Origin of the sequence: Nocardia altamirensis NBRC 108246 (genome assembly GCF_001612685.1) — a bacterium.
In the GTDB taxonomy this organism is placed as follows: Bacteria; Actinomycetota; Actinomycetes; order Mycobacteriales; family Mycobacteriaceae; genus Nocardia; species Nocardia altamirensis.
On record NZ_BDAY01000005.1, the window covers coordinates 1 to 56,397 of the forward strand.

The 56,397-nt window shown below is 66.1% G+C and carries 57 protein-coding genes, 4 tRNA genes and 1 riboswitch (1 of these 62 only partly in view); of the genes, 37 read left to right on the forward strand and 24 right to left on the reverse strand.

Annotated elements, in window-relative coordinates:
• From NA11_RS02005 to NA11_RS44580, 8 genes are all read right to left on the reverse strand, one after another.
• Positions 1 to 502 (reverse strand): (2Fe-2S) ferredoxin domain-containing protein (locus NA11_RS02005; protein ID WP_069159982.1); only part of this gene is annotated, 502 nt, incomplete at its 3' end.
• Entirely contained in the window at positions 499 to 1,287 is a 789-nt protein-coding gene (locus NA11_RS02010; RefSeq protein WP_069159983.1) for an ABC transporter ATP-binding protein, read from the reverse strand. The genes NA11_RS02010 and NA11_RS02005, both read right to left, overlap by 4 nt.
• Positions 1,284 to 2,273 carry a FecCD family ABC transporter permease gene (locus tag NA11_RS02015; protein WP_245745672.1) on the reverse strand — a complete coding sequence of 330 codons (990 nt, stop codon included), beginning with the start codon at positions 2,271 to 2,273 and terminating at the stop codon, positions 1,284 to 1,286. Before NA11_RS02015 ends, NA11_RS02010 begins: the two co-directional genes overlap by 4 nt.
• Positions 2,274 to 2,347: 74 nt before the next feature.
• Positions 2,348 to 3,346: a FecCD family ABC transporter permease gene (locus NA11_RS02020; protein ID WP_218023222.1), complete on the reverse strand. Its 999-nt coding sequence runs from the start codon at positions 3,344 to 3,346 to the stop codon at positions 2,348 to 2,350.
• A complete protein-coding gene (locus NA11_RS02025; protein ID WP_069160172.1) occupies positions 3,343 to 4,380 on the reverse strand; it encodes an ABC transporter substrate-binding protein in 1,038 nt (345 codons plus the stop codon). The genes NA11_RS02020 and NA11_RS02025 overlap by 4 nt, the downstream gene beginning before the upstream one ends.
• A gap of 30 nt (positions 4,381 to 4,410) precedes the next feature.
• Positions 4,411 to 4,605: riboswitch (cobalamin riboswitch) on the reverse strand.
• A gap of 53 nt (positions 4,606 to 4,658) precedes the next feature.
• Positions 4,659 to 5,708 carry a ParB/RepB/Spo0J family partition protein gene (locus tag NA11_RS02030; RefSeq protein WP_167837535.1) on the reverse strand — a complete coding sequence of 350 codons (1,050 nt, stop codon included), beginning with the start codon at positions 5,706 to 5,708 and terminating at the stop codon, positions 4,659 to 4,661.
• Between the two features lie 505 nt (positions 5,709 to 6,213).
• Positions 6,214 to 7,005, reverse strand: a complete 792-nt coding sequence (locus NA11_RS02035; RefSeq protein ID WP_069159985.1) for an SDR family NAD(P)-dependent oxidoreductase — start codon at positions 7,003 to 7,005, stop codon at positions 6,214 to 6,216.
• Between the two features lie 106 nt (positions 7,006 to 7,111).
• On the reverse strand, positions 7,112 to 7,336 hold the full coding sequence (locus NA11_RS44580; protein ID WP_141717346.1) for a hypothetical protein: 225 nt from the start codon (positions 7,334 to 7,336) through the stop codon (positions 7,112 to 7,114).
• Positions 7,337 to 7,757: 421 nt separating this feature from the next.
• Between NA11_RS44580 and NA11_RS45435 the strand changes: the two genes are divergently transcribed.
• The 8 genes from NA11_RS45435 to NA11_RS02075 all read left to right on the forward strand — a co-directional run bounded on the left by NA11_RS45435 (position 7,758) and on the right by NA11_RS02075 (position 16,927).
• Entirely contained in the window at positions 7,758 to 7,904 is a 147-nt protein-coding gene (locus tag NA11_RS45435) for a hypothetical protein (protein WP_167837536.1), read from the forward strand.
• Between the two features lie 91 nt (positions 7,905 to 7,995).
• Positions 7,996 to 9,003, forward strand: coding sequence for an ABC transporter substrate-binding protein (locus NA11_RS02045; RefSeq protein ID WP_069159987.1), 1,008 nt, complete (start codon positions 7,996 to 7,998; stop codon positions 9,001 to 9,003).
• A 2-nt stretch (positions 9,004 to 9,005) separates the two neighbouring features.
• Complete coding sequence (locus tag NA11_RS02050; protein WP_069159988.1) at positions 9,006 to 10,196, forward strand: ATP-grasp domain-containing protein; 1,191 nt, start codon at positions 9,006 to 9,008, stop codon at positions 10,194 to 10,196.
• 56 nt (positions 10,197 to 10,252) lie between these two features.
• The gene (locus NA11_RS02055) at positions 10,253 to 11,986 is read left to right on the forward strand and encodes an IucA/IucC family protein (RefSeq protein WP_218023223.1); all 1,734 of its coding nucleotides are present in this window, start codon (positions 10,253 to 10,255) and stop codon (positions 11,984 to 11,986) included.
• Positions 11,983 to 13,179, forward strand: a complete 1,197-nt coding sequence (locus NA11_RS02060; RefSeq protein ID WP_069159990.1) for an MFS transporter — start codon at positions 11,983 to 11,985, stop codon at positions 13,177 to 13,179. The genes NA11_RS02055 and NA11_RS02060 overlap by 4 nt, the downstream gene beginning before the upstream one ends.
• A gap of 12 nt (positions 13,180 to 13,191) precedes the next feature.
• Positions 13,192 to 14,943 carry an IucA/IucC family protein gene (locus NA11_RS02065; protein WP_141717347.1) on the forward strand — a complete coding sequence of 584 codons (1,752 nt, stop codon included), beginning with the start codon at positions 13,192 to 13,194 and terminating at the stop codon, positions 14,941 to 14,943.
• Positions 14,940 to 16,163 (forward strand): type III PLP-dependent enzyme, encoded by a 1,224-nt coding sequence (locus tag NA11_RS02070; RefSeq protein ID WP_069159991.1) that lies wholly within the window; start codon positions 14,940 to 14,942, stop codon positions 16,161 to 16,163. Before NA11_RS02065 ends, NA11_RS02070 begins: the two co-directional genes overlap by 4 nt.
• Positions 16,163 to 16,927, forward strand: a complete 765-nt coding sequence (locus NA11_RS02075; RefSeq protein ID WP_069159992.1) for an HpcH/HpaI aldolase family protein — start codon at positions 16,163 to 16,165, stop codon at positions 16,925 to 16,927. Before NA11_RS02070 ends, NA11_RS02075 begins: the two co-directional genes overlap by 1 nt.
• Before the next feature lie 161 nt (positions 16,928 to 17,088).
• Here the strand turns inward: NA11_RS02075 and NA11_RS02080 are convergent, their stop codons facing one another.
• A complete protein-coding gene (locus NA11_RS02080) occupies positions 17,089 to 17,316 on the reverse strand; it encodes a hypothetical protein (RefSeq protein WP_069159993.1) in 228 nt (75 codons plus the stop codon).
• Between the two features lie 269 nt (positions 17,317 to 17,585).
• Between NA11_RS02080 and NA11_RS02085 the strand changes: the two genes are divergently transcribed.
• The 4 genes from NA11_RS02085 to NA11_RS02100 all read left to right on the forward strand — a co-directional run bounded on the left by NA11_RS02085 (position 17,586) and on the right by NA11_RS02100 (position 19,816).
• Positions 17,586 to 18,176 carry a hypothetical protein gene (locus NA11_RS02085; protein ID WP_245745673.1) on the forward strand — a complete coding sequence of 197 codons (591 nt, stop codon included), beginning with the start codon at positions 17,586 to 17,588 and terminating at the stop codon, positions 18,174 to 18,176.
• Positions 18,177 to 18,214: 38 nt separating this feature from the next.
• Positions 18,215 to 18,430 carry a hypothetical protein gene (locus NA11_RS02090; RefSeq protein WP_141717348.1) on the forward strand — a complete coding sequence of 72 codons (216 nt, stop codon included), beginning with the start codon at positions 18,215 to 18,217 and terminating at the stop codon, positions 18,428 to 18,430.
• A gap of 126 nt (positions 18,431 to 18,556) precedes the next feature.
• Positions 18,557 to 19,165 carry a hypothetical protein gene (locus NA11_RS02095; RefSeq protein ID WP_069159995.1) on the forward strand — a complete coding sequence of 203 codons (609 nt, stop codon included), beginning with the start codon at positions 18,557 to 18,559 and terminating at the stop codon, positions 19,163 to 19,165.
• A 282-nt stretch (positions 19,166 to 19,447) separates the two neighbouring features.
• Positions 19,448 to 19,816 carry a peptidase inhibitor family I36 protein gene (locus NA11_RS02100; RefSeq protein WP_069159996.1) on the forward strand — a complete coding sequence of 123 codons (369 nt, stop codon included), beginning with the start codon at positions 19,448 to 19,450 and terminating at the stop codon, positions 19,814 to 19,816.
• Positions 19,817 to 19,980: 164 nt separating this feature from the next.
• Here NA11_RS02100 and NA11_RS02105 read toward each other — a convergent pair whose 3' ends face one another.
• From NA11_RS02105 to NA11_RS02115, 3 genes are all read right to left on the reverse strand, one after another.
• Positions 19,981 to 20,202: a hypothetical protein gene (locus NA11_RS02105; protein ID WP_069160175.1), complete on the reverse strand. Its 222-nt coding sequence runs from the start codon at positions 20,200 to 20,202 to the stop codon at positions 19,981 to 19,983.
• Positions 20,203 to 20,437: 235 nt separating this feature from the next.
• Complete coding sequence (locus tag NA11_RS02110; protein WP_245745674.1) at positions 20,438 to 22,048, reverse strand: peptide ABC transporter substrate-binding protein; 1,611 nt, start codon at positions 22,046 to 22,048, stop codon at positions 20,438 to 20,440.
• A gap of 386 nt (positions 22,049 to 22,434) precedes the next feature.
• A tRNA-Val gene (locus NA11_RS02115) sits at positions 22,435 to 22,506 on the reverse strand.
• Positions 22,507 to 22,849: 343 nt separating this feature from the next.
• On the opposite strand from NA11_RS02115, the gene NA11_RS02120 reads away from it, so the two are divergent.
• From NA11_RS02120 to NA11_RS02140, 5 genes are all read left to right on the forward strand, one after another.
• Positions 22,850 to 22,922, forward strand: a tRNA-Gly gene (locus NA11_RS02120).
• Positions 22,923 to 22,968: 46 nt separating this feature from the next.
• Positions 22,969 to 23,039, forward strand: a tRNA-Cys gene (locus NA11_RS02125).
• Position 23,040: 1 nt separating this feature from the next.
• A tRNA-Val gene (locus NA11_RS02130) sits at positions 23,041 to 23,115 on the forward strand.
• 545 nt (positions 23,116 to 23,660) lie between these two features.
• Complete coding sequence (locus NA11_RS02135; protein ID WP_069159998.1) at positions 23,661 to 24,308, forward strand: DUF6461 domain-containing protein; 648 nt, start codon at positions 23,661 to 23,663, stop codon at positions 24,306 to 24,308.
• A 98-nt stretch (positions 24,309 to 24,406) separates the two neighbouring features.
• Positions 24,407 to 24,985, forward strand: coding sequence for a hypothetical protein (locus tag NA11_RS02140; RefSeq protein ID WP_069159999.1), 579 nt, complete (start codon positions 24,407 to 24,409; stop codon positions 24,983 to 24,985).
• 171 nt (positions 24,986 to 25,156) lie between these two features.
• On the opposite strand, the gene NA11_RS02145 is transcribed toward NA11_RS02140, so the two are convergent.
• Positions 25,157 to 25,681, reverse strand: coding sequence for a hypothetical protein (locus NA11_RS02145; RefSeq protein ID WP_069160000.1), 525 nt, complete (start codon positions 25,679 to 25,681; stop codon positions 25,157 to 25,159).
• A 134-nt stretch (positions 25,682 to 25,815) separates the two neighbouring features.
• Positions 25,816 to 25,959, reverse strand: coding sequence for an SMI1/KNR4 family protein (locus NA11_RS44585; RefSeq protein ID WP_141717349.1), 144 nt, complete (start codon positions 25,957 to 25,959; stop codon positions 25,816 to 25,818).
• A 365-nt stretch (positions 25,960 to 26,324) separates the two neighbouring features.
• Here NA11_RS44585 and NA11_RS02150 point away from each other — a divergent pair, with 365 nt between their 5' ends.
• From NA11_RS02150 to NA11_RS02160, 3 genes are all read left to right on the forward strand, one after another.
• Positions 26,325 to 26,642 carry a DUF222 domain-containing protein gene (locus tag NA11_RS02150; RefSeq protein ID WP_245745675.1) on the forward strand — a complete coding sequence of 106 codons (318 nt, stop codon included), beginning with the start codon at positions 26,325 to 26,327 and terminating at the stop codon, positions 26,640 to 26,642.
• 151 nt (positions 26,643 to 26,793) lie between these two features.
• Entirely contained in the window at positions 26,794 to 27,147 is a 354-nt protein-coding gene (locus tag NA11_RS02155; protein ID WP_069160001.1) for a VOC family protein, read from the forward strand.
• A 31-nt stretch (positions 27,148 to 27,178) separates the two neighbouring features.
• Positions 27,179 to 27,913: a maleylpyruvate isomerase family mycothiol-dependent enzyme gene (locus tag NA11_RS02160; RefSeq protein WP_069160002.1), complete on the forward strand. Its 735-nt coding sequence runs from the start codon at positions 27,179 to 27,181 to the stop codon at positions 27,911 to 27,913.
• A gap of 504 nt (positions 27,914 to 28,417) precedes the next feature.
• Here NA11_RS02160 and NA11_RS02170 read toward each other — a convergent pair.
• Positions 28,418 to 28,774, reverse strand: a complete 357-nt coding sequence (locus tag NA11_RS02170; RefSeq protein ID WP_069160004.1) for a hypothetical protein — start codon at positions 28,772 to 28,774, stop codon at positions 28,418 to 28,420.
• A 149-nt stretch (positions 28,775 to 28,923) separates the two neighbouring features.
• Entirely contained in the window at positions 28,924 to 30,096 is a 1,173-nt protein-coding gene (locus NA11_RS02175) for an alpha/beta hydrolase (RefSeq protein ID WP_245745677.1), read from the reverse strand.
• 101 nt (positions 30,097 to 30,197) lie between these two features.
• Between NA11_RS02175 and NA11_RS02180 the strand changes: the two genes are divergently transcribed.
• On the forward strand, positions 30,198 to 30,659 hold the full coding sequence (locus NA11_RS02180) for an AAA family ATPase (protein ID WP_167837537.1): 462 nt from the start codon (positions 30,198 to 30,200) through the stop codon (positions 30,657 to 30,659).
• A 9-nt stretch (positions 30,660 to 30,668) separates the two neighbouring features.
• On the opposite strand, the gene NA11_RS02185 is transcribed toward NA11_RS02180, so the two are convergent.
• A complete protein-coding gene (locus NA11_RS02185) occupies positions 30,669 to 31,643 on the reverse strand; it encodes a zinc-binding dehydrogenase (protein ID WP_245745693.1) in 975 nt (324 codons plus the stop codon).
• Between the two features lie 272 nt (positions 31,644 to 31,915).
• On the opposite strand from NA11_RS02185, the gene NA11_RS02190 reads away from it, so the two are divergent.
• Both NA11_RS02190 and NA11_RS02195 read left to right on the forward strand, forming a co-directional pair.
• Complete coding sequence (locus tag NA11_RS02190) at positions 31,916 to 32,980, forward strand: cobalamin-independent methionine synthase II family protein (RefSeq protein WP_069160007.1); 1,065 nt, start codon at positions 31,916 to 31,918, stop codon at positions 32,978 to 32,980.
• Between the two features lie 90 nt (positions 32,981 to 33,070).
• A complete protein-coding gene (locus tag NA11_RS02195) occupies positions 33,071 to 34,300 on the forward strand; it encodes a sigma factor-like helix-turn-helix DNA-binding protein (RefSeq protein ID WP_069160008.1) in 1,230 nt (409 codons plus the stop codon).
• Here NA11_RS02195 and NA11_RS02200 read toward each other — a convergent pair.
• Positions 34,266 to 35,213 (reverse strand): hypothetical protein, encoded by a 948-nt coding sequence (locus NA11_RS02200; RefSeq protein WP_245745678.1) that lies wholly within the window; start codon positions 35,211 to 35,213, stop codon positions 34,266 to 34,268. The two genes, NA11_RS02195 and NA11_RS02200, sit on opposite strands and share 35 nt — an antisense overlap.
• 606 nt (positions 35,214 to 35,819) lie before the next feature.
• On the opposite strand from NA11_RS02200, the gene NA11_RS02205 reads away from it, so the two are divergent.
• On the forward strand, positions 35,820 to 36,932 hold the full coding sequence (locus NA11_RS02205; protein WP_069160010.1) for a hypothetical protein: 1,113 nt from the start codon (positions 35,820 to 35,822) through the stop codon (positions 36,930 to 36,932).
• 96 nt (positions 36,933 to 37,028) lie between these two features.
• On the opposite strand, the gene NA11_RS02210 is transcribed toward NA11_RS02205, so the two are convergent.
• Entirely contained in the window at positions 37,029 to 37,934 is a 906-nt protein-coding gene (locus tag NA11_RS02210; protein ID WP_069160177.1) for a LysR family transcriptional regulator, read from the reverse strand.
• A gap of 139 nt (positions 37,935 to 38,073) precedes the next feature.
• On the opposite strand from NA11_RS02210, the gene NA11_RS02215 reads away from it, so the two are divergent.
• Entirely contained in the window at positions 38,074 to 39,102 is a 1,029-nt protein-coding gene (locus NA11_RS02215) for a YncE family protein (RefSeq protein WP_069160011.1), read from the forward strand.
• Here the strand turns inward: NA11_RS02215 and NA11_RS02220 are convergent.
• Both NA11_RS02220 and NA11_RS02225 read right to left on the reverse strand, forming a co-directional pair.
• On the reverse strand, positions 39,099 to 40,658 hold the full coding sequence (locus NA11_RS02220; RefSeq protein ID WP_084653962.1) for a flavin-containing monooxygenase: 1,560 nt from the start codon (positions 40,656 to 40,658) through the stop codon (positions 39,099 to 39,101). The genes NA11_RS02215 and NA11_RS02220 overlap by 4 nt on opposite strands.
• Positions 40,659 to 40,716: 58 nt before the next feature.
• Positions 40,717 to 41,949: a cytochrome P450 family protein gene (locus tag NA11_RS02225; RefSeq protein WP_141717351.1), complete on the reverse strand. Its 1,233-nt coding sequence runs from the start codon at positions 41,947 to 41,949 to the stop codon at positions 40,717 to 40,719.
• 178 nt (positions 41,950 to 42,127) lie between these two features.
• On the opposite strand from NA11_RS02225, the gene NA11_RS02230 reads away from it, so the two are divergent.
• Positions 42,128 to 43,339, forward strand: coding sequence for an MFS transporter (locus NA11_RS02230; protein WP_069160180.1), 1,212 nt, complete (start codon positions 42,128 to 42,130; stop codon positions 43,337 to 43,339).
• Positions 43,339 to 43,878, forward strand: coding sequence for a GNAT family N-acetyltransferase (locus NA11_RS02235; RefSeq protein ID WP_439957035.1), 540 nt, complete (start codon positions 43,339 to 43,341; stop codon positions 43,876 to 43,878). The genes NA11_RS02230 and NA11_RS02235 overlap by 1 nt, the downstream gene beginning before the upstream one ends.
• A 108-nt stretch (positions 43,879 to 43,986) precedes the next feature.
• Here NA11_RS02235 and NA11_RS02240 read toward each other — a convergent pair whose 3' ends face one another.
• Positions 43,987 to 44,739, reverse strand: coding sequence for an alpha/beta fold hydrolase (locus NA11_RS02240; RefSeq protein ID WP_069160182.1), 753 nt, complete (start codon positions 44,737 to 44,739; stop codon positions 43,987 to 43,989).
• Positions 44,740 to 44,844: 105 nt separating this feature from the next.
• On the opposite strand from NA11_RS02240, the gene NA11_RS02245 reads away from it, so the two are divergent.
• The 4 genes from NA11_RS02245 (at position 44,845) to NA11_RS02260 (ending at position 48,262) form a co-directional block, all read left to right on the forward strand.
• The gene (locus NA11_RS02245) at positions 44,845 to 45,732 is read left to right on the forward strand and encodes an ABC transporter ATP-binding protein (RefSeq protein WP_069160012.1); all 888 of its coding nucleotides are present in this window, start codon (positions 44,845 to 44,847) and stop codon (positions 45,730 to 45,732) included.
• A gap of 27 nt (positions 45,733 to 45,759) precedes the next feature.
• The gene (locus tag NA11_RS02250; RefSeq protein ID WP_069160013.1) at positions 45,760 to 46,527 is read left to right on the forward strand and encodes a DUF2705 family protein; all 768 of its coding nucleotides are present in this window, start codon (positions 45,760 to 45,762) and stop codon (positions 46,525 to 46,527) included.
• A gap of 152 nt (positions 46,528 to 46,679) precedes the next feature.
• Complete coding sequence (locus NA11_RS02255; protein ID WP_069160014.1) at positions 46,680 to 47,162, forward strand: GbsR/MarR family transcriptional regulator; 483 nt, start codon at positions 46,680 to 46,682, stop codon at positions 47,160 to 47,162.
• A gap of 164 nt (positions 47,163 to 47,326) precedes the next feature.
• Positions 47,327 to 48,262, forward strand: a complete 936-nt coding sequence (locus NA11_RS02260) for a catalase family protein (RefSeq protein ID WP_069160015.1) — start codon at positions 47,327 to 47,329, stop codon at positions 48,260 to 48,262.
• 337 nt (positions 48,263 to 48,599) lie between these two features.
• Here the strand turns inward: NA11_RS02260 and NA11_RS02265 are convergent, their stop codons facing one another.
• Together NA11_RS02265 and zapE are read right to left on the reverse strand one after the other, a co-directional pair.
• A complete protein-coding gene (locus NA11_RS02265) occupies positions 48,600 to 49,388 on the reverse strand; it encodes a tyrosine-protein phosphatase (RefSeq protein ID WP_069160016.1) in 789 nt (262 codons plus the stop codon).
• Positions 49,389 to 49,453: 65 nt separating this feature from the next.
• A complete protein-coding gene (gene zapE, locus NA11_RS02270; RefSeq protein WP_069160017.1) occupies positions 49,454 to 50,470 on the reverse strand; it encodes a cell division protein ZapE in 1,017 nt (338 codons plus the stop codon).
• A gap of 35 nt (positions 50,471 to 50,505) precedes the next feature.
• Here zapE and NA11_RS02275 point away from each other — a divergent pair, with 35 nt between their 5' ends.
• The 6 genes from NA11_RS02275 to NA11_RS02300 form a co-directional block, all read left to right on the forward strand.
• Complete coding sequence (locus NA11_RS02275; RefSeq protein WP_069160018.1) at positions 50,506 to 51,267, forward strand: pyrimidine reductase family protein; 762 nt, start codon at positions 50,506 to 50,508, stop codon at positions 51,265 to 51,267.
• A gap of 55 nt (positions 51,268 to 51,322) precedes the next feature.
• Positions 51,323 to 52,879, forward strand: a complete 1,557-nt coding sequence (locus NA11_RS02280) for an alpha/beta hydrolase (protein ID WP_069160019.1) — start codon at positions 51,323 to 51,325, stop codon at positions 52,877 to 52,879.
• Between the two features lie 179 nt (positions 52,880 to 53,058).
• Positions 53,059 to 54,372: a glycosyltransferase family 87 protein gene (locus NA11_RS02285; protein ID WP_174567644.1), complete on the forward strand. Its 1,314-nt coding sequence runs from the start codon at positions 53,059 to 53,061 to the stop codon at positions 54,370 to 54,372.
• Positions 54,369 to 54,812 carry a peptide-methionine (R)-S-oxide reductase MsrB gene (msrB, locus tag NA11_RS02290; RefSeq protein WP_069160021.1) on the forward strand — a complete coding sequence of 148 codons (444 nt, stop codon included), beginning with the start codon at positions 54,369 to 54,371 and terminating at the stop codon, positions 54,810 to 54,812. Before NA11_RS02285 ends, msrB begins: the two co-directional genes overlap by 4 nt.
• 81 nt (positions 54,813 to 54,893) lie before the next feature.
• Positions 54,894 to 55,709 carry an ABC transporter ATP-binding protein gene (locus tag NA11_RS02295; RefSeq protein ID WP_218023224.1) on the forward strand — a complete coding sequence of 272 codons (816 nt, stop codon included), beginning with the start codon at positions 54,894 to 54,896 and terminating at the stop codon, positions 55,707 to 55,709.
• Positions 55,706 to 56,397, forward strand: partial view of an ABC transporter ATP-binding protein gene (locus NA11_RS02300; RefSeq protein WP_069160184.1) — the 5' portion only. It continues 115 nt past the right edge of the window; the window shows 692 of its 807 coding nt (coding positions 1–692); it begins with the start codon at positions 55,706 to 55,708; its stop codon lies beyond the right edge, outside the window. The genes NA11_RS02295 and NA11_RS02300 overlap by 4 nt, the downstream gene beginning before the upstream one ends.

The window sequence follows — 56,397 nt, forward strand, 5'->3', positions numbered from 1 at the left end:
CTAGGGCGTCCGGGTGGTCGCGGCGTAGGGCGCGGTGGAGTTCGCCTGCGCCGTATACGGTGCAGCGCGGGCCTCGACAGACCAGGATGTGGGACGTGTGCTCGGGGATTTCGGACCAGGCTGGGCTGCGGAACGCACGGGGGCTTGCGGCGATGGCAGTGCCGTCTTCACGCATCATGGAACGCACGAGGTCGGCGAATGCCGGTGTGGTGTCGACGCTTTCGGTGATCCGAACGTCGAGCTCGCGGGCGCGGGTCTCTTTCCAGTTCGCTACGGCCCTGGCGATCCAGGTCTCCAGGTAGCGGTCGCGAGGCACGGCCAGGGGAATCAGGGTGACCGGAATCTCTTGGCGGGCAGCGTCGTCGAGGGCCGTGTGGATGGTCGGCTCCCCCTGATCGAGCAACGCATAGGTGATCCTGCAGGCATCGGCCAGACTCGCGACAGCGGCGAGGTCGACGCCCGACGGCGTCGGTCGCGCGACGAGGACATACCGGCGCGTCATGTCGTACCCACCGTGCGCCGGGCGGGGACCACCAGCGGTGTGCCGGTGATCGGATCTTCGATCACCGCACAGTCCAGGTCGAAGACCTCCGACACCAGATCGGCGCGCACGATCTGCGCGGGCGGGCCCTGTTGGACCACCCGGCCGTCCTTCATCGCCACGAGGTGATCGGCGTACCTGGCGGCCAGATTCAGGTCGTGCAGCACCGCGATAATGGTGCGCGGCAACAGCTTCCGTAGGACGTCGAGGACATCCAGTTGGTGGGCGAGGTCGAGGAAGGTGGTCGGCTCGTCGAGCAACATCACCTCCGGGTCCTGCGCTATCGCCAGCGCGATCCACACTCGTTGCCGCTGCCCGCCGGACAGCTGGTCCATCGTCCGGTCGATGAGGTCGAGAGTGTCGGTGGCCGCCAACGCGTTACGGACCGCGGTCGTGTCCTCCTCGGACCACTGCCGGAACCATCGTTGATGCGGATGGCGGCCGCGGCCGACGAGCTCGCCGACGGTGATCCCGTCCGGGGCAACGGGCTGCTGCGGCAGCATCCCGAGTCGCCGAGCAAGTACCCGCGCGGGCTGGTGTGCGATATCGGCACCGTCGAGCAGTACCGCGCCAGCGGCGGGCGGCATCAACCGTGCGAGACCCCGTAGCAGCGTGGACTTTCCGCAGCCGTTGCGGCCGACGATGACAGTGATCTGCCCTGCGGGGAATTCCACGGAGGCGTCGGTGACGATCACGGTGTCGCCGTAGGCGAGATCGAGTTCGGTGGTGGTGAGGTGTGCGGTCATCCGGCGACTCCGATTCGGGTTGCGCGGGCCAGGAGATAGACGAGGACGGGCGCGCCGAGGATCGCGGTCACGACGCCGACCGGCAGCTCCGCCGGGAACAGCCGTCTGGCCGCCAGATCGGCGGCCACCACCAGCAACGCCCCCGCGGCGGCCGCCGGTGCGAGTCCGGTGCAGCGTTCGGCGAGCAGCCGTCGCACAATCTGCGGTGCCACCAGGGCGACAAAGGCGATCGGCCCCGCCGCGGCGGTGGCAAGCGTCGCCGCAACGGCGGCCAGCACGATCAACGTGCCGCGGTCCGGACCACGACGTCCGGCAAGCGAATTCGCGAGCTCGTCACCCAGCTCGAGCAGTGGCAGCGATCGGCCGAGCATGATCAGCGGCGGTATGACCACCCCGAGCGCGGCGGCAGCGAACCACACGTGCATCCAGTCGCGGTTGGCGAGACTGCCGGTGAGCCACATCGCCGCCGTATGCGCCTGATAGATGTTGGCGTGGGTCAGGATGTAGGCGATCGCCGAGGACAGCATGGCGGTGACGCCGATCCCGACGAGGACCAGCCGGTATCCGTCGAGGCCGTCCATCGTCGCCACCGCGACGATCAGCGCCATCGCCACGAACGCGCCCGCCAGCGCGCCGCCGACCAGCGCGAGGCCGCTGCCGCCGAGCAGCACGCTCACCACGAGCGCACCCAACGACGCACCCGCATTGATGCCGATGATCTCCGGACTGACCAGTGGATTCGTCGCGATCCGCTGCAGCACCGCGCCGGACACCGCGAAGGCGGCACCGGTACACAGTCCGGTGAGCACGCGCGGTAGTCGATCGGCGACGACGACGTCGTATTCGATGAGCGTGCCACCACCACCGAGCACCCGCAGGACATCGCCGACGGTGAGCGGATAGTGGCCGATCGTGAGCGACCAGGCCGCCAGCGACAACGCCGCCGCCGTGCACACCACGGTGACGAGCACCGATCGACGATGCACCCGAAAGACGAGATGCTGTCCGGGAGATCTCACAAGTATTGTGCCGCTGGGTAATACGCTGCGTTCGAGGAGCGTCACAGTGCCGCCACCTTCCGATTGCGCACGAGATAGAGGAAGAACGGCGATCCGGCGAACGCGGTGATGATGCCGACCTGGATTTCCTGTGGCTGGGCGACGACCCGTCCGAGAATGTCGGCGAGCAGCAACAGGATCGGTCCGAGCACGGCACACCAGACCAGCACCCACCGATAGTCCTGTCCGGCGAAGGCACGGGCGATATGCGGAATGACCAGTCCGACAAAGGCGATCGGCCCGGCGATGGCCACCGCCGACCCCGCGAGCAGCACGACGGTCAACGCGCCTGCCGCGCGCACCACGATGAGCCGCGTGCCGAGCGTGCGCGCCATGTCGTCGCCCATGGCGATGGCGTTCAGCGGCCGCGACACCGCCAGCGCCAGCACCGCGCCGACGGCGATGAAAGGTACGATCGCCCCGACGGATTCGAGGCTGGCGCGGGTCAACGATCCGACCACCCAGAATCGGAAATTGTCGAGGGTGCTCCGGTCGAGCAGGGTGATCGCCGTGGTGATCGATCCGCACAGCGCGGTGCACGCCGCGCCGGCCAGCACCAGCTTCACCGGTGTCGCACCGCCGAATCCCAGTGAGCCGAGGGTGTATACGAAGGCGGCGGCGACCGCGGCACCGACGAAGGCGAACCAGACGAAGACCGCAGGCGCGGTCAAACCCAGTGCGCCCATGGCGATCACGATGGCCAGCGAGGCGCCCGCGTTGATGCCGAGCAGGCCTGGCCCGGCCAGCGGGTTACGGGTCAGTCCCTGCATGACGGCTCCGGCCAGCGCGAGCGCGACGCCGGCGAGCAGGCCGGCGACGGTCCTCGGCAGCCGGATGTATCGCACGATCCGGTCGGCGTCACTACCGCCGAAATCGGTGAACGCGGTGACCGCCTGATCGAGCGTGAGCGGGTGCGTGCCGACCAAGACGGATGCGACGCAGACAGCGGCGAGCACGGCACCGGCGACGACCAGGCCGGTGCCGCGCGCAGTGCGCGTCACCGCCGGAACAGATCGGGATGGATCAGTTCGGCGACGAGCTCGGTCGCGTGGGCGATGCGGACACCGGCGGCCCGATCGGCGAACAGGAACGGATGCACCGCGCCCTTGCGGACGGCAGTCAGATTGGCGAAGGCCGGGTTGCCGACGATCTTGTCGGCCTGTGGCTGAGCATCGGCGCGCGTATAGGTTGCCTTGCAACACATGCTGGTCAGAATGATGTCGGGGTCGCGGGCGATCAGCTGTTCGGCGCCGATCTGAACGTTACGGCGTTCGGTGAGATCGGCGAAGGCATTCACCCCGCCCGCGGCGTCGATGATCCGAGTGACGAAGTCGATGCCGCCCGCGACGGTGTAGGAACCGTCGTCCTTCGGCGTGACGACCGCGACGCGCGGCTTCGGCGCGCTACCCACTTTCGCGCGCACCGCGTCGATCCGCGCACCGAGTTGCGTGACCACCGATTCGGCACGCTCGGACACACCCCACAGCGCGCCGAGATCGCGCAGATCCGCATACACGTTCTCGAATCGCACGGTCGCCGGGTCGATCGCCTCGTCAGCGAGCCCGTCCGCGCTCGGGCACAGCGGGCTCACGATCCACGTCCGCACGCCGAGGTCGTGCAGGCTCGCGCGGGTGCCGACGCTGGACGACGACGACTTGGCGAACACACCGTTGAAGCCGGACAGCACGAAGTCGGGGTTCTTCGAGAGCAGTTCGTCGCGACTCGGCAACTTCTCGACATAGGTCGTTTTCGCCTGCGCGGCCTGATATTCGGGCAGCACCGCGGAATCCAGGAACGCCGTCGTCACCAGCCGATCGGTGACGCCGAGCGCGTGCGCGATCTCGATCGACGGTTGGTAGGCCGCATAGATCCGCTGGGGAGGTCCACCGACGCCGACGTCGATCCCGCAGTTCGCGCGGGTGACAGCGGTGGCGTCGTTGGTCGCCGGTCCTGGTTGCGCACCGCAACCAGCCAGCACGATCGCACAGGCGACCAGCGCACCACTACGTAGGCGCGCGAAAACAGATGGGGTCAAGGTGACCGCCTTCCAGGTCCTCGTGGAAACGGGTACTGCGTAGCCGTGGCCGGTCTCCTGGCTGACGGGCTGTCGCGCGACGGATCTACCTTCCCAGAGCACAAGTGCCCCAGTGGCTCCGGAGGAATCGCTTCCTCCGGACCGATCCGTCGCTCCCGATCACAGTGGCGAGGGCCGCACCGGTACCACACCGGTTTCCCGAACACCACGGCTGCGCGGACTGTACCAAGCCCCCTCCGAAATCGGACAATGCGAACCTGACTTGCCCTCGGACCGCGCTAGAGCTGGTTGAGCCGTTCGGCGAACTTGAGCCAGTCGTTGGCGATCGTGCCCGCCAGTTGGGCAACGGTTTTCGTGCAGTGATCGGGGACGCCGACGGCGAGCGCGTCCCATTCCTGCTCGGTCGGGTGCGCCGCCAATCGGCGAAGCAGCGCGCGGCCCGGTTCGGTGAAGCGCAGTGACGGATCGGTCCGCAGACCCTGGATCAGCACCGTCGGGTCTTTCAGTTCATTCGTGGTCTGGGGACCGCACGGCTTCTTCTTCGTCGCCTTCGCGACGTCAGTATGTCGGCGCGGTACCGGCTCCTCGCCCCGCCTGATCCGTTGGCGCACATCATGTGCCGTGCCGACGGAGACACCGGCGGCCTTGGCCAGCTCACGGATCGGCGCCTCGGGCATGTCCGCGATCAGCTCGCCCACCCGCCGCCGACCATCGTCGGCGCTCAACGAGCGCGCCCTGCCGTCGCGCCCCATCCTGATGTTCGACTGGCCATCTTGGTCAGTTGAACTCAGCCGTATCCGGCCGACGGTGCCGTGGCCAAGACCGACAGTCGCCGCGATAGCACGATCAGACCATTCGGGAAATTGAGCGAGTATTCGCGTTGCCGCGGCTCGGCGATCGGACAATGACAAAGGCAGGCCGTGACTATTGTTCATTCGCACAGACAATACGAATGCTTCATGGTCCGTTCCGTCGAAAAGTTGCGCCCGAATCGTCGTTGCGCCACGCAACACAGCCGCTTTCACCCGGTGGATGCCGTCGATGACGCGCATCGTCTTCTTGTGTATCAGGATCGGCGGCAGCACCGCATCGACCTCGGCCAGCGCCCGGATATGTTCGACGTTCTCGCCGAGAATGCGTGGCGAGCCTGCGAGAGCAAGGGTCTCCAAACGGATTTCGACGACACCACTGACGTTCGCGCATTCGTAGCGCCCCGGCAGTACCACCTGGAATCGGCCATCGGAGGAGTCGCCGCCGAACGGTTCGACCGCCGCGGACCGTATCGCCGCAGGCAAACCCACCTCCCGAAGCACAGGTGTGGATGTCAACCCTTCCATCATGGTTCCCTCTCTACAACACTCTCAACACTGAGCAGCCGCCGCGTAGGCGGCCCAACACATTTCACAGACGAAGCGCAACACCGAGCACGGCCGTCTGGCGGGCGGCCGAGCACGCAAGATATTCGCAATACTTTCTGGCGGAATCAAACTGGCGACGACAGCGATGTCCGAGAATTCACTTCGTGTTCGCTCCGGTACCACAATCGCTGTCGGTGAACCCGACGCAGACAGGTCGGTCTTCGACGAATATCCCTTTACCCCAAGGGAATTGACGTACCAAGTGCCGCGAGAGCGGCATCGCCGACGCGGAGCGCCGCGCGGCCGACATAGGTACGGCTTAGCTAACCCCTTCTGATCGCGTCACGGACAGCACGCACTCTGCCCGACCTTCGCCGGGGACTGTACCGGAGAAAACTTCCAGCTCGAACGACGGCTGCCGCGCCCGGCAACCGCTCCCGCACTACGTCTTCGACCCGCCGGGTCGCACCTCGAGTCAGCGCTTGTCGCGCTGACCTTCGGCGAGCTGTTCGCTGGTCTTGTCGGCACCGACGCGGCGTTGCACGGCGGCGACCAGACCGGGCGCGACACCGGCGAACATGGCGGTCAGGCGCAGCGGTAGCGGCGCAACGTCCACCTCGGCCCGGTTCTTGTCGATGGCGCGAATGGCCGCCTTCGCCACGTCTTCCGGCGCGCGGGTGCCGACACCGAGCGGCAGGGACGCGCCGGAATCGGCGAACATGCCCGCGTCCCTGATATAGCCGGGGAACACCGTCGAGACGCCAACGTTGTGCGGTCGCAAGTCCTCTCGCAGCGCGAGCGCGAAACCGCGCATCCCGAACTTGGTTGCGTTGTAGAGCGACGCCTGCCTGGACGCGGTCTTCCCGGACAGTGACGAGATGAAGACCAGGTGCCCACGCCGCCGAGCCACCATCTGTTCGGCGGCCAGCTTCGCCATGATGATCGGCGCACGAAGGTTGACATCGAGCGCGCGATCGACCTCGCCGACGGAATAGTCCGGCAACAGCCCCATGGCGGGCAGCGCGGCATTGGCCACGACCACATCGATCTCGCCCGCCGCGGCAAGCAGTTTCTCGATCCCGTCCCGGTCGGCCAGATCGGCGGGGATAGCACGGCCGCCGAGCCGCTCGGCCAGCGGCGCGAGCACGTCGGCCCGACGCCCGGTCAGCACCACCTCGCCGCCGCGCGCGGCGAACGCCTCCGCCAACGACCGGCCGATCCCGCCGGTGGCCCCCGTCACCAACACCCGCGCGCCCCGCAGTTCCATCGCAAATCTCCCGATCCTCGACGAGCCCACCCCAACCCACCTTACGGACGCGAGGAATTGCCCACCGAACACTGGCCACGCGGGCGCATCAGCACCTCGTCGAAGATTACCGCGCTATTGCGCAGAACTCCTTGGTGTCGTGCCGTTCTTGGCGGCCGGTGCGCGGCACATGCGGCAGATAGCGGGTCGGCGGGTGCGGTGCGGCCGGCCGTTCGACGCACTGAGCGAAGACGTGATCGACACCGGCGAGGCAGTGGGGGCAACGCCGATCGGGGTGACCGGCGGGGACAGTCGCGATTCGCTGAATCGGTTCGGTGCTGAAGTTCGCCACGATGTCTATCTCTCCGTGAGTGCCTAGATGATCCTGCCTCCATCTGACTGGTCGCTTGCTCTGCTGCCGCCGTTACCGGGGGAATCGGCTACTACGCAGGAGTTAACGCCAGCTTCAATTCACCTCAGCATTGCTGATCAATAACTGATCGGGTGATGATCACGCTTCGTCGCCTCGGCGGAGCGGTGGCCAGTTATCCAAAACCGACCAGTAGGTCCATGGAGTGCGCGGGCAGTGATGACGTGACATGAACCTGGTACCGGTCGAGAGATACCTGTCACACTCCTTCGACGTTTCGAGGCCAAAGTCACAGGTGGAGGCCATTTTGCGTGGATCTAAGCCTCACTTTTGAGACATTCCGGACGCATTCTTCCATTTGACAGATTTAGGCGTGGCTAACTTAAGCTCTAGCGTTGTGACCTTGCCAGACACGACCCGAGCTACCCCGGTGTTGCCGCGAAACTCGGTGCTGGTCAGCGGGTTTGCCGTACTGCTGCTGCGCATTCTGCAACGCCCGGCGTTCGGCGCACGCTCGGTGCCTGTGCCGATCACCCCGGAGACGGTCTGACCGCGCCGCGGCCGCACCCAAGGCCCACTCCACAACGTCGCCCCACCCGACAGGCGACGTCGTTTCACCCAACCAGAAATGAGGACGAAACATGTCCACACGACGATTCCGCATGCCAGGCCTCGGTCGCATCGGCGTCGCACTGGTCGCCGCGGCGGTCAGCCTGCCGATCCTCGTGGCCTGCGGCAACAGTTCCAGCACAACCGATTCCGCACCGTCGGCGGCCGACGCGGCGAGCTTCCCGCGCACGCTCGACACCGTGATGGGGCAGGTGACGATCCCGCATGCGCCCAAGCGCGTTGTCGTACTCGACACCGCCGAACTCGATTCGGTGACCCTGCTCGGCATCAAGCCGGTCGGTGCGGTGCTCCCGCACACCAAGTCGCGCGGCGGCTTCCCCGACTACCTCGCCGACAAGGTCGGTCCGGCAACCGATGTCGGCCCGCTGCTCGAGCCGAACCTGGAGCGCATCGCCTCACTCAAGCCCGATCTGATCCTGTCGTCGAAGGTCAGGCACGAGAAGATCTACAGCAAGCTCAGCGGCATCGCACCCACCGTCTTCACCGAAACCACCGGCGGCCCATGGAAAGCCAACCTGGCCGTGCACGCCAAGGCGCTCGGGCTCGATCAGCAGGCCGCCGACGCGCTGAAGAACTACGAGAACCGCGCGCACGACCTCGGCGCCGCGATAAAGGCGAAAAACGGCACGCTGCCAACGGTTTCGGTGGTCCGCTTCATGGCGGGACCGACGCGGCTCTACCTGAACACCTCCTTCAGCGGCGTCGTGCTCGACGACATCGGCCTGCCGCGGCCCGCCTCCCAGGTCGCCACTGACCCGAAGAAGACCATGAAGGACGTCAGCCCGGAGCAGGTCGACCAGGCCGACGCGAACCTGATCTTCATTGCCACCGTCGACGACCCGGGCAAGACGGAAAAGGGCGCGGTCACCACCAGCCCGATCTGGCGTGATCTGGCCGCGGTGAAGGACGGCAAGGCCATCGACGTGTCGGACGAGATCTGGATGTCCGGCATCGGTGTGCAGGCCGCCGACAAGATGCTCGCCGACGTGGCGAAGGCGACCGGCGTGGAGCAGAAGTAGCAATGCGGCTCTACCTGCTTGCCCTCAATCCCACCGACTCGGTCTCCGACGGGTACCTGCCCGCGGCCGCCGCGCTCGGTCTCGACGTCACGATCCTGACCGATCAGCCCGCGGCGCATCGGCTGCGGCACCCCGATATTCCGGCCGTGCGCTGCGACGTGCGCAATGTCGAGGCGGTCATTGCCACCATCGCCGGATTGCCTGACCCGGACGCGATTTTCAGCAACAGCGATCATCTGCAGACCACGGCCGCGCTGGCCGCCGCCTACTTCGAGCTGCCGGGCAAGGACTGGCGAGTGACGTTGCGGGCGAAGAACAAAGCGCAGATGCGCCGCCATCTCGCCGCCGCCGGACTGGACACCGTGTGGAGCACCGAGCTGACGCCGCACCAGGATCCGGCCGAGCTCGCCGCACTCGACGTGCCGTTTCCGTGCGTGGTCAAACCGCGCGAGGGCGTGGCGAGCGAGAACGTGGTGATGGTCGAGCGGCCGGACGATCTGATCCTGTGCTGCAAGCAGATTCGGGAGCGGGTGCCCGACGTCACCCTGGTCGTCGAGGAATACCTCATCGGCGACTTGCACACGCTGGAAACACTGGGTGACGGCATCCAGCGCACCGTGCTCGGCGGCTTCCGCACCACCCTGTCGGCGCCGCCGCACTTCATCGAGCTGCGCCACACCTTCACCCCGGCGCATCCCGAATCGGTGACGACGCAGGTACTCACCCAACTCGATGCGCTCGGCGTCGGATTCGGCGCCTGCCACACCGAATTCGTGGTGCACGATGACCGGGCCAGGCTCATCGAGGTCAACTACCGCAGCATCGGCGATCAATGCGATCTGATGTTGCAGCAGTTGCTCGGCATCGCGTTGTTCGAGCGCATCCTGCGCACCTACCTCGGTGAGCAGCTGCCGGATGATCTCGGCCTGCGGACCGACGGCGCCGGGCGCATCGACCACATCTGCGCATCCGGTTCCGGCACATTGACTTCCCGGCCCGAGGCCGTCGACACCGTCGTGGACGGTGTCGGCCTCACCTACCGTCCACTGCGCACACTCGGTGTGCAGCAAGCGCTCTCGCACACCAACCGGGACTACGTCGGCGTGCTGCGGGCGATCGGCACCGACACCGCGGCGGTCGATCGAGTGGCGGAGCAGTTCCTCGCGGCCCAGCGCTGGGAGATCACGCTGTGAGCGGGCTTGCGAGCGAACCGGCAAGAGGCAGCGCTAGCGCCGCCGTGTCGTCCGAGGTGGACGAGCACGAACAGTATTTGGTGTTCCGGGTGCTCGCGGCCATGCTGCGCGAGGATGTGCTCGGGCTGCGCACCCGCAGCTCCGAGGTGGTCCGGGCCGACGGCCGGTGGTTGCGGCTCGCGGCAAGCACCGAGCACGATGTCGACGCACTGCTGCTCCCGGTGACATCGGATGGGTTCCTCTGCGCGGACACAGCCAGGCTTCCGTTGCTCGTGCGCGAGTCCGATGGATCCGAATTACGCAGTGTGGCTGAGATTGTCGGCGCGCTCGCGACATTCGCGGATCCGGCTGATCGCGACGGGTTCCTCGGATTCGCCGCGGAGTGCGCACAGACGCTGGCGACCATCCGGTTGCATGCCGCCACCCGGCAACAGATCTCGGAAACGCTCACCACGTTCTACGGCGACCGGCTCGACGGCTGGACCGGCCCGGCCACGTTGGCGTTCGACACACTGGCCGCCCGCCACGACCATCCCGTGTACCCGACCGCCCGGGCCCGGTCCGGGCTCAGCGAAGCGCAATTGCGTGCCTACACACCGGAATTCCATCCTCGGTTCGCACTGCGCTGGCTGGCGGTCCCCCAGGCTGCCGTCACCGTCGCGGGTGGCGTCGACTTCCCGCCGTACTGGCCGACACCGGACCGGCTCGGTGCCCCGCACCTGGCCGAAAGCCACCTCCTGCTGCCGATCCACCCGTTGACCGTCGGCGCCGCGCTCGATGCGGCGCTGCACGAGCTGGATCTGCACGCCGATTCCGTGCTATTGGACCAGCCGTACCTCGAGGTGATTCCGACACTGTCGACCCGGACGGTCGCGCTCGCCGCCGACCCGGCCGAACATCTCAAGCTGCCTTTGGCCACCGCAACACTCGGACAGCGCAACGTGCGCACGATCAAGACACGGACCCTGGTCGACGGCGCACTCTGCCAGCGGCTGCTCGAAACCGTCATCGCCAGGGAACCGCGCTTCCGCCATACGATTCTGCTGGCTGACGAGAGCACGTACGCCCATGCCGGACACGAGTTGCTCGCGGTGCTGCGGCGCCGCTATCCCGCCGAGCTGGACGGCGGCGTTGTCGTGCCGATGGCGGCGCTGCTCAGCCTGGCCGGTGATGATCGCCGGGTTGTCGACCATCTCGCCGACCGGTTCTACGACGGCGACCCGATCGCACTGTTCGATGCCTGGCTCACTCTGCTCTTCGATTGGCAGACAACCCTTTTCGGATACGGTATCGCGCTGGAATCGCATCAGCAGAACATCTCGCTGGTGCTGGACACCGACGGCGGAGCGACCCGCATGCGGATGGTGTTCAAGGACAACGACACCGCACGCGTGCACACCGAACGGGTGCATGCCCGGCTCGGCGGCGAACCACCGAGGTTCACCGATCCGCGCATCAATGTCGACGACGATCGCGCGCTCACCGATCTGTTCAGCACGATCACCATGCACCTGTGTGCGGGCTCCTACGCGTTCGAGCTGGCCAGGCTCGGCCACGCGCCGCTGCCGAAACTGCTCCTGCTCGTTCGCGATCGGCTCGAGCAGGCGATCGGCCGGGTCGGCAACGCCGAACGGCTACGCGCGGAGGTGCTGGATGCGCCGACCCTGCCGGTGAAGGCGATGGTCAGCGCGGGAACGCTGTTCAGCAAGGAACGGTCCGGTGCGACCGACATCAACAAGCACTACACCGCGGGACCCAACTATCTGCGCACCCTCGGCGGTGCACAATGACCGTCACCGCGTCGAAATCCGCTGACCCGCAGGAGGGTACGAATCGGCGGGTGTACACGGTGGCGGGCTGCTACTTCGTTGCCTCGTTCGCCGCGCTCGGCCTGCCGCCGTACTTCACGGCGATGCTGCCGGAGCTGGGTGATCCGACCGCGCGGTGGGCAGGGCTGCTGTATGTCGTGCCGACCGTCTTCGGTGGACTCGGTGCGCCGTTGTGGGGCAAACTCGCCGATCGATTCGGGCGCAAGAAGTTGCTGCTGCGTGCCCAATTGGGGCTCGCGGTGGCCTTCGTACTGGCAGGTCTTGCCGATTCGATTCCGGTGTTCACCGCGGCGCTGGTGCTGCAGGGCGTGCTCGGCGGCACGTTCGCGGCATCGAACGGCTATCTCGGTGCGGCACTGCGCGGCCCGGCATTGACGCGGGCGCTCACGCTGCTCCAGCTCAGTGCCCGTGCCGCTTTGGTTTTCGCGCCGATCGTGGTCGGCCTGCTCTCGGAGTGGCTTTCGCCGCATCGTCAGTACATCGTGCTCGCCTTGCTGCCGTTGTCGGCGGCGCTGCTCCTGCTCTGGCTGCCAGAGCCGGAGGCGAGCGAGGACAGCGTCAAGAAGAACGGAACCGACGGCGCCGCACCGGATCCACGGCCGTTGCGTGCGTTGTTCGCACTCGAGTTCACCGTCGTGTTCGCCACCGTCGTCTCGTTTCCCTATCTCGTCGCACTGGTCGGGGCCAGGCTGCCCGATCTGCCCGCGGCGGCGGCAGGCCTGTTGTTCGCACTACCGCATCTGGTCTATCTCCTTTCGGCGATGTCCTTGCAGCGTCGACTGCGGACCGGACCCTTACCGCCGGTCATCTTCGGATTCGCCTGTCTCGCAGTGGGACTGGCTGCCCACTGGGTGACCGACTCCCTGTTCGGATTCGTGATCGCCCGCCTCGTCCTCGGCATCGGCCTCACCCTGTGCCTGCTCGGCCGGAACATGCTGGCCTCCGACTGTGCCACCGGCAGAGCGCCGGGCGGCATGTTCGGTTCGCTCGAATTCTTCGCCAAGGCCGGTGCGGTCGCCGCCGGCGTCGCGGCCACCGCGGTCAACCTGCGCTTCGGCCCGGCCGCGCCCGCACTGGTCGGTGGCCTCGCCGCCGTCGCCGCACTGACGGTCGCGCTGACCGTCGAAGTCCGCCAACGTCTTTCGCCCACATAACGGAGTAGTCACATGTCTTTGTCGAGCACATCGCTATCGTCCGTCCCCCGCCACGCACGCGCCGCCCTGCCGAATGCGGACGAAGTCGTCGCGCACACCCTGCTCAATTGCCTGCTGCGTGAGCTTTCCGGACCCGAACAGCAGGTGACGGTCACCGGCGATCAGCTGCTGCTGCGGCTGCCCCGCCGTGGCGTGCGTCTTCGGGTACGACTGCGGCGCACCTCCCTGATCGGCGCGCATCGGTTCACCGGGCCGGTCACCGAATTCCGCGACGGCGCATGGGTCGACGTGGACTGGCAGCGCCTGGCCGCGCACATCCATGACGAACTGACGCTGCACACCGGTGTGCACAACGACGAATTCCTCGAACAGGTCGCCTCCAGTCACCGCACGATCACCGCAACCATGGCTTCCCGCGGCACCGGGCAGGCCCTCGCCGCCGCCGACTATCTGAGCTCGGAGCAGTCGCTGCTGTACGGTCACCGCTTCCATCCGACACCGAAGGCGCGCAGCGGCGATCCGGAGCTGTGGGAGCGTTATGCGCCGGAGAACGGTGGCGCGTTCGAGCTGCGGCTGCTTGCGGTGCGTTCGCATCTCATCGCCGAAGAATCCGCCGATCCGGACGCGGTCGCCGCCTTCGACCGGCTGTCGCCGGAGGTGCCCGCAGGCTATCGGCTGCTGCCCGCCCACCCGTGGCAATACGAACTGCTGCGGGACAATTCGGCATTGCGTAGTGCGTTCTCGCGCGGCGACATCATCGATCTCGGCACGAGCGAGCGGATGTTCGCCGCCACCGCTTCGGTGCGGACCCTCTACGACGGCGAGACCTTCCTCAAGTTCAGCCTCAACGTCCGAATCACCAACTGCCTGCGCAAGAACGCCAGCTACGAACTGTCCGGCGCGGTTGCGCTGACCGGCCTGCTTCGCGCGGTCTTCGACGATCTCGAGACTCGCTTCCCCGGGCACGGGATGCTGCGCGAACCCGCCTACCGCAGCATCGCGCTGCCGGGAGCGGACGGCACCGCGGATCGCGCCCTGCTGGAAGGCTTCGGCGTGATCGTCCGCGAGGGCCTGTCCGCGCGGCTGCGCCCCGGCGTCACCGCGCTACTCGCCGCGGCGGTCGCGGACGAGTACTCGACCGGACCAGCGCAGATCTCGCCGCTGCTCGGTGACGGCGATGCCGAGGACGCATTGCGTTGGTGGACGGCGTATCTCGAATTGCTGATCCCGCCGGTCCTTGCCGCCTATTTCGACCACGGCGTCGTGCTGGAACCGCATCTGCAGAACGTCATCATCGGCGTCGATGGCGCGAACATGCCGGTGCAGGTGCTGTTCCGGGATCTGGAGGGCACCAAGCTGCTGCCGGAACACCATGCGGCGGCACTGGCCGGGCTGCTGCCCGAGGTCGGTTCGCGGATGTCCTACGACGCGCAGCAAGGTTGGGATCGAGTCGTCTACTGCTTGGTCGTCAACAACATCGCGGAAATGCTTGCCGCACTGGCGGACCGGCACCCGGAACTGGAAGCCAGGTTGTGGGCGCGCGTGCACGAGACGCTGGGCAACTACGCGAACGAATACGGGTGCCCGCCGCGCTTGGCCGCGCTGCTCGCCGGGGTTCCGGTGCCCGCCAAGGCCAACATGCTCACCAGGTGGGAGCGCAGGGCCGACCGCGACGCGGGTTACGTCCGGCTGCCATCGCCCTTCCCGCGTACCGAGTCACTTCAGGTGCGCAGCAACGCTTTCGACATGGAGGTGGTCCGATGATCGCGCTGACCGAACCGGTGCTGGCGAAGGTGAGGGCGCTGTCCGGCACCGAATTGCCTGCCTACCTCTACGATCTCGGCGCCTTGCGCGACCATGCCGCATTCGTTCGTGCGGCGCTGCCCGACGCGGTCGAGCTGTATTACGCCGCCAAGGCCAATCCGGAGCCGGAAATCCTTGCCGCGCTCAGCGATATCGTCGACGGGTTCGAGGTGTCCTCGGGCGGCGAACTCGCCCACGTCGCCAAGGCCGTCCCGCAGCGGCCGTTGGCGTTCGGTGCGCCGGGCAAGACCCTCGACGAGCTGACCGCCGCGCTCGAGCACGGCGTGCACCGCATGCACGTGGAAAGCGCCACCGAGCTGCGCATGCTGGCCGCCCTGACGGCAAGTCGTCCGGCGGCCGCGCCGATCGGGGTGCTGCTCCGCGTCAATCTGGCCGTCGACGGCGGTGCGCTCGCCGACAGTGCACTAGCCATGGGCGGCAGGCCGACCCCGTTCGGTCTCGATCCAGCTCAGGCCGACGCGCTGGCCGCCGAACTCGCGGACGGGCGGTATCCGGGTCTGCGCTGGCACGGTGTGCACGCCCACCTGGCCAGTGGGTTGGACGCCGCCGAACTCGTCGAGGTCGCGGCGTCGATCGTGAGCTGGTCGACCGCGCTCGCCGAACGCCATGGTGTCGAACTCGCCGAGGTCAATGTCGGCGGCGGGATGAACGTCGATTACACCACCCCGGCAAGCCGTTTCGATTGGCTTGCCTACGGCCGCGGTCTCGGCCGCATCGCCGAGGCCAACCCTGGACTGCGCTTGCGGATCGAGCCGGGCCGGGCGCTCACCGCGTATTGCGGGTGGTACGCCACCGAGGTGTTGGACGTGAAGCTCAGTCACGGAACGGAATTCGCGGTGGTCCGGGGTGGAACCCACCATCTGCGCACCCCGGCCACCAAGGGACACGACCAACCGTGCGCGATCGTTCCGGTCGACTCGTGGCCGCATCCGTGGCAACGGCCGACCGCCGGGCAGCAGCAGGTGACCGTGACCGGTCAGCTCTGCACGCCGAAAGACCTTTTAGCACAGCATGTTGCCGCGCCAGGGCTGCGGGCAGGCGACCGCGTGGTGTTCGGACTCACCGGCGCGTACGCCTGGAACATCTCCCACCACGACTTCCTGATGCACCCCTCGCCGACCTTCCATTTCCTTGGCGGTCTTCCGGTGGGAACCGTCTGATGTTGCGCCGCAACGAGGTCAAACGAAAGCTCGCCGAGGGCGGCACGGTGCACGGCCTGTTCTGCTCGACGCCCGCCCCGGCACTGGTCGAGATGATCGGTTGTGCCGGTTACGACTTCGTCATCATCGACGCCGAACACACGCTGATCGATCCGCAGCAACTGGAGAACCTGATCCGCGCCGCGGAGGCGACCGGCTTGACCGCCTTTGTGCGGGTGCCGCCGGACGATCCCGGCGCGATCCTGCGGGCACTCGACGGCGGCGCGCTCGGCATCGTGGTTCCGCACGTCCGCAGCCGCGCCGATGTGGACGCGGCCATCCACGCCGCCTACTACGCGCCGGTGGGCATGCGATCGCTCGGCACCGGCCGCGCCGCCGGATTCGGCAGACTCGACCCAGTCGAGTACATCGCAACAGCCAATGCCGAGATCATGCTGATCCCGCTGATCGAGGACGTCGAAGGAGTAGACGCCATCGAGGACATCCTGTCCGGTGGCAGCATCGACATGGTGCTACCCGGTCCCGCGGACCTCTCCCAATCCTATGGGCTGCCTTGGCAATTGACCCACCCGACGGTGCGCTCAGCAGTCGCAGGCCTACAGACCGCCTGCGCCACTCACAACGTGCCCTTCTGCGCGATCGCCCGCACCCCCGACCGCTACACACAATGGCGCAACGCCGGCGTCCGCGCCTTCAGCCTCGGCGACGCCAGCGACCTTGCCGCAGCCGCCCTACGCCACAACCTCACCGACCTCACCCCCTAAGCAGTTGCGCAGCACCCGGGTCGGCAGCACGCATCGCGGCACCGTCCCCGAGCTGTTGCCGATCCACCGCACCCGCGGTAGTACCTGCCGAAGGCATGCTCCGCCGCCGGACGGCAGGCCATCAACCACCCCCTGGTCGCATGAGCGCGAAAACCTGCCGCTCACACGACATTCGATTGATCGTTCAGTTCGGGGAAGTCGTGACGGAGCCGATCGAGACAGCGGCGGACCTCCCGCAAATCTCGTTCGAGACGGCGCCCCTCGGTCGTGGAGCGCGGGGTTCCGCGCAAGGTCGCGGTGGCCTGAATCGCTGATGCCAGGGTTCGGGCCTCCGCGCTGAGTAGCTCGTAGAACATCCGAGCCTGCGCCACATCGGATTCGTCGTGCACGGGACACCTACCTCAGACGGACATCCCGTCACTCGTTCGCCTTCTGTACACGTAATTGTTACTCATGATTCACGGTATCGCTGCCACACAGCAAAGCCTCGGCGGCGTGACAGCCGCCGTCGATGGGCGATCGGAGGTTGTTGTTCGTGGACTCCCCTAGGCGACCGCGCGCCGAGAGGTCGGCAGTCACGGACCGGTCACCGACGGAAATGTGCCACACGCCACGGCATTCGCGTCGGGTGGGGCTCTCGCGATAACTTGGCGGGGTGATGAGGAACGCGGTATCCACGACGGCAGGAGCATGGCGGGCGGGTGACGGCGCCGCGGTGCCGTTGCGTGAGGCGACGGTGGCGTGGGCGTTGGCCGCACATGCCGAGCTGGCCGAGATCGCTACCGGTTACGGGCATTTCATCACGGTGAACGAGCTGGCCGAGCGGGTGCAGGAAGCGTCAGGTGTGCACACCGGAGCACCGACCCGCACCTGGATGGACGCCATCCTGCGCAAGATCGCCAGGCGCTGCCACAAGGCGGGCGAGCCGCCACTGATCGCGCTGTGCGTGCGGCAGAACCACACCGTCGGCGACGCCTACAAATACATGCTGGAACTCGCAGGCCTGCCGATCCCCGAAGACCTCGAGCTGCACGCAGCCTACGCACGCTGGCAGTGTTACCAGCACTACGGCGCAGAAATGCCAGCCGACAGAGGAGTTCCGCCGCTCACCCCCAAGGTGGCAGGCCGCCGCCGCCCGACAACCGCGGCACCGCAGGTCGAAACCGCGCCCCAACCGACCCGCACAGCCGTGTGCACCGAGTGCTTCACCCAACTCCCGGCCAGCGGAACCTGCTACTACTGCGTCTGAGCCTGGCTGCGGGGTTTCGCTCCGTAGGATGAGCTCTCGTGGAATCAGGCATGGAGCTCGAGGGCTTGCGGTCCGCACTCTCCTGCGTGTACGAGAAGCTCGACGCCGAGAGCCTCACCCAGCCCGACAGCATCGAGCTGGTGGCCCGCGCTGAAGCGATTCAGGACCAGATCGACGCGATGCAGGATGCCGTCGGCGACGACGAGCTCGCAGACACCCGGACCCCGCCACCCGCGAGCGACACCCTGTTCTGAATTGCGAGAGCCTGCGGAGGATTCCGTCGCCGGTGAAAATAGCGGCTCATACCCGGACCGGCGTCGTAGTAGCGTGCGAGGTTCGCTTGCACCACACGGTGCTTCGTTGGTCGTTAGGGATATCGAATGGCAAAGTCGCCGTACTTCGCGCGAAAGCTCTCGATCTGGGCTGTCGTGGCCATGGGGGGTCTGACGGCCGCTTGTGGGAGCGATGGCGCGGACACGAGTTCCATTGGCGGGCAGCGGTATAGCGCTGAGCGCGTCACCGGCGGCTGCGACCTGCTCGATCTGTCGGTCCTGGCCAGGTGGGAGCCGACACCGATCAATCGTTCGGGCGACAAGAAGAACACCGAGCTCGGCACAGAGCTGACCTGTGATGCGGAGAACAACTCCGTCGACACCGACCGCTTGGCGGCAGTGGAGTTGTGGACGGTCCTGCACACCGACAAGAGTGAAGCCCTGACCACCTATGAGATGAACCTGGTCGTCATGAAACGCCTCTCGGGCGTCAACGCCGAGGTCGCCGTACCCGGTCTCGGCGAACGTGCCGCCTATCTATACGAGAAAAAGGACTCGGACTCGAACGGCAGGTCCACTCTCCAACTTTCGCTACTAGACGGTCCCCTGGTGGTCCGCCTGATCATCTCGGTCGACGCCGCACCGACCACCGAACAGGAACTCCTCGCTGTCGCCACCGACCAGATGCGGCGAATCAGCAACACGTTGGAAGCTTGAGAAGAACAGCGCAGCCCGAGCCCGGTCCGTTCGTTCGGATCGGGCTCGGCCTGTCTAAGACTGAAGGTCAGCAGGCGGCGAAGTCGTTGTGGCGGTCTTCGATTGCGGGCTGGTCAGGGACACCGCCGACCCATGGTCCCTGCGTCGCAGCAGGCATTGTCGGCGGCGCACCGTTGTCAGCGCGTATGGGATTTTCGATACGCCGACGATATCCGCCGACTCGTACCGTCGACTCGATAAATCTCCTGTGCCACAGGGGATCTCGAGAAGCAGGAGAAGACGATGAAACTGCGCGAACTCGCCGTGACAGCACTGCTGGTCCTCGGCATAGCCGGCTTGGCCGCCCCCGCCCAAGCCGACCCCGCCCAAGACGCCGCCGGATACGACCGCTGCCCGAACGGGCATTTCTGCCTCTTCAGCGCCGCCAACGGAGGCGGGCGAATCGCCTACTTCCGCGTCGGCTCCACCGATCTACGCCTACAGAACATCGACGGCCAAGCCTATTCGAAGTGGAACCGCACCGGCCGCTACTGGGACGGGTTCACCGAGTACAACTATCGCGGCGGCATCATCTTCCGAAGCGGCCCCGGTCAACAACTCAATATCCCGGCCGATGTCGCCACTCAGGTGCATTCGGTGAAGGCGGTCTGACCCGAAATCGGCTGGCGCGACCGCGTTCAACATCAGCTGGGGTTGCGGGAGAGCCGGCAGAGCGACGCGGCCCACGTACACAGACGACAGCCCCGCCCAGCGAAGACTACTGGGCGGGGCTACCTCCCAATTACGCGCTCGTGCTTCGGACATCGTGCCCCGGCCTACCTTTGCTGGAACGCGCGCATCACCTTTTGGCGGACCAACTCACGAAGACGCTTGTCCTCGTTCGGATCCATGCCCTCGGCGATGAAGACGGCATCGGTAAACGAGTCGGCGTCCGTAGGCGGCGCCGTGCACAACCTGCTCCTTTCATCCGGTGGCAGACAGAAACCCAGTTCGACGCACAGGTTGTCGAGCAGGAAAGCCACGTCCTCAGCACTCATACGCGGAAGTCTGCCCGAGATGGTCCCGACCAGCCGATCTCGCAGTCGACACAGCAACGGGCGGCGCAGCACTACGAGTCCAGACAGGAGCCGGACGGCGAGCCCGTCCGCGGCGTCAACAGCGTCCAGCTCCTGAACCAAGGCGGTCAGTGGTGGGTGGTGACCCTCTTCTGGTCCGAAGAGGGTCACCCAACCGATTCCGGAGTTCTGATTCGGACCGAATCTCAACCGGCGACTATTTTTCGACACTCTCGTAAGCGAAAAGACCGTTCCAGGTCAGCTTCGCCTGTCGCACCTTGTCCGAATGTGCCGCGTTGTTGTTGTCGTTGAACACCGGAACGTCTGGCATGTCCTGGAACAGGATGGCCTGCGCCTTCGCGATGTGTGCGTAGGACTCCTCCGGTGTCGGCGCGGCCAGCGCGGCAGCGATGAGCTTGTCGAATTCGAGGTTGACGTAGCCGATGTCGTTGCTTGCCGAATCGGAAAGATACTGCGGCATCAGGAAATTGAGCATTGTCGGATAGTCGCCCTGCCAGGCATTGCGAAATGCGGTGCGGATGGTCTTTTTGGTGATCGCGTCGCGTAGGGGCTTGAACGTGGGGTAGGGCGTGCCGATGGCATCGATGCCGAGGGTGTTCTTGACGCCGTTGGCGACCGCCTCGATCCAGGCTTGATGCCCACCGTCGGCGTTGTAGGCGATCTCCAGGCGACCCGTCCACGGCGCGATGGCATTGGCCTGCTCCCACAGCTTCCTGGCCTCGTCCGGCTTGTACGTCAGTAGGTCCGCTCCGGGGAGATTGCCGTTGAAACCGGGCAGACTGGCGGAGGTGAAGTCCCGTGCCGGGACCTTGGTTCCGTGCCAGATGGTTTCGGAGATCTGCGGCCGGTTGATGGCCAGCGAGATCGCCCTGCGGCGTAGCACGCCTTCCTCGCCGTCGAAATGCGGCACGGTGGGCTGAAATCCGACGTGCTCGTATCGAGCGGTCGACTTCTGGATGGCGCGGTCGCCGAAATCGGATTGGAAGTTGGTCAACGCGTTGTCGGGGATGGTGTCGAGCAGGTCGAGGTTGCCGGACAGCATGTCCGCGTAGGCGGTCTCGTAGGTCGCGTACATGACGAACCGCAGCCCTTTGTTCTTGGCCGGACGCCCGCCGCGATAATCCGGATTCGAAACTAGATCGATCTGCACGTTGTGCTGCCAGGCCTCCGGACCGGCAAACTTGTACGGGCCGTTGCCGATCGGGCGCTCACCGAACGCCTTGATGTCCTTGTACGCCACCTCGGGCAGCGGAAAGAACGGCGCGAACCCGAGCGAGAGTTCGAAATCGATCGATGGGCGGATGAGATCGACCGTGAACGTGCGGTCGTCGATCACCTTCAGCCCCGACATCGTCTGCGCCTTCGGCTGATCCACCGATACCTCGTCATAGCCGACGATCGAGGCGAATATCCAGCTCTGCAGTTGCGCATTGGTGCTCAGCGCACCGTAATTCCACGCGTCGACGAACGACTTCGCCGTCACCGGGGAACCGTCGGTGAACGTCCAGCCCGGCTCGAGGGTGATCCGATAGTGTCGCCGATCGGTCGACTCGATCGACTGCGCCACCTCGTTGTGAGCAACACCGTCGGCGTCGTAGTACTTCAGCCCGGCGAACAAGCGGTCGACCACGCGGCCGCCCAGGTTCTCGTTGGTATTCGTCGGAACGAGAGGATGTTGCGGCTCACCACCGTTGGCGGTGACCACGCCCTCCGTCGCACCGCCTCCGTCGGACGTACAGGCCGTCAGGCCGAGCCCGGTCGCCAATACGGCGGCCGCCAGCAACGCAGCCCATCTGGGGGATCTCAACACGCTCTCCGTCCTCGAGTGGCCGAGTCGAAGCTGGCCATCGCAATAAAATTCGGACAATAGCGACTTCGTGCATCATCGTCCTCTTAATCCGCACTCCGGGCCGCAGAACAGAATGAACACTGCTACGCGTCGTTGCTGCGTGCGGTCGAGGCCACAGGCACATGATCGTTGGTGGCTTCGTCGTCGACCACGTTCAGTCGGGTCGCTGCCAGCGGACTGGTAGCTGTGTCCGGAAACTGATCCCACCCGAACCGGCCGCCTTCGACCGTGACCACCAACCAACGGCCATGAGCCCCTTGGCCGCCACGGCAGCCGATAAACGACGAATGGCTACGACCCAGTGGGTCGTAGCCATGAATTCTTGCCAGCAAGTCTCGGTGAAGTGGTCCCAGCTGGTTTCGAACCAGCGACCTCTCGCGTGTGAGGCGAGCGCTCTCCCGCTGAGCTATGGGACCTGAACTGTTGCCAGATGGCGGGTGCCCGGGTGGCGAAGCGCCGTCCGAACGAGATGGAACATTAGCACGGGGCACCGGCGGTTCACCAAATCGCCATCCGGGAGAGGGTGGAACATCGTGTGCGGCAGTCCGTCTCGGGGCAGGCCGCTCCCCTGACGCGGATGAGCACGCCACGGGTGAGTCGAACTTACGAATCCTCCTCAACCACACCGGCCACCTCCGCCACTCTGGCAACCTTCCGGATTTCGCCCGTTCTACCAGCGGATTTGTAGCTTTCACCGGGCGTCCGCTAATGTTCTGTCTCGCACCACGGAGGCCGGAACAAGCCGCCGAGATGCGAAACGCGGATGTAGCGCAGCTGGTAGCGCATCACCTTGCCAAGGTGAGGGTCGCGGGTTCGAATCCCGTCATCCGCTCGAAGAGTAGGGCAAGGCAAACTAGTTTCGCCGTCCCCCTTCGCACGGTGGAGTGGCCGAGTGGTGAGGCAACGGCCTGCAAAGCCGTGCACACGGGTTCGATTCCCGTCTCCACCTCGCGCGATTAGCTCAGCGGGAGAGCGCTTCCCTGACACGGAAGAGGTCACTGGTTCAATCCCAGTATCGCGCACCACCGTAGTACCAGGTCAGGCCCCCTTTCGAGGGGGCCTTTCTTGTTGTGCACCAGATATGCACCAGATAAGTCAGCGTCGTGGTCGACGAAGTTGCACCCGCACACGTCGTACGTGATCCCGCCGAGCTGATAGGTGCCGACCGACAGTCGGATCTTGCGCGGGCGCTAAGACTCGATCGTCAACCCGTTGTTGTTGGACTTCCGGCCACCGCGCAGCTCCACCTCGCGACGGCGCTAGGCAACGAGGGCGAGGGATAGCTCCTCCCGGTAGACGCTGGGTCTCCGCGAACACCCGCCGCAGTGAACACCATCCGCTCGTCAGTCGGCGCGGTGCCCCCGCTCTGGGGGCGCGGACTGAACTTGGGCAGCAGCGGCGTAACCAGCTCCCACAGCTCGTCCAGGACACGGCGTTTCGACAATTGGTCTTACACGAGTCGAACATCATGCGGCACAGCTAAATATGACAGGCTCGCCCGCGTTGAAGCATGATCGAAAAATGATCTGAGGTTGTCGAGCGTTCGTTCCACGATACGTAAGTTGATGTCATGTCATCGAGTCGAGAACGATCGAATGCCGTGGCCGCCGACTACGAATGGATCAAGGGCGATGATCTGTTCGAAGCGTACTGTGTGACCCTCGTTCGCGGAGTCACCCCACGGGAGTTCATGGACCGAATCGGTGCGCAGATCAAGTTCGACTCACTACCACTTGGCGACGAGGAGTACCTCGACGAGAAGTTCTCCGAGATCTTCTACAACGATTGGACCGACCTGCACGGCGACGGCGAAATGTTCATCGGGGCAACCACAGTGACGGGGGCTGGCGGCGATTGGACTCTAGCGGTGGAGCGCAACGGCTACCTGGGTATGAACGCCACACTGATGGCCTCGGTATCGGCAGGGACAACACTCGTCTCGCACTCGTACTGCCTGGGCGAGGGCTATTTCCGCTGGTTCGAGGACGGCGACCTCCGGCTGGAGTTTCAGGCCCAGGACGCTGGCGACCGGTGGGGCAGTACCCCGAACGCGTGTCTCGCGGAGATGCAGCAGATCGGCTTCCAGTTGGACAACCACCGCGAAGAGGTCGGCCCGACCAATACGGCCGCCTTCGCGCTGGCCGAACGGCTCACCGGAGTCCGGGTCACTGACGACATGCTTTACGGCGATACGGTCTACCTGTGCGGGACGGTATGAAGCGCGGCTGACACCCACGCCTGGGTAGAACGACACCTTCGTCAGTTGGTACAAACGGTGGTCATCGTGACCATCGAGGGTTCTCCAGGGGAACAACTATGGGGTTCAACACCGAAGCTGATGTCGGGGCGGTCGAACGGGGTGAGTGGTCCTATTCGCCGGCTGTTGCCGTCGGGCCGCTCCGGTTCGGCATGACCGTTGACGAAGTGGCCGAGGCGGCTGGGGTGCTCGGCCAGGCAACGGTCAGTGAGTGTCCACGGGACTACCCGATCTTCTCGCCGACTCGGAAGGTCGAAGTCCACCGTCACGGAGCGGCTCTTGCTACGCCTGCCATTACGGCTTATGTAAGCCAAGCAGGTGGGCTGTTCTGTATCGCTGTCGACGCCGTGCATGGTCCACAGGTCGCCTGTGACGGAATCCCGCTGGTCGGGAGGGACCTGTCGGAGCTGGAGCGCGACCAAATCGCGTACGCCGAGGCCAACGGCGTGCAATTTCGCTACACGCCCGAGGGCTACGCAGGACCGGATGATCCTGGAATCCTCTTGCGCGCGCAATATGTTGGGCAAGCCCTCCGATCGCGCCCGCTGTTCATGGTGTCGCGCGACGGCGTGTACACCGAATGGGACGCGATGCCCTCCGAGGAGGAGGGCATCTACGGTCGGCCTGACATGGTGTGACTCACAACGAAACGAATGACGGACGAGGACGAATTTCCGCGTGGCAGTGCGTCATTCGTGCCGCTGCCCCGGTGTGCGGAAGACTCCTCCGTGGCCGCGAGCCTGCGCTAACTCGGGCAACGATGTCGGGCAGGTGGCGCTTCGGCGCCCATCGAGGTTGTGCTGGACTGTTCAGTCGTACTTCCTCGTCGGGGACGTCTCCATGTCCCAGCCGCCGCCGTAGCTCCCACTGGTGTGTTGCCAGTAGATCTGGCCGAGCAGAGTGCCGGTTTCGTTGTTCACGATGCGCCAGGCGATTCGATACCCGGCAGTCCCAGGCGGGCCGTCGAACAGAATGCCCTCATAGAGCTGTTCGGCCTTCGCGTCCTCTGGGGTTTGTTGCCGCAGTTGGGCTTGCGCGGCTGTCTTGACCGCGTGGCGGTTTGCCCAATCTTCAGCCAGTGCGACGATGTCGTCCAGCGATTGCCCTGGTGGATCGTCGGTCGCCCCGCTTGCCGGGGTTCCGCTGCCCAGTGTGCGGCTGTCCCACGGCTCGAAGGTCAACTCGTCGTCCACTCTCAGTTTGTCGACGGCGGTCAGCAAGTCGGCGCCGGCCTCGACAACCTCTTCGTCATCGCGCGGCAGGATGAACAACCGCTGTGGGCGGCACGGGTGGAACACCAGCTGGTCGCCGTCGGCGTTGTCCCCGATGACCACACACTCGACCGCGCGATCCCTCGGTAGCAGTTCCCGACTTCGCCCCTGCTCCCAGAACCAATACTGTTTGATCCCCTGGCGCCACTGCGTCAGGTCCTGCTCGATCCGCCACGGCGGGTAGATGCGAACGCCTCCTACCTCGCCTCACCCAAGCGGGTCACGTAATCCCGGTACCCGGCCGGGAACGTGATCCACAGCTGCGCGGCCAGCGCGTCGACCTCTTCCGGCGTCGCCACCACCAGCGGTCCCCCGACCACCCGAACGTCCTCGATCCTCACGTAACCTCCCGCACAGTGCTGGTTCGACTGTCGCGCGGGCCGACCGCGGCCCGGACTGGGAACTTTCCAGCAAACCTACTGTCCTGCGGCTGCGTGTCAACGCGGGCAGGCAGATAGGTTCGCCGCTACCGGGCCGCCGACCACGCTGAAATCCCGATGCGCGCACGGCGACCGCGACTGGTCAGTTGATCAGGAGGTAATGACGGCGGCATCGGCCGAGAGGCCAGTTACCTCATTACCCGCTGATCATCTGTCCAGCAACGTATCTCGGGCGATGTCGGCCAACCAACAGGGACGCCGACTCAAGCATGTCCAGTGACACGAAATATCGAACATATGTTCTATCTTGAGGTAGGCTGACTCGGGTGAACATACATTCGACCGCGTTTGCGCCGGATGCTCCGGCACCAGGATGGCCGGATCTGGCCGATGTCGACTTGCTGCGCACCCTCGTCGAGACCGAACGCCGCCGGCGACGACTGGATGCTGCCATGCGCGCGGCCGTCGCCGAAGCAGAGCGTCGCGGTCTCGCCGCGGACACCGGCTATCGGGACACCGCGGAGCTGCTGACCGATCTACTCCGGATCAGTACCGACGAAGCGCGTCGACGAATCGAATACGCAGCTCCGCAAGCCCGCCCGCGTTCCAGAAAGGTCTGGAGAGTGCTGGCCGCAGCAAGTTGAGGCCGAGCCCAGGTGCCTCGACCTCTGTTCGGAGGGCTGCAAGGACTGACTGCCCGATCAGCGTGTAAGCGCCAGCAGAGGCCGCCTCCACTACGGCTCGTACAGGGGATGTCCGTGACGGGTTGCGCGAGGGGACAGCGATACTGGCGGAATGGTGAATCGGTGGGTTGGGGTGACGATCGATTGTGTGGATGTGCAACGGGTGGCGGGGTTTTGGAGTGCGTTGCTGGATCGTGAGCCGGGGCCGTCCGAACCTGGGTGGGTCTATCTCGGGCAGCGGGGAGACCAGCAGCCACGGCTGGTCTTTCAGCCGGTGGCCGAGCCTAAGAACAGCAAGGTGCGTCTGCATCTCGACGTCGCTGTGGACGACATCGACGACGGGATCGCGCAGGTCGTTGCGCTCGGCGGCCGGTGGACTGGTGAACGGCACGACTATGACCAAGGGGTGGTCGTGGTGATGGCGGATCCCGAAGAGCATGAATTCTGCCTCGTGCAGTACTACTGATCGGCGCTCCGATCTGGTGAAGGATTGGGACATGGAATTCGCGCGCTATCTCGAGCTGATCTGGTCCGATAGTGAGTTGTTGCTCGCGGCGGCTCAGCGAAGTCCACGAGGAGTCGTGCCGTCCTGCCCGGGCTGGACAGCTGCTGACCTTGTACGGCACGTTGGCCAGGTCTATGAGCACAAGGTCCTGTGCATGAAGCTGGATCGGGAACCAGCTGCCGAGGAGCGGATTCCGGAACCGGAGGAGTCCGCGCTCGGCGCATGGTTCGTCGCGCAACGGGACGCGCTGCTGGAGCAGTTGACTGCTCACGAACCACAACAACCGACGCACACCTGGTTTCCACCCGACCAATCCGTCGGATTCTGGTACCGCAGAATGGCTTTGGAGACGGCCGTGCACCGGGTAGACGCCGAGCTCGCGGCCGGCACCCGGACCGATATCGACCTGGACTTGGCGGCGGACGGGGTCGACGAGCTCGTCGGATTTGTCACGTACGACTTCGGCGACACCCCGGTGCTGGAGGAAGGAGCGGGCCGCACAGTGCAGTTGAGATGCGCGCATCATCGATGGGCGGTCACGCTGCGGCGGGAGGGCGTCGATCGCGCCGCTGATGATGCCTCCGCAGACTCTGGTTTACAGGGTGAGCCTTCGGATCTGCTTCTCTACCTGTGGAATCGCGATCGCGGCGGGGTAGCCGTCAACGCATGGGGTGACGAATCGACCTTGACTGCCTTTGGCACTCGACTCGCGGCGGAAACTCAGTAAAAGCCTCGGTGTCCACGGGTGCACAGTCAGCAGGTTCGGATGGAGCCGATCCCGTCGGATCCGCCGCTCACACAGGGGATGTCAGAGATCTCCGGGAGAGTCTCGATCGGGTCGGAGTCGGCCAGACGAACGGCAATGCCGCACAGCAAGATAGCGACCGCCAGGGCCACCATCGAGATCTCGGGGATTCTGGGTTTCAGCACCCGGATACGAGGGCGCTGGGTTATCGGAGACTCCTCGCCCGGCCAGGGAGCGGCGGACCTATCTGCCATTCGGGCCTCATGCAATCGAAAGAAAGTCTGCCGGATGGGCGCCGCGGGGCGAGGACTCGCGGGCCCGAGCCGTTCGGGCTGTCCGTGTGCATCCCCTCCTCGCAACGGTGCCGGCCTGCGAGTCCTCGCAACTGCGCCGGTCGCGGGAATGCCTTCATAGGCAGGGGCATTCCCGCGACCGGGCATGGCAGCGACACCCTGGGTGCGCCTCCGGGGTGTCGCTGCTGGCCGGTTAGCCTGCGGAACCCGTTGCCGGGCGGTTGTCGACCCACGCGCCGCGGTAGTCGATCCAGAGCGCGTGCGACGAGGTTTCCCCTGGTGCGTTGCAGCTGGGGGTCACGTCGAGGGTGGTACGCGGGCGGATCTTCCGGACCACGGGAACCTCGTGGGTGATGCGGCGATCGCCCCAGTCCGAGCAGGACACCAGAGCTTCCACCCGGTAGGTGTCATCGGTGTCGTTGCGGCAGACGAAACGGTCGCAATTGAGGCCAGGTGCCAGTTCCTGTGCGGCGGCCTGGGGTGCCAGCACTGCCACAGCGCTCGCGACCAGGGCAGTGACGCCCAGGCTGAACGCCAGCTGGTGACGCATGTATGAATCAACTCCAATCGAACGGGCCCGACCCGAGTTCCAATATCCCTGCACGGCCGTCATTTCTGGATCACTGCGCGCTCATAGGCGGCCCAGACCTTCGGTCATGCGCAAAAGACACTACGAAGGAAGCTCGATCGTCGGCGCGTTTACAGCCCGAGTCCAGCCTTCAGCGTCCCCCACGAATCATGCAGTGCGGCTTGCCAATAGGGCCACCAATGGGTGCCGACATCCGAATAACGCACTGTTGCGGCGACATTGTTCGCCTGCAGTTTCTCGTCGAAGGCGACGGTGCAATCGTGGACGACCGTCTCGAGGACGATCGAGTTGAACGTGTCGACCGGGTAACTGAAATCCGGGTCGTAGGTGAAATCGGACGGTCCTGGCAGACCGGTGCCGGAGGAAAGGTAGATCGCCTTACCGCGGAGTTGATCGAGGTGCAGGCTGGGATCGTGAGCGTCCCATTCGGGATTGCCCGCGGGACCCCACATGTTGTCGGGGTTGCCACCCTTGACCGTGACCGCCGACCGCACCGTCCCATAGTCGTATCGACTGGAAATCAGGCAGCCGCTGTAGGACGCCACCGCCCGGTACAGCGACGGATTGCGCACCGTCAGTGCCGCCGCGGCATGCGCGCCCATCGATATGCCGCCGATCGCGTTGATCCCGTTGCCGTGCAACACCTTGTCCAGCAGCGGCGGCAACTCGCGGGTCAGGAACGTCTCCCACATGTTGTGCCCGAGTTTCGGATCGTCCTGCAACCAGTCGGTATAGAAAGTCCCGACGCCGCCGACCGGCATCACCACGTTGACCGGCTTGTCGGCGAAGAATTTCACGACATCGGATTTCGCCGTCCAGGTGCTCTGCTCGGTGCTACCACCGTCGCCGTCGAGCAGGTAGTAGGTGGGATGCGGAGCCTGGTCCTTGGGAATCAGCACATCGAGCTGGACGACCCGCCCCATCGCGGGCGAGCGAACGTACACCTCTTCCCACTGGTCCGTCTTGGGCGTGATGTGGTCGATCACCGCCGCCGCCGACGGCTGCGCGCTCGCTGGGGTGTAGGAAATCGGCACAAGAATCATCGCGACGATCGCGAGAATGCCGACAATCCGACGTCCGGCATAATTTCCGGGCCCGAGCGACACGATGTGTACCGTCCTTGCTGTTGCCAACGCTGAACGCCAGAACTTTACATTTGGCAGCGCGCACAACACAGCAGCTGTGGCCCAATCGTCAAAGCCGCGCCGCGAATTGTCCGAATAACGAAATTCCGGGCTTGGCGAGTTTGTTGCCGGAGCGATGGCAGCCGATACCCAGCGCAAACACACTTCCGCGGCCCTCGACCAACCACTTCCCGCCCGAGGAGAGATCCCCAGCAGACAAGCCGGCCGGAGTAGCACAGAGCGATGCTTAGACTTCCCTCGTGACACGTGTGTTGATCACCGGAATGTCCGGCACCGGAAAATCCGCCCTGTTGAATGAGCTTGCCGCGCGCGGCTATCGAGTCGTCGACACCGATTACGGGGACTACTACGAGACAGTCGACGGCGAAAGCCTTTGGCGCGCAGACCGTATCGACGCGTTGCTGGCCACCGCACCAGACAACGGCGATCTGCTCTTCATCCAGGGAACCACCAGGAACCAGGTCGACTTCTACCCCCACTTCGACCACATCATCCTGCTCAGCGCCCCAGCGGACGTCCTCGTCGAGCGACTACGCACCCGAACCAGCAACCCCTACGGAAAGAACCCGGAAGAACTCGCCGAAGTGCTCGACTACCTCGAAACAGTCGAACCGCTGCTGCGCGAAGACGCCACCATGGAGGTGGTCACCACCATCCCCGTGGCCCAGGTCGCCGACGCCGTCCTGGACCACGTCCGCTAGGACCGCCGATCAGGGCCGGAGGGCGAGTTTGCCTACGGTGGATCGTGATTCGAGTTGAGTGAGCACCTTCGCGGCATCGGCCAGGTCGTAGACGGTGGGCAGTCCGGGCGGGTAGACGCCGAGGGCGATCAGGGCGGCGAGTTCCGTCATGAGGTCAGCGAAAACCGCGGGTGCGGATTCGATGAGGATGCCGACATGCAAGCCGATCACGTGGATCGGGTACGTGAAATTCAGCTCCCGGTTGCTGATGCTCGCCTCGCCGCCTGCGATGCCGTACACGACGACCCGCCCGGTCACCCGCTTGGCAGCGGCGAGACTGGACCGGAAGGTCTGTCCACCAACGGATTCCAGGATCAGATCGGCCCCGCGCCCGTCGGTGAGCCGCAGCACCTCGGCGGTCACCTCGGTAGCTCGATAGTCGATCACATGGTCGGCGCCCAGTGCGCGCACCGCGTCGTGCTTGTCCGGCGACGCGGTGGCAATCACGATGGCGCCGTAATGTTTTGCCATCCGGACCGCCGCCTGGCCGACCGCACCCGCCGCCGCGTGAATCACAACGATCTCCCCGGCAGCAATGCGCCCCAACGGTTTCAGCGCAGCCAACGCCGTAGCCCAGTTGAGGATCAGACCCAACGCCTGCTCGTCGGTCCAGCCCGCCGGAACCGCCGCCGCCCCCGCCGCGGACAACACCATGTATTCGGCGAAGGCGCCATATCCCGCGCCGATGACATGCTCGCCCACCGCAGGACCCGTGACGCCCGCACCGAGCGCGACGACCTCCCCGGCCGCCTCGAACCCGGCCAGATAGGGCGCCGCCGGACCGTTCTCATACGTCCCGTGTGTCTGCATGACATCCGCGAAATTGACCCCGGCAGCGGTGATCCGGATCAGCACCTCCCCCGGCCCCGGCGCTGGCACCGGCACATCGGTGCGCAGCCGCATGTCGTACGGACCGGTCAATGTCGGTTGCTCCACGGCGCGCATGGTGACAGGAATACTGCGGCTCATCGGAATTCGAACTCCATTCATCATGTCCGGCCGAGGCGGCGCAGTGAGAGCAAACCGGCCCGGTGTGATACATGACCTGTAGCCACCGCAGCAACCATCTTGTTCCCGAGACGAGAACTGTGTTCCGTCACGAATTCTCACCCGCTAGCTTGTCGCATATCCCAATTGATCCACCGAGATCGTCAATTTGATACCGACGCAATCGATTTGAGGTTTGCGTCACAGACGGTTCGCTTAAACTCGCGGAGGTGAGCATCCCCACGGAGCCAATCGGTAGCATTCCACGTCCTCGAGAGTTGCTGGCCGCGATGGCGGCCCATGGTGCAGGTGAGATCGATGACGCTGCGCTCGCGGAAGAACAAAAGCGAGCTGTCAGTGACACTGTTCGCCGCTTGGAAGAGATAGGCTCGCCGGTCGTCAGTGACGGCGAGCAGACCAAACCCAGTTTCGCCACCTATCCGATCGCCGGGCTCGACCAGCTGGCGCCCGACGGTGTGGTGATCCCGTTCGCCGACGGGCATCAGCGGCAACTGCCGTTGCTGACCGGCGGCCCGTTCCGGTATCAGGTGCATGCCGAAAAGTATTTGCGGGCAGCGCAGGAGCAGGCCACCGTTCCGGTCAAGCAGGCCGTCATCGCCCCGTCGGCGCTGAGCCTGCTGTACCCGCCCGGCGGCATCGACGGTTACTCGCAGGAGAGCTTCCTCGCCGATCTGGCCGACGAGGCCGAGGCCGATATTCGCGGCTGTCTCGACGCCGGTGCACCGGTGGTGCAGCTCGACTTCACCGAGGGGCGCCTTTCGCTGAAGCTCGATCCGAGCGGCGGCGTGCTCGACCAGTTCATCGCGCTGAACAACACGGTGCTCGAACGGTTCTCGCCCGAGGAGCGGGCCAGGATCGGGGTGCACACGTGCCCTGGCGGTGACCAGGATTCGACGCACAGCCTCGACGTGGACTACGCGGGCCTGCTGCCGAAGCTGTTGCAGCTGAAGGCGGGCAACTTCTACGTCCAGCTGGCCAGCGAGCCGGAACCGGACAAGATCCTGGCGCTCATCGCCGACCACCTGCCCGCGGATGCCCGCATCTTCATCGGCGTCACCGACCCGATCGACCCGAGGGTCGAGACGGCCGAGGAGGTCCGCGACCGGGTGCTCGCCGCGGCCAGGCATATCCCGGTCGATCGGCTCGGCACCTGCGACGACTGCGGGTTCTCCCCCTTCGCCGACGACACCTCCACCTCGCGCGAGACCGCGTTCGCGAAGATCAAGGCCCGCATCGACGGCACGAAGTTGGCCGCCGCGGAGCTGGGCGTCTGACGCGCGGCGACCCCCTGGCCGGTGCAGCGGAATTGTCGGTACCCGGCATTACGCTGATCGGACCATGAAACCGAGCCAGGGGGTCGCAGCGTGACGGTCAGCAGGGCGGTCGAGGCGCCCATCGAGCCGGACGGCACCGACCCCGAGCTCCTCGATCTGCAGGACGACATCTCGTTCGAGGTCGAGGAAGTCAACGAGCTGCTTGCCGAGCTGATCGCGATGCAGGCGGACCGCAAGGCGAAGGACGGGGAGATCCTGTCCGCTCGGCTCGGCGTCACCGGCGCACCGCCCGAGACGCTGGCCACCATCGGCGCCCGCTACGACCTCTCGCGAGACCGGATCCGGCAGCTGCACACCAAGGCGGTCGGCCAGCTGCTGCGGCAAGCCGCGCAGAGCGGGCATCGAGCGGCCTCGGTCTTCGCACGGCGCTATCCGATCGGCACCCGCGACCAGCAGCTGGTCCGAGCGTTGCTGGTCGAAACCTATGCCACCGATACCGATCTCGCGGCACACGAACTGTCGTATCTGAAGTTGCGCATCGCGGGGCACGCGTCCGAGGACGCGAAGCGCGTCGCGGGCTTCGTGGCGCAGCGCATCGCGGCCTGGCAGAAGAAGACGAACCGACGCCTGGCGAAGCTACGCGACGCCGAACCGCGCGCGACCAGCCAGCTGAATCCCTGGCTCGGACAGGTGGATTGGCCGGGGTCTGGCACACCGGACGCGCTGCCGTCGGCGTCGGCCCGCACCGTGGACAGCGACGACGACGGGCGCGGGCACTTCTACCTCGACAAGGTCGGGCGGGACGTGCCGTTCGACTCGGGGTTGGAGGCGCGCCTGCTGTGGATCCTCAACGCCAGCGACCTCGTCGACTCGTTCCAGGAACAGCCCGCCGCCGTCAGCTACGAGCTGGACGGCGCCGACCACGTCAGCTACCCGAGCATCGTCGCCAGGCTCACCGACGGACGTGTCGTGCTGATCGACGTCGAACCGCTCGGACACGTTGCCTTCCACGTCAATCGAGTGCGGGCCGCCGCGGGCCGCGCCTACGCACACGGCAGAGGCTGGGGCTGGCTGGTCTGGACCGGCAGCCTGATCGGCGTGCCTGATCTGCTCGCCAGGAAGGTCGACGCGCGAAGCACGGCACGCCTGACCGAGTTGCTCGACCAGGGCCCGGCGCCGTGGGCCGCCGTCCGGCAGGTCCGCGACGAAACCGGCTTGGAGCTGCTCGATTTCGTCACGCTGGTGCTGCGCAACGACTGGCGCTGGGACCGCGCGCCGTTCCGGCTCAGCGCACCACCATCGCACCCGCCACGAACGTGATGATCAGCATCATCGCGCAGCACATCATCAGCTGCCAGTGATTGATGGTCTGCTGCATGCTCTTGATGGTGGCGCGCAGCGAGGTGTCGACGCGGTGATGGTCGTCGAGCTTGCGGCGGGCCTGCGCGAGTGAGTCGGCGCGATCCTGCGCCTCCTGCTCCGCGCGTTCCAGTCGAGTCGTCAGCTTCATCAGGTTCTTCTGCTTGTCCCGCACCGTTTTCCGGGACAGTGCGAGCGCAGTGCGCTGGTTCACCAGCTCCTGGCGCTGTCGCGCGATGATCGTCGCCTGCGTCTTGGTGTGGTACTCCCAGTCGGCCACGGTGGCCCACCCTCCTGTCATCACCTCGCGATATCCCCAGACGATATCGCCGGTGACCCACCCTTCGATGAAGTCCCGCAGTTCCGTCGGATCCTTGCGCGGCCCGGCGACCGCGCTGTTCGCGGTGTCGAGCAAGCCGCTCACCGCCTGGTAATCGCATGCGGGCGGGGCGAAGTCGGCGATGCCGAGCGCGTGCAGGTAGTCGACCCAGTAGCCGGGCGGACAGAGCCACAGCACGTCCCGGATGCCCGCGGCCCGCAACCGCTCCGTATGTTCTTGCGCGAGAGCCCGTTCCAGCGAACCGCTGCGCACCTCGATGACGAACTCGCTGTCACCTTTACGCCAATAGATGTCTACGGGCAGCCCATCCACCCGCCGGTCCACCTCGGCCACCTCGGCGCCGTAGGCGAGCAGCCTGCCGCACATCCAGTGTTTCAGCCGCCGCATATCCCATTGCGCGGTCTCACATTCCGGACACTGACAGCCGTATCCGGCGGATTGCCGACGGGCTCTGCCCGGACCATCCGCTATACCCAACTCGGCGAGCATCGCCCGGCGACCGCAGGCGATCTCCGCCCGCTGCTTCGTTCTCACGCGACCACTCCCCTGCCCAAACCTCCGCAGGTCTGGCGACCTACGCCATAGATCAAGAGTGCGCCAGACTCGTCGACCTCGCCAGTCCCCTTTACCCCGCGCCCGGGTGCGCCACAATGGCAGATTTCCGATCGAACGCCTGGTCCCACCTGCGGCACAAGGAATTTCGGTGCGATAGCGGGCCGCAACGACACGCATCGTTCGGTGGATTGACAGTTACCGCCATCCTGCGACATCCCCGTGCTGCCCAGCACGGCAGTTGTTCGGACTGCCGCCAGCGCCGGAAACCGCATAGGCTACGAGCCGGGGTGCGCCTCGGCTTGTTGGTTGTCGCCGATGGGTAAGCAACGCTGTTCCGGACAAACCGGATCGCGCCGACCTCCGCCTGCAACGGCGCGGGACGGCCCGCCTACGCTGCTTCGATCAGATCCAAGGAGCCGGTCGCCGAACCGATCTCCATGGCCGAGCGCCAGCGAGTGAACCGACAACACAACCGCCCCTGGGCGAACGACGGTGGCACTGTCGTGACCCCGCGCAGTTCGAACCGGGCGGATAGAATCGTCCGGCCCAGCGGGAGCTGAGCCGACACGGGGAAGTGGGTACTGGATGGAGCACGGTCAAGAGGCCGGCGAGTCGATCGGCGCGATGCTGGCGAGCATCGCGACGGTTCTCCGGGAGGTCAGCGACAAACTGGACGCCGTGGCCGCCCGCGTCGACGGTGCACCGGTCGTCGTTTCGACCGACCGCAGCGTGGAAGCGCGACTGGCCAAGCTCGAGGCCTGGGCTTTCGGTGCCGGACAGGACATGTCGGGCATCAACCGACGGTTGGAGAAGCTAGAGTCCGGCGGCGGTTCCGCCCATGCCGCCCCGGAGGGTGAGCGCGCCGAGCGCCCGCCGCTACCGCGCGCGGCCTCGCGCAGGAACGCCGCCGCCAGCGAAGTGAGCACCTCGGCCCTGCGCGAATCCGGCTCGGGCGCGAGCACTCCCCTCGGCAGAGAGAGCACCGGCAGGCCGTCCGAGCCCGCCGCCGCGAGCACAACAACGACCTTCGAGTCCGCCGCCACCGCGCGCGACACCGCCGCCGCGACCAGGGAGAGCGTCTCCCGCCGCTACGACAGCACGCCAGACGCCCCGGCCCGCGATTCCGCGGCGCACGAACTGAACTCGGTGCCACAGCGCACCTTCAGCACGCCCCGCGAGCCAGCCGCGTACGAGTCGAGCAACGGAACGAACTTCACCGCCCCCACGCCGCGAGAGCCGAGCCAAGCGTCGTCCGCGAACTTCACCGCGCCGACTCCGCGCGAACCGCTGCCGGTCCGCCAATCGAACTTCACCACGCCCCGCGAACCGGCGAGCACGTCGTACCAGAACTTCACCGCGCCACCCGACAAGCCCTACGAGAGCATGATCCCCGCGGCCTCGACCAACGGCGACTACAGCATCGGCCGCACCAACGGGTCCGCGCCGGAGGAGAACGGCGTCGCGCTCACCGGCGCACACCGCGCGGGCGAGGAAGACCTGATCCCCGTGGACAACACGCACGTCGACAAGCTGCAGGCAATGCTCGACGAACTGAAGAAGACCGCGGCGGCGCCGCTCGGTCGCTCCGATGTGTTCGGTCCACCCCCCACCGATCTCAACTCGACGGGCTACCAGCCCGAGCGCTCCACCGACACCCCACGGGACTACCGACTGTCCGGCCCGCCGTCGCACTCCTGACACCCGCCGAAGCACCGCTCCGGTCCTACCGGACAACGAATCCGCGCGGACCACAACGGGTCTGTACATGCATCGTGCGCAGCCGCCCACAGCGCCTTACGCGGCGTCGGATTCCGCCGACCTGGTCAACAGGTCGGCGATCAGCTCACGCAGCCAGCGATGCCCGCTGTCGGCGGTATTGCGCGGATGCCACGCCATCCCGATCGCGACCTCGGGCAGCGGCAGCGGAATCTCGAAGGCGCACAACCCGAGCCCCGGCAGCGCCGAGCGGCTGAGCATGGCGGGCCCTGGGCAGATCAGATCGCTGGCACGCACCGCGAACAGGGCGGTGGTCAGCGTCGGCACGGTGGCGACAACGCGACGGGTGCGTCCGTGCAACGCCAGCCGGTCGTCGATCGGCCCGCGCGCGGCTCCGGTGCGCGACACACTCAGATGCGACGCTGCCGCGAAGCGTGCCACCGTGACTCGGTCGGTGAGCAGCGGATGATCGGCCGCCGCGATCCCGATGATCCGATCGGTGATCACCCGCCGCACGGTCGTCTCCGGATCGACATGGTCGATGACACCCACCTCGATATCGACCCGGCCGTCCCGCAGCGCCGCAGTGCCCTCCAGCGTGTCCGGCAGGAAGCGCAACGTCACGCCGGGCGCCTGCGCCCGCACCGCGGCCAGCAGCGGTGCGGCCAGCTCGGTGAGGACCATGTCCCCGGCCTGCACCGCGAAGCTCCGCTTCAGGACGCCGGGATCGATCGTCCCCCGCGGCGTCAGCAGCGCCCGCCCCTGCTCGACCAGAAGGCTGACCTCGTAACGCAATTCCAGCGCACGCGGGGTCGGCACCAGGCTGCGGCCCGCACGAACCAGCAGCGGATCGCCGAGCACCCGGCGTAGCCGGGCCAGCGTCCGGCTCATCGCGGGTGCGGACGTGTGCAGCCGCTCGGCCGCGCGCGTGACACTGTTCGTGTCGAGCAACGCGTCGAGGGCCACCAGCAGGTTCATGTCCAACGCCTCCACTCATGGATTATCACCAACGCAATGGTCGATTACCAACATTGCACTGGTGATAATCCGTGGCGCCTCCTACCTTTGATCATGACGGCGCCGTCCTGCCGAACGAAATGCCTTGTCGGAAGGACGCACAACCATGTCCCCTGTCTTCGAACCCGGTGCGCGGCTAGCGGTACTCAGCCAGAGCGGTTGCACATTGAACCTCTTCGATCTCGCCACCCAGACCCGCACCGCGCAGCTCGATGTGCTGCCGCAGGGCCACGAACTCTGCTTCGATCCGCGCACCCGGCTGCTGTACGCGAGCCACACCTACCGGGCCGGAACCTGGCTGGCACACGAGGGAGAAAGCCACGAAATCACCGTGATTGATGTCGATGCGCAACAGATCGTCGATGTCATCGATGTCGCGCCGGAGCACGCACCCCATGGGCTGCACATCGACGGCGAGGTGCTCTACGCCAGTGTCGAAACGGGGCCTGCGGGTCCGGGCGCGCTGCTCGCGATCGACCTGAACACCCGGCGCACACTGCGTCGCATCTCGGCGGACGCATGGGTCCCGCACTGGGCCGTTGCCACGCCGGACGGCAAGAAGGCCTACACCACCAACAAGACAGCGCCGTTCGTATCGGTCCTCGATCCGGCGGGGGTCGCGCCCACACGGCGAATCCCGGTGCAGGGCAGTGAAGGTCTCGCCCTGTCGCCCGACGGCTCCCGATTGTTCGTCGCCACCCCGGCGCTGACGCAGCATCCGGAAACCCCACGTGCGGTAGCGGTGATCGACGTCGGCACCGACACCGTCGTGCACACCATCCCGACGATGGCCGCGCCGAGCGCCGTCCACGTCGCCGACACCGGAACGCTCCTGGTCGGGCAGTGGCGATTCGAGCAGCAACGCGGCGGGTTTCGCGCGACAGGCGGCGTCCTGTCGAGCTACGACGCGGACACGTATGCGTTGCTCGGGCACACCGAAGTCGGGGCGGCGCCGCTCAACATCTGCGCGACCCCGGACGGCGCAACGGGTTTCGTGAGCAACCTGCAGTCCGGCACCGTCAGCGTGGTCGATCTCGCGCAGCGCACGGTGGTGGCGACGCTGGCGGTGGATCCGTCAGTCGACGGACCCAACCAGGGCGCGCACGGACTCGCCTACCTTCCGCCCGCGAATTAGCGAGGACCGCCCGGGGTTTCGGCCGGATACCGATCGTGCGGCGCCGGATGCTCGAACACCGGCGCGTTCGGCACCGGAGTTCCCTGCCGCCGCCGATCGTTCAACCCGCGGTAGGACTCCGGCTTGACCGTCCGGAACCACTGCGCGAGCCGAGTCCGCAGCGGCAGCCGGAACTTCAGGTCCGACAGCATCTCGTCGATATTGCGGATGGAGAACGGGGTGATCGCGGTGCCGTGCGCGTGGTGCCCGCTCGTGCGTTCGTCCATCCAGCGCAGCCGAGCATCGATCTGCTCGTTCGCGACCTCGGGCGTCGGCAGGTTGTCCAGCTGCCCGGCGAGCAGTGCGGCGATCCAGTGCGCGTTGACCTCGGCGTTCAGCGTGCTGATCACCGACGAGTTGTACCCGGCGAAGGTCAGATTCGGCACGTCGAGCGGCAGGATCTGCCGGTGCAGGCGGAAGTTGCCGTGCTCGTCGGTCAGCCGACGCTGGATGTACGGGGTCAGGAACGGCACCCGCTGCTGGAATCCGGTGGCGCACACCACCACGTCGGCCGGGATGAGCTGCCCGTTCGACAGTTGCACGGCGGGCGCCTCGCGGCCGCCGTGCATCTCGGTGATGGTGGTGTCGCGCTGCACCACGATGCGCCCGTTCGCCACCTGCTCGTAGAAGTTCTCGGTGGTGAGGCCGACGGTGCTCTCCGCGATCGTCTCGAACCGTCCCTCGGGGAGCAGATCGAGTTCGCGCAGGCGCATGTGCTTGGTGGCCAGCTCCTGGATCAGATCGAAATTGCTGACCCGGAACGACCGACCTGGCCCGGAGAGGTACCGATCCATCCGACCCGGCTGCCGGTGCGGGAAATGCGCCTCGCCGAAACGGGTGAGCATCAGCTGCTCGTAGTCGAAGACGCGCGCCATCTTGCGCGGCATCTTCCACAGCAGGCGCCGCGCGACCACGGTGGTCGAGGCCGCCACATCGCTCACCGCCTCGGCGATATCGCAGGCGGATTTGCCGTATCCGACCACAACGACCGATTTGCCGCGCACCGCTTCGAGTTCCACGAACTCCGAGGCGTGACCGAGCTGACCACCGGCGGCACGGAACAGCTCGATGCCGCGGTAATCGGGCACCGCTGGCTCACTGAACACACCGTTGGCGATGATCAGGTGATCGCAGGAGCTCCGATGAATGCCGGTCTCGTCCTTGACCTCCAGCAGCCAGCCGCTGTCCACCGGGTCGGCCGCGACCACCTCGGTATTGAGCCGCAAGTGCGCAAGCAGGCCGAAGCGCTCGGCGTAGGCGGCAAGATACGCCTGCATCTGCTCCCCGTCGAGCACCCGCGGAAAATCCGAAGGCATCGGGAAGTCGGAAAAGTGATAAGTGTTCTTCGAATTCTGCGTTCGCAGTCCCGGGTACCTGCGGGTCGCACTCCACACGCCACCGACATCGGGCGCACGGTCGAATATCTCGACCGGAAAACCCTTCTGGATCAGCACTTTCGCGCAGGCAAGACCTGCGATACCCGCACCGACGATCGCGATGCGGTTTCCGCTCGTCATGCGCAGGAGATTACGTCGCTAAGCGCGCACAGCAAAGTCGGTTCGCCGAAACCGGCCTTCAGCGCATGGCCGGAGCGCTCGCCAAATCCACCGGAAGATGCAGCAGACCGCGGATCAGAATGCTCTCCCGCCAGCGCAGCTCGTCATTGTCGACGGCAAGGCGCAGCTCCGGATAGCGCTGCACGAGCCTGGTCAACGCGATACGGGTCTCGACTCGGGCCAGGCCCGCGCCGAGGCAATAGTGGATGCCGTGGCCGAAGGCGATGTGGTTGGCAGGCCGGTCCGGATCGAACACCGTCGGGTCGGCGAAATGGCGTTCGTCACGATTGGCGGAGGCGAGCGCGACCAGCATCATCTCCCCCGCCGGGATCTCGGTGCCGCCGAGCGTGACGGGTGCGGCGGTATAGCGCAGCGTCGCGGTGTTCACCGGGCTGTTGAAGCGCAGCGTCTCCTCGACAAGCGGCACGACGGCGTCGGGGTCGGCACGCAGCGCGCGGTATCGATCCGGATCGGTCAGCAGGGCGAGCACGGTGTTGCCGATCAGGTTGACCGTCGTCTCGTGCCCGGCGACCAGGATGAGGAACGCCATCGAGATCAGTTCGTCGTGGCTGAGCCGATCGCCGTCCTCGGCGACGGTGAGCAGCTGGGAGATCAGGTCGTCGCCGAGCCCGCGGTCGCGGCGTAGCGCCACCAGGTGGTCGAAGAAGTCGACGATGCTGTTGGTCGCGTTGCGCATGCCTTCCGGCGTGGACATCGGGGGGTCGGCCACCGCGGCGGACCATTCGCGGAACTGCGCGCGTGCCTCGGCGGGCACGCCGAGCAGCTCGCAGATCACCGTGATCGGCAACGGGAAGGCGTACTCCTCCAACAGGTCGACCCGCCCGGTGGCGCCCGCGGCGCGATCGATCCCGTCCAGCAGCTCGTCCGTGATCGCCTCGATCCGCGGCACGAGCGCCGCCATCCGCGCGGGCGCGAACGCAGGTGTGACCAGTTTGCGCAGCCGCGAATGAACGGGCGGGTCGGCATTGAGCAGATGATGACTCAAGCGCATGTTGGCGGCGGCAACGCCACTCGCGCCCGCGCCGGCCTGCCTGGCCTGCGCGCCGATCTCGGTGTGCGGGTCCTTGCGGATATCGGGGTGGCGCAGCGCCTCTTTGATCGCGTCGTAGTCGACGACCAGCCAGACGCGCACCCCATTGCGCAGCCGGATCCGGTGCACGGGCCCCTCGGCGCGCAGCTGCCGATAGAAGGCGAATGGTGCACGGAAGAAATCGGCGGGCAGCTCTCGCATCTGGATTGGCCTCCGGCGTTCACGAGTTACGTTGCGGCTCTTCGATAGTGACATCCGCCACGGTGGACGGCCAGACCCGGCCGCGGTGATCATCCGGCCGATCGCCATTGTCGATCGCCGCCGCATGGGCGCGACGATTCGCTGCGCGAGCGCGGCGCAACCCCGCTACCCTGCGCAGATGAGTTCGATCGCACCCGTGCTGCGGGGTGCCCGGATCGCGAACTCCGTCGCGTTCGGGTTGCAAGGTTTCTTCTTCGCCGTGGTGTTGACCGAACTGCCACAGCAGAAGGACAAGTTCGGCCTGTCCGACGAGCTGATCGTCGGCTCGGTGGTGCTGGTGTCGCTGCTCGCGGCCGTCGGCAGCCTGACCGCCGAGCGGTTGGCGCTGCGCTGGTCGAGCCGGGCGGCGTTGCGCATCGGCCTGTTGCTCATCACGATCACCGGAACGGCGACCGCGTTCGCGCCCAACACGGCGGTGCTACTCGGCTGCCTCGGCGGCTACGGGATCGCGGTCGGCATCGTCGACGCGAGCCAGACCATGCAGGCGGTGTTCATTCAGCACGGGTACGGGCAATTCATTCTCACGTCCTTCTACGCCGCGTGGAGTGCCGGATCGATTGCCGGCGCGCTGTTCGTGTCGGGGTGCGAGGCCTTGGATGTGACGTTGCGCGAGACGCTGCTCGGCGCGGCGGGGATCGTGCTCGTCGTCGGGCTTGTGCTCGGTCCGCGGCTGCTCGGCCCGCAGGAGGCGGAGGCGGGACCGGCCGAGGAGCCCGCGGACGTCGAAACGGTCGCGCTGCGGGCGTATTTCGTGTTCGGGATCGCGATCGCGCTGGTGTTCGCGGTCGACCTGGCGGTGGGCAACTGGTCCGCGCTCTACCTGACCGAGGACTTGCTCGCCTCGTCGGCGACGGCGGCGCTCGCGCTCGCGGCCTATCAGGGCACCTCGTTGGTCGCGCGGCTGACCGGCGATGTGCTGGTGCGCCGCTTCGGCCCGCGGCGGGTGGCGCGCACCGCGGCGGCCGCTGGCGTAGTCGGCCTGGCGATCGTGATCGCGGCGCCGAACCCGGTCGTCGCGATCATCGGCTTCCTGATCGCCGGTGTCGGCATTCCGGTGATCGCGCCGCTGTGCTTCAGCGAGGCTGGGCAACTGACCAGCGGCCGCGCCCTCGATGCCATGATCGCCCGGCTGAATCTGTTCAACTACGCGGGCACGCTGCTCGGCGGCGGCGTGGTCGGCGCGGTCGCGGCAGGCTTCGGGCACCGCGTCGGTTTCGTGATTCCGCTGGTGTTCGCCGCGGCGGTGATCGGACTGGCACGGGTGTTCCATTCCCGACCCGAGGGGGACAAACATCCCACCTCTTCCAGTGAGCATGCTGTACTGGACTGATGAGCAGCATCCCAGTCACCGTGGACCGGGCCGGTCTATGGGACGCCGAAGAACTCAGCGACGTTGCAGCAGCTACCTTTCCACTGGCTTGCCCGCCTGGCTCGACTCCCGACGACATCGACATCTTCATCGCCGATGTGCTGTCCGGTGAACGATTCGGCGAGTATCTGAGTGATCCGGCCAAGACGGTGCTCAAGGCCGTCGCGGGCGACGACATCGTCGGCTACGCGATGCTCATCGCGGGCGACCCGGCCGATCCCGAGGTCGCGAAAGCGGTCGATCTGCGGCCGGTGCTCGAGATCAGCAAGATGTACGTGCTGCCGGGCCATCACGGCAGCGGGGTGTCGACGGCGCTGATGCTCGCGGCGCTGGAGCGGGCGCGCGAGGGCGGGTTTGCCGGGGTGTGGCTCGGTGTCAACGAGGAGAACGTCCGTGCGCAGCGGTTTTACGGCAAGCACGGGTTCGTCGAGGTCGGCACCAAGACCTTCACCCTCGGCAATCGGGTGGAGAACGACTATGTGATGCGCTTGGTGCTCTGAGTCCGGAAGTCCGCGGATTCACTGCACGCCGAGCGCATTTGCGGAGTGGGCATCGCAGTGCGCACGCCGAGCGAGCCCGTCAATGCCCGCACTCGTTTCACGAAATACTCACTTCACGAAATCGACCAGCGCCGCATGGAAACCCGGCGCGATCACGGCCATCAGGTGATCACCGGGCACCACGGCGAGCGTGCCGTTCGGTAGCGCCTCGGCGAGGCGCTCGGGTTCGGCGGCGAACGGATCGTTGTCACCCGCGAGCACGAGCGTCGGCATCTTGATATCGGCCACACCACTGATCGGCCTGGTATCGAGGCCGGTGGCGACCGCCTGAATGGCCTGCCGGTCGGCGTGCACCGCGTCCGCGAGGATGCGGAACATCATGGCGAGCGGCGGGGCTTCGCCGTTGTCGTCGCCCATCGCGATCTGCAGCTGGGACAGCTCGACCACCCGGCGGTCGACGCCGCCGCAGTCGAGCACGCCGGAGCCGATGCCGCCGAGCACCAGCCGCTCGACCCGGTCGTCGGCGGCGGCGACCAGCAGCGAGATGATCCCGCCCATCGAATACCCCACCTGCACAACACGATCGAAGCCGAGTTCGTCGTAGAGCGCGCGCACGTCCTTGGCCATGAACTCCCAGGAGTAGCGCGCCGGGTCGTGTGGCTTGTCGGAGCGGCCGTGCCCGCGCGCGTCCAGCGAGACCACGGTGCGCCCGGCCGCCTGCAGTGCGCCGACCACGCCGGTGCTCATCCAGTTCGCGTTGGTATCCGCGACCACACCGTGCTGCAGCACGACGGGAACACCCTCGCCCTCCCACACCCGATAGTTGAGTTCCAGGCCGTCCCACGTCGTGAACTTCGTCATGACCGGATCGTAGCGGCAGCCCATCGAGGGGTTGACATGTTCTGACTGTTCAGTCTTTACTGAACATATCAGTCCTTACAGAACAGTTAAGACTCAGGAGCACGCATGACCGCCGCGATTCGCACCGAAGGATTGACCAAGAACTACGGCAAGCACGTCGCGATCACCGATCTCGACCTCGAGGTCGCCGAGGGCGAGGTGTTCGGATTCCTCGGCCCCAACGGCGCGGGCAAATCCACCACCATCCGGATCCTGCTCGACCTGATCCGCCCCACCGCGGGCCAGGTCGAGGTGCTCGGCATCGACCCGCGCAAAGGCGGCGCGCAACTGCGCGAGCGAATCGGTTACCTACCAGGCGAACTGGCGATCGAAGGCCGCAACACCGCGCGCGATCTGCTCGGCTTCCTCGCCGACCAGCGCGCGACCGCGGTGCCGGCCCAGCGGATCATCGAGCTCGCCGAGCTGCTCGACCTGGACCTGTCCAAGAAAGTCGGCGCCATGTCCAAGGGCAACAAGCAGAAGGTCGGAATCATCGCCGCCTTCATGCACCGCCCGGACCTGCTGATCCTGGACGAGCCGACCTCGGGCCTGGATCCGCTACTGCAGCAACGGTTCCTGGAGCTGGTGACCGAGGCCAAGCACAACGGGCAGACCGTGTTCATGTCCTCGCACATCCTCAGCGAGGTCCAGCAGACCGCCGACCGGGCCGTCATCATGCGCGCAGGCAAGCTGCTCGGCACCGAGAACGTGGAAGACCTGCGCCGCCGATCACCGCGATCGGTGGAGCTGGTGTTCGGCGAGGACGTTTTCGCCGACGACTTCGCCAAGCTGCCCGCCGTCCGCGACCTGAGCATCGACGGAAAGACGGTGCGCTGCACCACCGAAGGGGAAGTCGACGCGCTGTTCAAGGTTGCGGCCAAGTACGAGCTGGTGAGCGTGCTCTCGACCGAACCAGACCTCGAGCAGATCTTCTTCGGACTCTACGGCCGCTGATCCGCATAGCACACAGGAGAATTCGTCATGGCACGTTCGGTATTCACCCAGACACTGAAGGAACAGCGCCGCGGACTGCTCGGCTGGTCGGTCGGCATCGCCGTCGTCCCGCTGATCTACCTGCCGTCCTTCCATTCGCTGAAAGAGCAAGGCTCGCTGGAGAAGATCCAGCAGAACAGCGTCTACGACGCGATGGGGGTCGGCGACTTCGCCACCGCCACCGGCTTTCTGCACTCGACGATCTTCTCGATGATGGGGCTGCTGCTGATGCTCATCTTCGCGGTGACCTTCGGCGCCAGGTCGGTGAGCCAGGAGGAGAGCGGAACGCTGGATCTGCTGCTCGCCCATCCGATCAGCCGGATCGGGCTGCTCGGGCAGCGGTTCGCGGCACTGGCGGTGCAGACCGTCATTGTCACCACAGTCCTTGCACTGGCTGTCATTTCGGGTGCGAACGCCGGAAAGATGGACGTGCCTGCCGGGCACATCCTCGCCGCGAGCGCCGGGCTCGGCTTTCTGGCGCTGACGATCGGGGCGATCACCCTGTTGGTCGGCGCGATCACTGGAAAGCGTTCGCTGGCACTGGGAATCGCGTCGCTGGTCGCGCTCGCCGGGTACTTTGCCAACAACCTCGGCGGCGATCTGGTCCGCAAGCTCTCGCCGTTCTATTACGCGGTCGGCGACTCACCGGTCGTCAACGGCTGGAACGTCGGGCACCTCGCCGTCCTGGTCGTCCTCGCCGCGCTCGCGCTGGTGCTGGCGATGGGTGCGTTCGATCGCCGCGACCTCGCGGTCTGAACGCCGCACAACGGGGTGGGCCGACACGGCCCGCCCCGTTCACCCGTTTCCTCGACCCGAAGGGATACTCGACCGATGAGCGAGCGCAGCGAGCGAATCATCACCACAGCGCCCCTGGGCATGACGAAGCCGAGCGCCAGCGAGGCGCAGTCATGAGCACTACGGACTCCACCGCCCCGACCCCGGAACAACTGGCGTTCGTCGAAGACTTCGCGCTCGTACTCGAACGCATGGGGCTGGTCAGGATGACCGGACGCGCCGCTGGCTGGTTGCTGATCTCCGATCCGCCCGAGCAGACGTTCGGCCAGATCGCCGACGCACTCCAGGCCTCCAAGGGCTCCATCTCCAGCGCCCTGAAAATCCTCGTCACCATGCGCTGGGTCGACAAAATCTCCAAGCCGGGCGACCGCAGGGACTACTACTCCATCCGCCCAGGCATCCTCCCCGAACTGACCCGCCAGCAAAGCGGCATGTACACCGACCTCACCACCATGACCGCCCGCGGCCTCGCCCTCTTCGACGACCCCAACGGCACACAAGCCGCCCGCGTCCGCGACATGCACGAATTCTTCGTCTGGATGGGCAAAGAACTCCCCGCCCTCATCGACCGCTGGTACGCCGAACAACGCCCCTGAGCCGCCCGGCGCGGTATCGCTCGAGGTGTTCAGTGCCCGGTATGTCCGTTGAAGGCGTACGGTTTCTCGTGAGTAGCCGATGCGTTGCCAGAAGCTTTCGCACCGTTCCTCTGGCCGTCGCGGCGGAGTCACTGTCCACAACCAACTCGTGGAAGGACCGTGTCATGGCTGAGCCGAGCACCGACTGGAAAGAGAACGTTGGCTTCGATGAGGCGGAACGTTTCGCGCGCCAAGCCGACGCGCTGGCGGCTGTTCAGAACGATCGCAGCCGCCGATACAGTCACCCGGGACGAGGTTTCCATCGCAAGGCACTGTTGGCCCTGAGCGCCGATTTCGACGTGCTACCAGACCTGCCGGATTACGCACGCTTCGGATTGTTCGCCGATTCGGGCTCACACGACGCCTGGGTGCGTATCTCCAACGGCTCCTTCGACATCCAACCCGACGCGGTACCGGACGTCCGTGGATTCGCCATCAAAGTGTTCGGAGTCGAGGGTCCCGACGCCCGCGACGGCAAACCCGCACAATCCCAAGACTTTTTGATGATCCAGATCGATCCTTTCGGTCTCACCAGCGAGCGGTTCACCGCTGGTGCGGTAGCCATGGCAGCCGCGGCATCGGAGCCCTCGCCGGAACGTGCCGCACAGTTCCGGATTTCCGGATTCGCTACGTCGGTGTTCAACACCACGACCCCGTTCAAGGTCGGACCGTATGCCGCCCGCGCACGGATCCTCCCCCCGTCCGATCAGATCCCCGACCCGGCTGCCGACCAGGACTGGGGCGCGGACATGTATCGCCGCCTGCCGCTGGTCTACCGGTTCCAGCTGCAATTCTTCGTCAACGAGACCGATACCCCCATCGAAGATGCGACAAAGGTATGGCCGCAAGACATCGCACCCTGGATTACCGTTGCGCACCTTGCCATCCCGGCCCAACCGCTCGACACCGACTTCGCCGCCGAGGTGGAGCAGATCTCCTTCGCGCCATGGAATGCGCTAGCGGACCACCGCCCACTCGGCGAGGTCAACCGCGCCCGCCGCGTCGCCATGGACCGCAGCGTAGAAAACCGCAGCGGAGCCTACTCACTGACGCAAGACTGACGCCCGGGATCACAGAATTTCCATACGGTTCACAGAGGCTATGGGCTCTGTGAACCGTATGGAACCTGTGTGGGATCCCCAGAAGGGGTGCGGATTTCGGGGTTTGGGCGCGCTGGCTGTGTTTGCCGGTCTCAGAAGTACCCGCGATCCCGGCATGTGGGATCCAAGGGTGGTTTCGTGCCGAGGGGGTACTGGTGCAGGTGGCTTCTCGGGCGATGCCTGCACCAGTACCCGATGATCAACCGACCAACTACTGAACCAGGTGCGAATCCACAAGGAAGGTGCGGATTTCGAGGTTGGTGGTCGATGGATGGGCGGCGACGGCGTTGTGGCGGCTCTAGGCGAGGAGTTTGGTTTTGAGGGTGGTGATGTCGGCGGCGGTGAGGTTCAGGCCTTCGCGGACGTAGTTGTCGAAACTGCCGTAGGTTTGGTCGGCTTGGGCGAAAGCGGTGTCGAGCCAGGACTTTTGGACGCCGTTGATGGTGTCGTTGGGGGCGGCGTTGCGGTAGATGTTGGAGAGCAGGTAGTCCTGGGTGACGGTGTCGCGGTCTACGCCGAGGAGAGTGAGCAGGACGGCGGCGGTCCAGCCGGTGCGGTCCTTGCCTGCGGTGCAGTGGAAAAGCACTGCGCCGTCGGTGGTTCCGATGATGTCGTGCAGCACGGAGGCGAACGCCTGGTTGGCGCCGGGGGCGGTGATGAAGGCGCGGTAGAGGCTGTCGCCGCCGGTGAGGGTGCTGACCAGCGCCTCGGGCGGAGCTTGGCCGATGACGTCGTCCCAGTTGGCGGTCGCGCCCGCCGGAATCTTGTCGGGGCCGAGTGCGCGTTCGTAGACGGTGCGCAGGTCGTCGACGACGCGGACCTGACGGTTGGACAGTTCGGCGAGATCGGCGGGTGTCGCGTTGTTCAGCTGACCGGTGCGGTAGACGAGGCCGCTGCGGACGGTCTTGCCGTCGACGGTGCGGTAGCCGCCGATGTCCCTGGCGTTCTGCACGCCGTGCAGGGTGAGCGAGCGCTCGAACACCGACGCGGCGGGCGGGTCGGCGAGCGCGACCCCTGCCGCCGGGCCGAACGCGACGGCGAGACCGGCGACCAGCGCGATCGGGGTGCGTACTGCGCGTCGGGTCATGCGATTGCTCCAATCATCGGGTCCCGCCAACCTAACTGAAACGTCGCCAAGTCAAAGCGAAGGGGTTACGCGACGACCTCGAAACGCGACAGCGCGAGCAACCGGGAGATCGCGCGCAGATACTTCTTGCGGTACCCGCCGTCGAGCATCTCCTGCGAGAAGATCTGGTCGAGCTTGGCCCCGGACACGGTCACCGGCACGCTCGCGTCGTAGAGCCGGTCGGCCAGCACGACGATGCGCAACGCCACCGCCTGATCGGTCACCGGATGCACGTTCGAGATGAACACCGACGACACCCCGGCGATCAGCGCACCGTACTTCGACGGATGCAGCGTGCTCAGGTGCTTCAGCAGCGCATCGAACTCGTCGAGCGTGGAACCCGGTGTGGCAGCGGCACGTTCGACCAGCCGCTCCGGCGAGGTCGGGTCCGGTGCAGGCGGCAGATCGCGATGCCGGTAGTCAGGTCCGTCGACCCGCACCGGCTCGAAGATCGAGCCGAGCTTCTTGATCTCGCGCAGGAAATCCTGTGCGGCGAAACGACCTTCGCCGAGCTGTCCGGGCAGCGTGTTGGACGTCGCGGCGATCGAAACCCCCTGCGCGGACAGCTCGGTGAGCAGACGCGAAACCAGCATGGTGTCGCCGGGATCGTCGAGCTCGAACTCGTCGATGCACAACACGCTGTTCGCCGACAACCGCTCGACGGCGTTGCCGAACCCAAGGGCGCCAACGAGATTGGTGAGCTCACCGAAGGTGCCGAAGGACTTCGGCGCGGGCGCGCTGTGGAAGACCGAGGCGAGCAGGTGGGTCTTGCCCACACCGAACCCGCCGTCGAGGTACAGCCCGGCACCGTGCACCGGCTTCTTCTTACCGAACAGGCTCTTCTTGCTGTTCGCCTTGTAGATCTTGGCGACCTCGGCCGCGAACCCCTCGGCCTTGCTCACCGCGGCGGCCTGGCTCGGCTCGTTGGGATCGGGGATGTAGGAGGCGAAGCTCACCTCGTCGAACATGGGCGGTGGCACCATCTGGGCGACGAGCTGGTCGGCCGGGACCTCCGGGTGACGGTCGACGAGGCGTTCTTGCATGTGCAGAGCCTAATGACGTGGTGTGATCTATCTTCATGCAGCGTATCCACAATGCGACCCAGCTCACAGACCTGAGCCAGGACGATCTCGCGCAGTTGTACGCCTACCCCACCGACCTCGCGGCGCCGTGCGTGCGCGCCAATTTCGTATCGAGCATCGACGGCGCCGCCACCAGCGACGGCCAATCCGCAGGCCTCGGCACGCCCGCCGACAAATCGGTGTTCCTGATGCTGCGCGAACTGGCCGACGTGGTCCTGGTCGGCGCAGGCACCGTGCGCGCCGAGAACTACGGCGGCGCCAGGACCGACCCGCAGCGCCGCCGCGCGCTGCACGACGCGGGCTTCGGCGGCCATCCCGACGGTGCCGCGCCGCCGATCGCGGTGGTCACCGCGAGCGCAGCGATCGACCTCGACGCCAGGTTGCTCACCGACACGACGGTCCCGCCGTTGATCATCACCACGACCACCGCGCCCGCCGACCGCAAACAGCAACTGACCGACGCGGGGGCCGTGGTGGTCGAGGCGGGCGACGCCGCAGTCACCCCGAAGGCACTGCTGCGGGTGCTCGCGGAACGCGGACTGCACCGCGTCTTATGCGAGGGCGGACCACACTTATTCGGCGAACTACTTGGCGCCGACGCGGTCGACGAGCTGTGCCTGACCACCGCACCGTTGCTGGTCGGCGGCACGGGCCGGCGAATTTCGCTGTCCGCACACGAGTTCCGCCACCGGATGACCCGCGCCCATATCCTGCTCGACGACGACGGCACGATGCTCATCCGATGGGTGCGCGCATGACGTGCCGGACACCTGCTTTGTGAAACAACCGGCAGAACCTGGCAGGCTGTAGCGCATGCGCTGGACTCGGGCCGTCGTGCTGGCCACGACACTCTCGATCATGATCGCCGGATGCGGGGCGGGCCCCTCCGACCGCCCCGGGGTCGCCGTCGAGCGTGAACACGTGGGCGGCCACCCGACGACCTCGGTCGCACCGGCCCCGCCGCCGAACGCCGAGCTGCCCAAGACCGACCTGGCCTGGCGCGACTGCACGACGCCGACGCTGGACCTGCTCGGCCTCGGACCTGCCCCGGCCGGGCTCGTCCTCGACTGCGCGGAATTCTCCACCCCGATCGATGCGGGTGGCGCCGTGCTCGGCAACTTCCGTGCCGCGGCCGTCCGGGCCAGGCTGACGCAGACCCCAACGGATGTCGCCCCGCTCGTGCTCACCTCCGGTGCGGATCGCTCCTCGACCGCCACGCTGGCCGGCTTGGCGGCAGGGCCCGCGAGCGCGCTGCTGACGGCCCGGCCGATCGTCGCGGTGGACCGGCGCGGCATCGGCAGCTCGCAGGCGATCGACTGCCTGCCGCCCGACGTGCGCAAAGGCCTGGCCGAGAACGCCCAATTCGCGCCGGGCGCAACCGATCCCGTCGAGGCGATGACCCTGCTGAGCCAGAACGGCACCATCGCCTGCCGCGACTTCCTGCAGCCCTACGAGGGCACCTTCGACGCACCGCACGCCGCCGACGACCTCGAGCAACTGCGCAGGCAGTGGCAGGTCGACCACATTGCGCTGCTCGGCACCGGCAACGGTGCGAAGGTCGCGCTGAGCTACGCCCGCAAATACGGCGATCATGTGGCCAGGCTGGTGCTCGACTCCCCCGAGGCGGTCGGCACCGACGCGACCACACGGGCCGAGCAGCAGCTCGAGGGCGCCGAGGCGGCGGTGACCGCATTCGCCCAGCGCTGCACCGGAATCCGGTGCTCGCTCGGCCCCGACCCGAGGGCAGCGCTCACCGACCTGGTGAACCGCGCCGGTTCCGGCGGGCTCGGCGACATCTCGGCGAACGCGCTGCTCACCGCGGTGACCGGGTTCCTCGGCAGCCCGCGCGCCGACCAAGCCACCCGGATCGGCGAACTCGCCGACGCGCTGTCGGCGGCAGGCCGCGGCGACCGCGGCGCGCTCGGCACGCTGATCCAACGCGAATCATCGGCCATCCGCACCGACGGCCAATTCGTCAACCGCTGCACCGACTCTCAGCAGTCCCCGACACCGAGCAAGGTCAAGGAACTGATGGGCACCTGGGGCACGAAATACCCGGTGTTCGGCAAGGCCGCGGCCGTCGCGCTGATGGACTGCGCGGCATGGCCGGTCGCCACGGCGCCACCGCTGCCGGAGAAGTTCGGCATTCCGGTGCTTGTGCTCGGCGGCATCGCCGATCCGGTGGTCGGCAACGCCGGACAGGCAACGGTCACCGGCGCGCTCGGCAAGGCAGGCGCCCGGTATGCCGGACTCAGCTGGCAGGGTTGGGGACATCCGGTGTCCACCCATTCGAGTTGCGCGCAGCTCAGCATGATCGACTATTTGAAGGACGCGAAGCTGCCCGCGGACGGAACGGTCTGCCCGGCATAGTCCGAACAAGGACCCACCTGCCGGAACGCCGCACGCCGAGGAATCGGCAACCACCGCAACGGAATAGGATGAACACCGCGACGGCGGGCACATAGCGACCGCCCATCCGGTAAAGCTCCAGCGGCGCGTCATACCGGTCCGGACAACCGCGCGAACCGGATCCGGTGTACCGTGCCCCAGTGTTACTTCGACAGCTCGAGCCCCGTAGTGCTCGCACCACCGCCGAGGTGATCAAGTTCGCGCTCTGGCCATTCGCGGTCATGACTGTGCTGAACCGGGTGTTCATCAAGGCTGTCAATGGTTTCATCACCGACGACTTCAAGCCCGTCTACCAGGCAGCTCTGGACTTCGTCAACCGGCGACCGGTGTACACCGCGAACTACGACCTAGTCGATCCGCACTACCTGTACTACCCGAGCGGCACCTTGCTGATCGCGCCGGTGGCAGCGCTGCACCCGGAGGAGGCGCGCTGGCTGTTCATCCTGGTGAACGCCGCGGCGATCCTCGGCGCCTGGTATCTGCTGCTGCGGCTGTTCCGGTTCACGCTGAGTTCCGTTGTCGCGCCGGTGCTGCTGTTCGCGATGTTCATGTCGGAGACCGTCACCAACACGTTGGTCTTCACCAACATCAACGGGTGCGTGCTGCTCGCCGAGCTGATCTTCATCCACCTGCTGCTCAAACGCCGTGACCTCTGGGCAGGCGCGGCACTCGGCTTGAGTCTCGCGGTGAAACCGACGCTGGCGCCGCTGCTCCTGATCGCGCTGGCGCGTGGTCAGTGGAAGGTGTTCATCACCGCACTCGGCGTACCGGTCGCGCTGACCGCGATCGCGTGGCCGCTGTCCAAGGACCCGGAGAAGTTCTTCACCAGAACCGCGAAGTATCTGTTCGAAACGCGCGACTACTTCAACAGCTCGATCCCCGGCAACGGCGAGTACTACGGGCTGCAGCCGTGGCTGATCTGGACAATACGCGTCGGCATGGGCGTGCTGGTGCTCATCTCGCTGTGGCTGCTGTACCGCTACTACCGCCAGGACGAACTGTTCTTCGTGTGCACCGCGTCCGGTGTGCTGCTCACCGCGTCGTTCCTGCTGCTGTCGCTTGGTCAGATGTACTACTCGATGATGCTGTTCCCGTTCCTGATGACGGTGGTGCTGCGGAACTCGGTGCTGCGCAACTGGCCTGCCTGGTTGGCCGTGTTCGGGTTCATGAGCTACGACAAGTGGCTCTCCGATCGCTGGCAGCACATCGGCCGCGATGTCGAATACCTGCGCATCACCTTCGGCTGGGGGCTGCTGCTCATCGTGGTGTTCTGTGTGCTCGGTGACCGGTATCTGGCGGCGAAGCGCGAAGGCAGGCTCGAGTTCGGCATCGACCCCGTCTGGATCAAGCCGGTGCCGTCCGACGGCAAGACCGCAACCACTCGCATGGATTCGCCCAGCTCGGCCAACGGCTCCGCGACGGCCACCGCGAAACCTATTAGCGTGGAGGGATGAGCTCCGAAGCCGACACGTCCCTGCCCGCGCCGCGGATCCAGCTGACGCCCCAGGAATGGCGGTTGAAGCTGAACCCCGAGGAGTACGCGGTGCTGCGCGAGGCCGCGACCGAACGCCCCTTCGTCGGCGAATACACCGACACCAAGACCGAGGGCGTGTACACCTGCCGGGCCTGCGGGACCGAATTGTTCCGCAGCACCGAGAAATTCGACTCGCACTGCGGGTGGCCGTCGTTCTTCGACCCCGCCCAGTCCGACGCGGTGATCCTGAAATCGGACGACACCCTCGGCATGCACCGCGTCGAAGTGCTGTGCGCCAACTGCCACAGCCACCTCGGCCACGTCTTCGAGGGCGAGGGATACAACACGCCCACCGACAAGCGCTACTGCATCAACTCGATCTCGCTGCGTCTGCAGCCCGCGAAGGGTTCTACCAGCTGATCTGACCGGTCATATTTTCGGAAAACGCTTCCAAAAGCAGCGGCACCCCACAAGATAACCGAGACCGCCACATTTTCATCCATGGCGTTCGTCTTGCCAGTGGAGTCCGCATTGCTCGAAGTCCGCAACCTCGAGGTCGTCTACGAAGACGTTGTGCTCGTCTGCCGAGGCGTGAGCCTGCGAATTCCGCGGGACGGGATCGTCGCGCTGCTCGGCGCGAACGGTGCCGGGAAGACGTCGACGCTTCGCGCGATCACCGGCCTGCTCGACGTCCATCGCGGCAAGATCACCGCGGGGTCGGTGTCGGTTGACGGTAAAGACCTCACGCACGCCGATCCTGCGGCGGTGGTGACGGCCGGGATCAGCCAGGTCATGGAGGGGCGGCGGGTTTTCGTCGAGTTCTCCGTCGAGGAGAACCTTCGCGTCGGCGCGCACACGGCCCGCCGTTCCGGCGTCCAGGCGAACCTCGATCGCATCTACGGCATGTTCCCGATTCTCGCCGACCGGCGAAACCAGAAGGCCGGATATCTGTCTGGCGGCGAGCAACAGATGCTTGCCATCGGACGGGCGCTGATGGCGGAGCCGAAGTATCTGCTGCTCGATGAGCCGAGCCTCGGTCTGGCGCCGCTGGTCGTCGCAAGCATTCGCGATCTGATCGCCGACATCAACGCCGCGGGCACCGGGGTGCTGCTCGTGGAACAGAACGCCGCGATGGCGCTGTCGGTCGCCACGCACGGGTACGTGCTGGAGAACGGAAAAGTGGTATTGGACGGGCCTGCCGACGAATTGCGCAACAACGCCGATATCCAGGAGTTCTACCTCGGTCTCGGTACGGAGGGCAGCGCGTCGTATCGCGATCTCAAGCACTACAAGCGACGTAAGCGGTGGTCGGCATGACCCTTGCGGCAGCAGGGATTTCGTTGTCGTTCGGCGGCACCAAGGCGTTGTCGGACGTGTCGTTCGACGTGGGTTCGGGAGAACTGTTCGCGATCATCGGACCGAACGGAGCGGGCAAAACCTCTCTGTTCAACTGTCTTTCCGGCGTGTACCGCCCGCAGCAGGGATCGATCGTCCTCGACGAGGAGTCGCTGCTCGGCCGCCGCCCCGACGCGATCGCACGAATGGGCGTCGCGCGGATGTTCCAGAACATCGAGCTGTTCGAAAACCTCACGGTGCTGGACAATCTCAAGCTCGGCAGGCACCTGCATCTGAATTACAGCGCCTTCGCGGCAGCCCTGTATCTGGGGAAAGCGCGCAAGGCCGAGCGGCTCGCGCGCGAGTTCGTCGAGGATCTCGTGCATTTCCTCGGACTCGAATCGGTGCGCCATCAGCCGGTCGGGATGCTGCCCTTCGGCATCAAGAAGCGGGTCGAACTCGGACGCGCGCTGGCGATGGAACCGAAACTGTTGCTGCTCGACGAGCCCGTCGCCGGAATGAATGCGGAGGAGACCGAGGACATGGCGCGGTTCATCCTCGATGTCCGCGGCGAGATGGGGATATCCATGATCATGGTCGAGCACGACATGCGCCTCGTGATGGATCTCGCCGACCGAATCATGGTGCTGGACTTCGGCAAACGCATCTC

Bases quoted from the DNA above. Each gene is read 5' to 3' on its own strand.
- NA11_RS02085 (WP_245745673.1), top strand. From the start codon at position 17,586: ATGAGGAACGCGGTATCCACGACGGCAGGAGCATGGCGGGCGGGTGAC.
- NA11_RS02220 (WP_084653962.1), bottom strand. From the start codon at position 40,658: ATGACGAGCGGAAACCGCATCGCGATCGTCGGTGCGGGTATCGCAGGT.
- zapE (WP_069160017.1), bottom strand. From the start codon at position 50,470: ATGCAAGAACGCCTCGTCGACCGTCACCCGGAGGTCCCGGCCGACCAG.
- NA11_RS02035 (WP_069159985.1), bottom strand. From the start codon at position 7,005: ATGGAACTGCGGGGCGCGCGGGTGTTGGTGACGGGGGCCACCGGCGGG.
- NA11_RS02075 (WP_069159992.1), top strand. From the start codon at position 16,163: ATGTTGCGCCGCAACGAGGTCAAACGAAAGCTCGCCGAGGGCGGCACG.
- NA11_RS02050 (WP_069159988.1), top strand. From the start codon at position 9,006: ATGCGGCTCTACCTGCTTGCCCTCAATCCCACCGACTCGGTCTCCGAC.
- NA11_RS02265 (WP_069160016.1), bottom strand. From the start codon at position 49,388: ATGACCCGACGCGCAGTACGCACCCCGATCGCGCTGGTCGCCGGTCTC.
- NA11_RS02245 (WP_069160012.1), top strand. From the start codon at position 44,845: ATGACCGCCGCGATTCGCACCGAAGGATTGACCAAGAACTACGGCAAG.
- NA11_RS02240 (WP_069160182.1), bottom strand. From the start codon at position 44,739: ATGACGAAGTTCACGACGTGGGACGGCCTGGAACTCAACTATCGGGTG.
- NA11_RS02155 (WP_069160001.1), top strand. From the start codon at position 26,794: ATGGTGAATCGGTGGGTTGGGGTGACGATCGATTGTGTGGATGTGCAA.
- NA11_RS02215 (WP_069160011.1), top strand. From the start codon at position 38,074: ATGTCCCCTGTCTTCGAACCCGGTGCGCGGCTAGCGGTACTCAGCCAG.
- NA11_RS02225 (WP_141717351.1), bottom strand. From the start codon at position 41,949: ATGCGAGAGCTGCCCGCCGATTTCTTCCGTGCACCATTCGCCTTCTAT.
- NA11_RS02170 (WP_069160004.1), bottom strand. From the start codon at position 28,774: ATGCGTCACCAGCTGGCGTTCAGCCTGGGCGTCACTGCCCTGGTCGCG.
- NA11_RS02045 (WP_069159987.1), top strand. From the start codon at position 7,996: ATGTCCACACGACGATTCCGCATGCCAGGCCTCGGTCGCATCGGCGTC.
- NA11_RS02260 (WP_069160015.1), top strand. From the start codon at position 47,327: ATGGCTGAGCCGAGCACCGACTGGAAAGAGAACGTTGGCTTCGATGAG.
- NA11_RS02295 (WP_218023224.1), top strand. From the start codon at position 54,894: ATGGCGTTCGTCTTGCCAGTGGAGTCCGCATTGCTCGAAGTCCGCAAC.
- NA11_RS02105 (WP_069160175.1), bottom strand. From the start codon at position 20,202: ATGAGTGCTGAGGACGTGGCTTTCCTGCTCGACAACCTGTGCGTCGAA.
- NA11_RS02230 (WP_069160180.1), top strand. From the start codon at position 42,128: ATGAGTTCGATCGCACCCGTGCTGCGGGGTGCCCGGATCGCGAACTCC.
- NA11_RS02250 (WP_069160013.1), top strand. From the start codon at position 45,760: ATGGCACGTTCGGTATTCACCCAGACACTGAAGGAACAGCGCCGCGGA.
- msrB (WP_069160021.1), top strand. From the start codon at position 54,369: ATGAGCTCCGAAGCCGACACGTCCCTGCCCGCGCCGCGGATCCAGCTG.
- NA11_RS02100 (WP_069159996.1), top strand. From the start codon at position 19,448: ATGAAACTGCGCGAACTCGCCGTGACAGCACTGCTGGTCCTCGGCATA.
- NA11_RS02235 (WP_439957035.1), top strand. From the start codon at position 43,339: ATGAGCAGCATCCCAGTCACCGTGGACCGGGCCGGTCTATGGGACGCC.
- NA11_RS02280 (WP_069160019.1), top strand. From the start codon at position 51,323: ATGCGCTGGACTCGGGCCGTCGTGCTGGCCACGACACTCTCGATCATG.
- NA11_RS02060 (WP_069159990.1), top strand. From the start codon at position 11,983: ATGACCGTCACCGCGTCGAAATCCGCTGACCCGCAGGAGGGTACGAAT.
- NA11_RS02095 (WP_069159995.1), top strand. From the start codon at position 18,557: ATGGCAAAGTCGCCGTACTTCGCGCGAAAGCTCTCGATCTGGGCTGTC.
- NA11_RS02065 (WP_141717347.1), top strand. From the start codon at position 13,192: ATGTCTTTGTCGAGCACATCGCTATCGTCCGTCCCCCGCCACGCACGC.
- NA11_RS02160 (WP_069160002.1), top strand. From the start codon at position 27,179: ATGGAATTCGCGCGCTATCTCGAGCTGATCTGGTCCGATAGTGAGTTG.
- NA11_RS02255 (WP_069160014.1), top strand. From the start codon at position 46,680: ATGAGCACTACGGACTCCACCGCCCCGACCCCGGAACAACTGGCGTTC.
- NA11_RS02070 (WP_069159991.1), top strand. From the start codon at position 14,940: ATGATCGCGCTGACCGAACCGGTGCTGGCGAAGGTGAGGGCGCTGTCC.
- NA11_RS02275 (WP_069160018.1), top strand. From the start codon at position 50,506: ATGCAGCGTATCCACAATGCGACCCAGCTCACAGACCTGAGCCAGGAC.
- NA11_RS02010 (WP_069159983.1), bottom strand. From the start codon at position 1,287: ATGACCGCACACCTCACCACCACCGAACTCGATCTCGCCTACGGCGAC.
- NA11_RS02205 (WP_069160010.1), top strand. From the start codon at position 35,820: ATGGAGCACGGTCAAGAGGCCGGCGAGTCGATCGGCGCGATGCTGGCG.
- NA11_RS02185 (WP_245745693.1), bottom strand. From the start codon at position 31,643: ATGCGCGCCGTGGAGCAACCGACATTGACCGGTCCGTACGACATGCGG.
- NA11_RS02140 (WP_069159999.1), top strand. From the start codon at position 24,407: ATGGGGTTCAACACCGAAGCTGATGTCGGGGCGGTCGAACGGGGTGAG.
- NA11_RS02135 (WP_069159998.1), top strand. From the start codon at position 23,661: ATGTCATCGAGTCGAGAACGATCGAATGCCGTGGCCGCCGACTACGAA.